This is a genomic window from Acidobacteriota bacterium (assembly GCA_018001935.1).
Classification (GTDB): domain Bacteria; phylum Acidobacteriota; class JAAYUB01; order JAAYUB01; family JAAYUB01; genus JAGNHB01.
Map to the genome: position 1 here is coordinate 1 of JAGNHB010000010.1, position 56,911 is coordinate 56,911.

Annotated in this window: 50 protein-coding genes and 2 pseudogenes (1 of these 52 cut by a window edge); 18 read left to right on the top strand and 34 right to left on the bottom strand. The window is 67.7% G+C overall.

Annotated elements, in window-relative coordinates; genetic code table 11:
* Nucleotides 1–359: 359 nt before the first annotated feature.
* From KA419_05935 to KA419_05955, 5 genes are read right to left on the bottom strand one after another with little or no spacing between them, the layout of a single operon-like run.
* Nucleotides 360–1,079, bottom strand: coding sequence for an ABC-2 transporter permease (locus KA419_05935; GenBank protein MBP7865472.1), 720 nt, complete (start codon nt 1,077–1,079; stop codon nt 360–362).
* Nucleotides 1,076–1,984 (bottom strand): ABC transporter ATP-binding protein, encoded by a 909-nt coding sequence (locus KA419_05940; protein ID MBP7865473.1) that lies wholly within the window; start codon nt 1,982–1,984, stop codon nt 1,076–1,078. The genes KA419_05935 and KA419_05940 overlap by 4 nt, the downstream gene beginning before the upstream one ends.
* Nucleotides 1,981–2,646, bottom strand: a complete 666-nt coding sequence (locus KA419_05945; GenBank protein ID MBP7865474.1) for an ABC-2 transporter permease — start codon at nt 2,644–2,646, stop codon at nt 1,981–1,983. Before KA419_05945 ends, KA419_05940 begins: the two co-directional genes overlap by 4 nt.
* Complete coding sequence (locus KA419_05950; GenBank protein MBP7865475.1) at nt 2,643–3,593, bottom strand: ABC transporter ATP-binding protein; 951 nt, start codon at nt 3,591–3,593, stop codon at nt 2,643–2,645. The genes KA419_05945 and KA419_05950 overlap by 4 nt, the downstream gene beginning before the upstream one ends.
* A 10-nt stretch (nt 3,594–3,603) precedes the next feature.
* On the bottom strand, nt 3,604–3,987 hold the full coding sequence (locus KA419_05955) for a GntR family transcriptional regulator (GenBank protein ID MBP7865476.1): 384 nt from the start codon (nt 3,985–3,987) through the stop codon (nt 3,604–3,606).
* A 293-nt stretch (nt 3,988–4,280) separates the two neighbouring features.
* On the opposite strand from KA419_05955, the gene KA419_05960 reads away from it, so the two are divergent.
* The 9 genes from KA419_05960 to KA419_06000 all read left to right on the top strand — a co-directional run bounded on the left by KA419_05960 (nt 4,281) and on the right by KA419_06000 (nt 13,362).
* Complete coding sequence (locus KA419_05960; protein ID MBP7865477.1) at nt 4,281–5,249, top strand: MoxR family ATPase; 969 nt, start codon at nt 4,281–4,283, stop codon at nt 5,247–5,249.
* Nucleotides 5,246–6,121, top strand: coding sequence for a DUF58 domain-containing protein (locus KA419_05965; GenBank protein ID MBP7865478.1), 876 nt, complete (start codon nt 5,246–5,248; stop codon nt 6,119–6,121). Before KA419_05960 ends, KA419_05965 begins: the two co-directional genes overlap by 4 nt.
* Nucleotides 6,122–6,123: 2 nt before the next feature.
* Entirely contained in the window at nt 6,124–6,651 is a 528-nt protein-coding gene (locus KA419_05970) for a hypothetical protein (GenBank protein ID MBP7865479.1), read from the top strand.
* Nucleotides 6,648–7,655 carry a VWA domain-containing protein gene (locus KA419_05975; protein ID MBP7865480.1) on the top strand — a complete coding sequence of 336 codons (1,008 nt, stop codon included), beginning with the start codon at nt 6,648–6,650 and terminating at the stop codon, nt 7,653–7,655. Before KA419_05970 ends, KA419_05975 begins: the two co-directional genes overlap by 4 nt.
* On the top strand, nt 7,652–8,683 hold the full coding sequence (locus KA419_05980; GenBank protein ID MBP7865481.1) for a VWA domain-containing protein: 1,032 nt from the start codon (nt 7,652–7,654) through the stop codon (nt 8,681–8,683). The genes KA419_05975 and KA419_05980 overlap by 4 nt, the downstream gene beginning before the upstream one ends.
* Nucleotides 8,683–9,714 carry a hypothetical protein gene (locus KA419_05985; GenBank protein MBP7865482.1) on the top strand — a complete coding sequence of 344 codons (1,032 nt, stop codon included), beginning with the start codon at nt 8,683–8,685 and terminating at the stop codon, nt 9,712–9,714. The genes KA419_05980 and KA419_05985 overlap by 1 nt, the downstream gene beginning before the upstream one ends.
* A 418-nt stretch (nt 9,715–10,132) precedes the next feature.
* The gene (locus KA419_05990; GenBank protein ID MBP7865483.1) at nt 10,133–10,963 is read left to right on the top strand and encodes a gamma-glutamyl-gamma-aminobutyrate hydrolase family protein; all 831 of its coding nucleotides are present in this window, start codon (nt 10,133–10,135) and stop codon (nt 10,961–10,963) included.
* 52 nt (nt 10,964–11,015) lie between these two features.
* Nucleotides 11,016–11,939, top strand: a complete 924-nt coding sequence (locus KA419_05995; protein MBP7865484.1) for a metalloregulator ArsR/SmtB family transcription factor — start codon at nt 11,016–11,018, stop codon at nt 11,937–11,939.
* A 169-nt stretch (nt 11,940–12,108) separates the two neighbouring features.
* A complete protein-coding gene (locus KA419_06000) occupies nt 12,109–13,362 on the top strand; it encodes an adenosylhomocysteinase (protein ID MBP7865485.1) in 1,254 nt (417 codons plus the stop codon).
* A 39-nt stretch (nt 13,363–13,401) separates the two neighbouring features.
* Here KA419_06000 and KA419_06005 read toward each other — a convergent pair whose 3' ends face one another.
* Together KA419_06005 and KA419_06010 are read right to left on the bottom strand one after the other, a co-directional pair.
* Nucleotides 13,402–13,671, bottom strand: a complete 270-nt coding sequence (locus KA419_06005; protein MBP7865486.1) for a hypothetical protein — start codon at nt 13,669–13,671, stop codon at nt 13,402–13,404.
* 3 nt (nt 13,672–13,674) lie between these two features.
* On the bottom strand, nt 13,675–14,223 hold the full coding sequence (locus KA419_06010) for an RNA polymerase sigma factor (GenBank protein MBP7865487.1): 549 nt from the start codon (nt 14,221–14,223) through the stop codon (nt 13,675–13,677).
* 352 nt (nt 14,224–14,575) lie between these two features.
* On the opposite strand from KA419_06010, the gene KA419_06015 reads away from it, so the two are divergent.
* Nucleotides 14,576–14,926 carry a hypothetical protein gene (locus tag KA419_06015; protein MBP7865488.1) on the top strand — a complete coding sequence of 117 codons (351 nt, stop codon included), beginning with the start codon at nt 14,576–14,578 and terminating at the stop codon, nt 14,924–14,926.
* 269 nt (nt 14,927–15,195) lie between these two features.
* Here KA419_06015 and KA419_06020 read toward each other — a convergent pair whose 3' ends face one another.
* The 13 genes and pseudogenes from KA419_06020 to KA419_06080 all read right to left on the bottom strand — a co-directional run bounded on the left by KA419_06020 (nt 15,196) and on the right by KA419_06080 (nt 31,077).
* On the bottom strand, nt 15,196–16,650 hold the full coding sequence (locus tag KA419_06020) for an amino acid permease (protein ID MBP7865489.1): 1,455 nt from the start codon (nt 16,648–16,650) through the stop codon (nt 15,196–15,198).
* Between the two features lie 124 nt (nt 16,651–16,774).
* Nucleotides 16,775–18,148 (bottom strand): alpha amylase C-terminal domain-containing protein, encoded by a 1,374-nt coding sequence (locus KA419_06025; GenBank protein ID MBP7865490.1) that lies wholly within the window; start codon nt 18,146–18,148, stop codon nt 16,775–16,777.
* A gap of 17 nt (nt 18,149–18,165) precedes the next feature.
* Nucleotides 18,166–18,579 (bottom strand): annotated as a pseudogene (locus KA419_06030) (1,4-alpha-glucan branching protein).
* Nucleotides 18,565–18,891: pseudogene (locus tag KA419_06035) on the bottom strand (hypothetical protein). The pseudogenes KA419_06030 and KA419_06035 overlap by 15 nt, the downstream one beginning before the upstream one ends.
* 203 nt (nt 18,892–19,094) lie before the next feature.
* Nucleotides 19,095–21,416 (bottom strand): PEP/pyruvate-binding domain-containing protein, encoded by a 2,322-nt coding sequence (locus KA419_06040; protein MBP7865491.1) that lies wholly within the window; start codon nt 21,414–21,416, stop codon nt 19,095–19,097.
* A 25-nt stretch (nt 21,417–21,441) separates the two neighbouring features.
* On the bottom strand, nt 21,442–21,837 hold the full coding sequence (locus KA419_06045) for a four helix bundle protein (protein ID MBP7865492.1): 396 nt from the start codon (nt 21,835–21,837) through the stop codon (nt 21,442–21,444).
* A 59-nt stretch (nt 21,838–21,896) separates the two neighbouring features.
* Nucleotides 21,897–22,820 (bottom strand): 3-phosphoglycerate dehydrogenase, encoded by a 924-nt coding sequence (locus KA419_06050; GenBank protein ID MBP7865493.1) that lies wholly within the window; start codon nt 22,818–22,820, stop codon nt 21,897–21,899.
* Between the two features lie 455 nt (nt 22,821–23,275).
* Nucleotides 23,276–24,649 carry a hypothetical protein gene (locus KA419_06055; GenBank protein ID MBP7865494.1) on the bottom strand — a complete coding sequence of 458 codons (1,374 nt, stop codon included), beginning with the start codon at nt 24,647–24,649 and terminating at the stop codon, nt 23,276–23,278.
* Nucleotides 24,639–25,220, bottom strand: coding sequence for a hypothetical protein (locus KA419_06060; protein ID MBP7865495.1), 582 nt, complete (start codon nt 25,218–25,220; stop codon nt 24,639–24,641). Before KA419_06060 ends, KA419_06055 begins: the two co-directional genes overlap by 11 nt.
* Complete coding sequence (bshA, locus tag KA419_06065; protein MBP7865496.1) at nt 25,217–26,398, bottom strand: N-acetyl-alpha-D-glucosaminyl L-malate synthase BshA; 1,182 nt, start codon at nt 26,396–26,398, stop codon at nt 25,217–25,219. The genes KA419_06060 and bshA overlap by 4 nt, the downstream gene beginning before the upstream one ends.
* Nucleotides 26,399–26,673: 275 nt before the next feature.
* Nucleotides 26,674–27,645, bottom strand: a complete 972-nt coding sequence (locus KA419_06070; protein ID MBP7865497.1) for a PAS domain-containing protein — start codon at nt 27,643–27,645, stop codon at nt 26,674–26,676.
* Nucleotides 27,646–28,385: 740 nt separating this feature from the next.
* Nucleotides 28,386–30,068: an energy-dependent translational throttle protein EttA gene (gene ettA, locus KA419_06075; protein MBP7865498.1), complete on the bottom strand. Its 1,683-nt coding sequence runs from the start codon at nt 30,066–30,068 to the stop codon at nt 28,386–28,388.
* 196 nt (nt 30,069–30,264) lie between these two features.
* Nucleotides 30,265–31,077 carry a retroviral-like aspartic protease family protein gene (locus tag KA419_06080; GenBank protein MBP7865499.1) on the bottom strand — a complete coding sequence of 271 codons (813 nt, stop codon included), beginning with the start codon at nt 31,075–31,077 and terminating at the stop codon, nt 30,265–30,267.
* 169 nt (nt 31,078–31,246) lie between these two features.
* On the opposite strand from KA419_06080, the gene KA419_06085 reads away from it, so the two are divergent.
* Nucleotides 31,247–31,981 (top strand): hypothetical protein, encoded by a 735-nt coding sequence (locus KA419_06085; protein ID MBP7865500.1) that lies wholly within the window; start codon nt 31,247–31,249, stop codon nt 31,979–31,981.
* Here KA419_06085 and KA419_06090 read toward each other — a convergent pair.
* The 5 genes from KA419_06090 to KA419_06110 all read right to left on the bottom strand — a co-directional run bounded on the left by KA419_06090 (nt 31,941) and on the right by KA419_06110 (nt 38,164).
* Entirely contained in the window at nt 31,941–33,125 is a 1,185-nt protein-coding gene (locus KA419_06090; GenBank protein ID MBP7865501.1) for a pyridoxal phosphate-dependent aminotransferase, read from the bottom strand. The genes KA419_06085 and KA419_06090 overlap by 41 nt on opposite strands.
* Before the next feature lie 85 nt (nt 33,126–33,210).
* Nucleotides 33,211–34,005 carry an O-acetyl-ADP-ribose deacetylase gene (locus KA419_06095; GenBank protein MBP7865502.1) on the bottom strand — a complete coding sequence of 265 codons (795 nt, stop codon included), beginning with the start codon at nt 34,003–34,005 and terminating at the stop codon, nt 33,211–33,213.
* Nucleotides 34,006–34,015: 10 nt separating this feature from the next.
* Complete coding sequence (locus KA419_06100; protein ID MBP7865503.1) at nt 34,016–34,474, bottom strand: nucleotidyl transferase AbiEii/AbiGii toxin family protein; 459 nt, start codon at nt 34,472–34,474, stop codon at nt 34,016–34,018.
* Nucleotides 34,475–34,498: 24 nt separating this feature from the next.
* On the bottom strand, nt 34,499–36,184 hold the full coding sequence (locus KA419_06105) for a nucleoside kinase (protein MBP7865504.1): 1,686 nt from the start codon (nt 36,182–36,184) through the stop codon (nt 34,499–34,501).
* Nucleotides 36,185–36,427: 243 nt separating this feature from the next.
* Nucleotides 36,428–38,164 (bottom strand): proline--tRNA ligase, encoded by a 1,737-nt coding sequence (locus KA419_06110; protein ID MBP7865505.1) that lies wholly within the window; start codon nt 38,162–38,164, stop codon nt 36,428–36,430.
* Nucleotides 38,165–38,401: 237 nt separating this feature from the next.
* On the opposite strand from KA419_06110, the gene KA419_06115 reads away from it, so the two are divergent.
* Entirely contained in the window at nt 38,402–39,676 is a 1,275-nt protein-coding gene (locus tag KA419_06115) for a GGDEF domain-containing protein (protein ID MBP7865506.1), read from the top strand.
* A 210-nt stretch (nt 39,677–39,886) separates the two neighbouring features.
* On the opposite strand, the gene KA419_06120 is transcribed toward KA419_06115, so the two are convergent.
* From KA419_06120 to KA419_06135, 4 genes are read right to left on the bottom strand one after another with little or no spacing between them, the layout of a single operon-like run.
* Complete coding sequence (locus tag KA419_06120; GenBank protein ID MBP7865507.1) at nt 39,887–40,849, bottom strand: glycosyltransferase family 2 protein; 963 nt, start codon at nt 40,847–40,849, stop codon at nt 39,887–39,889.
* Entirely contained in the window at nt 40,842–41,621 is a 780-nt protein-coding gene (locus KA419_06125; protein MBP7865508.1) for a hypothetical protein, read from the bottom strand. The genes KA419_06120 and KA419_06125 overlap by 8 nt, the downstream gene beginning before the upstream one ends.
* Nucleotides 41,606–43,039 (bottom strand): sigma-54-dependent Fis family transcriptional regulator, encoded by a 1,434-nt coding sequence (locus KA419_06130; protein ID MBP7865509.1) that lies wholly within the window; start codon nt 43,037–43,039, stop codon nt 41,606–41,608. Before KA419_06130 ends, KA419_06125 begins: the two co-directional genes overlap by 16 nt.
* Before the next feature lie 38 nt (nt 43,040–43,077).
* Nucleotides 43,078–43,713 (bottom strand): hypothetical protein, encoded by a 636-nt coding sequence (locus KA419_06135; GenBank protein ID MBP7865510.1) that lies wholly within the window; start codon nt 43,711–43,713, stop codon nt 43,078–43,080.
* A 196-nt stretch (nt 43,714–43,909) separates the two neighbouring features.
* Between KA419_06135 and KA419_06140 the strand changes: the two genes are divergently transcribed.
* Complete coding sequence (locus tag KA419_06140) at nt 43,910–46,096, top strand: bifunctional (p)ppGpp synthetase/guanosine-3',5'-bis(diphosphate) 3'-pyrophosphohydrolase (protein ID MBP7865511.1); 2,187 nt, start codon at nt 43,910–43,912, stop codon at nt 46,094–46,096.
* Here the strand turns inward: KA419_06140 and KA419_06145 are convergent.
* Entirely contained in the window at nt 46,093–46,302 is a 210-nt protein-coding gene (locus KA419_06145) for a 50S ribosomal protein L28 (protein MBP7865512.1), read from the bottom strand. The genes KA419_06140 and KA419_06145 overlap by 4 nt on opposite strands.
* A 170-nt stretch (nt 46,303–46,472) precedes the next feature.
* Between KA419_06145 and KA419_06150 the strand changes: the two genes are divergently transcribed.
* Nucleotides 46,473–47,045, top strand: coding sequence for a hypothetical protein (locus tag KA419_06150; protein ID MBP7865513.1), 573 nt, complete (start codon nt 46,473–46,475; stop codon nt 47,043–47,045).
* Here the strand turns inward: KA419_06150 and KA419_06155 are convergent.
* Nucleotides 47,030–47,791: a gamma-glutamyl-gamma-aminobutyrate hydrolase family protein gene (locus KA419_06155; protein MBP7865514.1), complete on the bottom strand. Its 762-nt coding sequence runs from the start codon at nt 47,789–47,791 to the stop codon at nt 47,030–47,032. The genes KA419_06150 and KA419_06155 overlap by 16 nt on opposite strands.
* A gap of 474 nt (nt 47,792–48,265) precedes the next feature.
* Between KA419_06155 and KA419_06160 the strand changes: the two genes are divergently transcribed.
* From KA419_06160 to KA419_06170, 3 genes are all read left to right on the top strand, one after another.
* Entirely contained in the window at nt 48,266–51,349 is a 3,084-nt protein-coding gene (locus KA419_06160; protein MBP7865515.1) for a tetratricopeptide repeat protein, read from the top strand.
* Nucleotides 51,350–51,593: 244 nt separating this feature from the next.
* A complete protein-coding gene (scpB, locus tag KA419_06165) occupies nt 51,594–52,373 on the top strand; it encodes a methylmalonyl-CoA decarboxylase (protein MBP7865516.1) in 780 nt (259 codons plus the stop codon).
* A gap of 190 nt (nt 52,374–52,563) precedes the next feature.
* On the top strand, nt 52,564–52,830 hold the full coding sequence (locus KA419_06170) for a zinc ribbon domain-containing protein (protein ID MBP7865517.1): 267 nt from the start codon (nt 52,564–52,566) through the stop codon (nt 52,828–52,830).
* Between the two features lie 216 nt (nt 52,831–53,046).
* On the opposite strand, the gene KA419_06175 is transcribed toward KA419_06170, so the two are convergent.
* The 3 genes from KA419_06175 to KA419_06185 all read right to left on the bottom strand — a co-directional run bounded on the left by KA419_06175 (nt 53,047) and on the right by KA419_06185 (nt 55,808).
* Nucleotides 53,047–53,853 (bottom strand): menaquinone biosynthesis protein, encoded by an 807-nt coding sequence (locus KA419_06175; protein MBP7865518.1) that lies wholly within the window; start codon nt 53,851–53,853, stop codon nt 53,047–53,049.
* Between the two features lie 45 nt (nt 53,854–53,898).
* The gene (locus KA419_06180) at nt 53,899–54,627 is read right to left on the bottom strand and encodes a sulfite exporter TauE/SafE family protein (GenBank protein ID MBP7865519.1); all 729 of its coding nucleotides are present in this window, start codon (nt 54,625–54,627) and stop codon (nt 53,899–53,901) included.
* Nucleotides 54,628–54,845: 218 nt separating this feature from the next.
* Nucleotides 54,846–55,808, bottom strand: a complete 963-nt coding sequence (locus KA419_06185; GenBank protein ID MBP7865520.1) for a tRNA-dihydrouridine synthase family protein — start codon at nt 55,806–55,808, stop codon at nt 54,846–54,848.
* A gap of 333 nt (nt 55,809–56,141) precedes the next feature.
* Between KA419_06185 and KA419_06190 the strand changes: the two genes are divergently transcribed.
* Nucleotides 56,142–56,911 carry the 5' portion of a SpoIIE family protein phosphatase gene (locus KA419_06190; GenBank protein MBP7865521.1) on the top strand. It continues 211 nt past the right edge of the window, so only the first 770 of its 981 coding nucleotides appear in the window; the start codon lies at nt 56,142–56,144; the stop codon falls past the right edge of the window.

Below are 56,911 nucleotides of genomic sequence, written 5' to 3' on the forward strand. Positions count from 1 at the left end.
CCCCCCGCAGAAAGCCCACAACAGCGAAGGAAACAACTCTGAAAGGGTTCGGGGCCTGATCAATCCCCAAACTCGACCCATCGCTGCGCGAAGTCCCAGGGGTGAGCCTCCCCGGACCGGCGGCCCGGGATGGGATCAAGGACACTTTATGGAGGTCCATGAGTGAGTGTCCTTGACTCGATCGAGTGGGTGTCCCCTCCCCGGTGTCCCCTCCCCGGTGCCCGCCCGGACTCAGGTCTCTGCCCCTAACGGCTTACCAGGCAACTCTTAGGCTCATCCTAATCCGGAGCAACCACGTCAAATCCTGCTCCGCCGTTTCAGTCAAACCACATGAACACCCGAACGGCTCACAACCCGGGTTACAGGTCCCGCTGCCGGTAGAACCGGATGGAGAGGGCCAGGGAGGCGGCGGCCAGGGCCACGGTCAAAACCGCCAGGAGGGCGAGGAGCAGGGGCGCTCCCCAGAGGTCGCGTGCGGCCGAGAGCGCACTCAGGATCGTCTTCCCCGGCGCGCGAAGGACGGATGCGACCCAGGAGGTCCCCGTCGCGGGGAGAAGCGTCGCCGCGAGGTGCTGGAGGACGCTGACCAGCACCGAGAGCCCCAACAGGGAGCAGGCGAAAACCACCGGGCCCCGTGCCGCACCGAAGCGGAAGGCAAAGGGGAGGTAGACGATCAGGAGCCAGGCGAGGAGGAACACCAGCCCCAGGGCCGCGGCGGCGACCGTCAGCGGTGGCACGGCGGGCCAGCGCACCGGGGGGTAAACCGTCCACAGAAGCGCCGACCAGCCCACGGCAGCGGCCAGGCCGATTCCCACGCCGAGGGCCGCGGCCGCGTATCGGGCGGCCACCAGTTCCCACCGTCGCAGGGGGAGGCTTGCCCAGAGGCGGTCCGTGGGGTGCCTGGCCTCCACGAGGAGCGGGCCGATCGCCAGGAAGAGAGGGAACAGGGTCGTCAGCATCAGGTACACCCCGGGAAACGGGAAGGCCGCGGCCCCGTGCACGGCGAAGACGCCCGCGGCCAGCGCCAGCCACCTTGCGCAGGACCGGAGGTCCCGCCAGACGAAGAGGATGATGTTCACAAGGCCTCCCGATGTTCCGCGGACGTGAAGACCACCAGGTCCTCCAGCGTGGCGCGATCCACCACCGTCCCCGGCCCGAAGCGTCGCCGCGCCTCCGCCGTGTCGGGGGTGAGGGCCTCGAAGCCGTGGGGGTGGCGCCGGCAGCCGACCAGAAGGCCGCCCTCCCGACCGTCCAGCACGTCGAGCCCGCCCCGGACCAGCCCCCAGGTGTCGCGGAACGATTCGACCGACGTGGAAAGGGCCACCTTTCCGCCCTGGAGGAGAGTCACGTAGTCCGCCACCCGATCCAGGTCGGCGGTGAGATGGGTGGAGAAGAAGACGGCGCACTGCTCGTCCTGAAGGACCTCCAGGAGCAGGTCGAGAAACCGCCGTCTTGTCGCCGGGTCCAGGCCGGTGGTGGGCTCGTCCAGCACCAGCAGCTCGGCCCGGTGGGACAGGGCCACCGCCAAGGCGAACTGGGTTTTCATCCCCCGGGACAGGGCACCGAACCGGCGTTTCATCGGCAGGCCGAACTCGCGGGTCAGCGAGCGGAAGCGCGCCTCGTCCCAACGGCGATAGACGGGTGCCAGCATTGACCGGATCGCCTCCAGGCTGAGGAAGGGGGGGAAGGGCGGCGACTCGTGGACGAAGCCGACGCGGGACTTCACCTCGGTCTCGCGCACGGCGGGGTCCAGCCCGAAGATCTTCACCTCTCCGGCGTCCCGACGGGCCAAGGCAAGGAGGATCCGGATCAGGGTGGTCTTCCCGGCGCCGTTGGGGCCCACCAGCCCCAGGATGGCGCCCCGGGGGAGACGCAGGGAAACGTCCTCGAGGGCGAACCCCGGGTAGCGCTTCGCCACCCCGCGAAGGACCACCGCGTCGTCTCCGGAGCGGGCCTCGGGGATCGGGCCGCCGGCGAGGCTCACAGGTCCCTCCGGCTCAGGATGCGGCTGCTGAGGCGGCACGAACCCCAGGCCGCCAAGGTCAGGAACACCGCCAGAAAGAGGTAGAAGACGGGGTCGCCCGCCCTTCCCCGCAGGCCCCGGACCGACGCCGCCAGGTTCCCCAGGGCGCCCCGGCCGCTCCCGCCCGAGGCGGCCGCGAAGAGGAGCACGGTCCCCAGCAACTGGACGACCGCCATGAAGATCAGCATCCCGGCGAGCCCGAAGCGAAAGACCAGGGGGAGGGTGGCGCTGAGAAACAGCACCCCCACCGACGCCGCCAGGGCGAGGTTGGCCGGGGCCAGCATAGTGAGTGTCTGGGGCCTTTCCGGGTAGAGCACCCACTGCACGACGATAACGAGTGTCACCAGCACGGTGATGCACACGCCTCCCCCCAGGTAGCGGGCCCGCACCGTGTCGCACCGCCGGAGGGGAGAGGCCGCGAGGACCTCCCGGGCGTGGAACCGGTCCTCCCGGGCCACCGTCACCAGCGGGATGATGGCCCCCATGAGGGCGGTGATGGCTAAAAACTCGCCCTGCGTCCCGCCCACCGGCTCCCGCGCCAGCAGGACCAGGAAGAAGGCCAGGAAGAGTGCCAGGATCTTCCAGTTCATCAGGATGTCATAGCGGATCACGTTCAGGGTCATGCGTTCCTCCTCTCCGCCGCGCCCGGTCTCCCCGGCCGGCGGGATCCGGAAGGGGCGGGAGCACGGGAATCGTCACCTCCCGGCAGGGGATAGCCTCCCGTCCCGTACAGCACCAGGATATCCTCCAACGTCGCCGGCTCCACCACCGCCCGTCCCGCGAAGGCGGGACCGGCTTCCCCGCCGAGACCGGTGAGGGCCTCCATGCCGAACTCCCCTCGGCGCACCCCGGCGAAGAGGCGATGTTCCTCCCCCTCGAGGAGACCGCGGTCGCCCCGGACCACGCGCCATCGTTCCCGGACTACGTCCCGGGGAAGGGAAAAGACCAGCCGGCCATTGCGGATGAAGGCGACGTAGTCGGCAATTCGCTCCAGGTCGGTGGTGATGTGGGTGGAGAAGAGCACGGAGCGCTTCTCGTCCTGCAGAAAGGCCGAAAGCCGCCCCAGCAGTTCCCGGCGGAAGAGGGGGTCCAGGCCCGCGGTGGGCTCGTCCAGCAGGAGCAGATCGGCGCCCCGGGCGAGGGCCAGGGCCAGGGCGAACTGGGTCTTCTGCCCCTGGGAGAGCTTTCCGAACCTCGCCCGGGGTTCGAGGCGGAACTCGGCCATCAGGCCCCGGAACGTGGCCGTCTCCCAACGGGGGAAGAAGGACGCCGTGGCGGAAGCGATAGCCCGCAGCGTGGCGTCGTCGAAGAAACGGGGTTCGTCCGGGACGAACCCGATGCGCGCCTTCACCGCGGCCTCGTCCCGGACACTGTCCCGCCCGTCCAGGGTGATGGACCCCGAGTCCTTCCGCACCAGGTTCATCACCATCCGGATCAGGGTGGTCTTGCCCGCCCCGTTGGGCCCCACCAGGCCCATGATGCACCCGGCCGGGACGCCGAAGGAGACGTCCTTCAACGCGAACCCGGGATAGGTCTTTCCGACACGGTCGAACACGAGGAAATCACTCATATGGGCCTCCTCACCCCTGCCCGTCGTCCACCCAGAGCAGTTCCAGCATCTCCGCGAGCTGCCCCGGGCCCAGCCCCATCGTCCGGGCCTCACGGACCGCCTCCGCCAGCTTCTCTTCCACGACCTTCATGCGTTTTTCCCGAAGGAACTCGGGGTTTTGGGCTGCAACGAAGGTCCCCTTCCCCCCGACGGTGTCCAGATAGCCCTCCCGCTCCAGTTCGTCGTAGGCCCGCTTGGTGGTGATGACGCTGATCTGAAGGTCCTGGGCCAGACGGCGGATGGACGGGAGGGGGTCTCCCTCCGCCAGTTCGCCGGAGAGGATCTGCGCCTTCATCTGGCGAACGATCTGCTCGTAGATGGGGTCCGGGCTGGCATTGGAAATCACGATCTTCACGAAAGCCTTCCGAATCGGGATGTGTACAGGCCGTTATGCCTGTATATATCGTTCATATACAGTATTACCCCGAGACCGGACGCCTGTCAAGAAAAAAATCGAGGGATCGACAAACCCGAACCGCACGCGTGAATCTCCCGGAATCGCCGGACGTCACGGCCGCCCCAACCGTTCGAACGACCTGGCCGGCCGGTTGGGAGGGCGTCCGGGGAGGCTCGTACTTCAGGGATTCCCCCCGGCCGGTTCGGTGGTATACTCCCGGCCTGGACAACGCAGTGACAAGGAGCGTGGCGATGGCGACAGCATACCAACAGGCGTGGGAAACCCTGGAGGCGGTCCGGCGAGAGACGGCGAGGGGGCTGGTGGGGCAGCGGGACTTCGTGGACGCCCTCCTCCTGGGGATCCTGGCGGACGGGCACCTGCTCATCGAGGGCGTCCCCGGGCTGGCCAAGACCCGGGCGGTGAACCTCCTGGCGCGGATCTGCCGGATCCCCTTCAAGCGGATTCAGTTCACCCCCGACCTCCTCCCCGCCGACATCACGGGCAACCGGGTCTACAACCACTCCACCGCCACGTTCGAGACCCAGAAGGGACCCATCTTCGCCGGTTTCATCCTGGCGGACGAGATCAACCGGGCCCCCGCCAAGGTCCAGTCGGCGCTACTGGAGGCCATGCAGGAGAAGCAGGTCACCATCGGGGACCAGACCTTTCCCCTGCCGTCGCCCTTCTTCGTCTTCGCCACGCAGAACCCCATCGAGCAGGAGGGCACCTACCCCCTCCCCGAGGCCCAGTTGGACCGGTTCCTGATCAAGGTGGTGGTCCCCTACCCCTCCCCCGAGGAGGAAGCCGCCATCCTCCGGATGGTGACGGCGGAGACGGCTTTCCCCGAAGTCCGGCCGATCCTGGAACCGGAGACGGTGACCCGGCTCCAGCAACTGACCCGGGAGGTCTACCTGGACGACAAGCTCGTCCGCTACATCGCCGAGATCGTGCACGCAGGCCGGTCCCCATCCCGCTGGGGGCTGGACCTGGCCAACGTCGTCCAGTACGGGCCCTCGCCCCGGGGCGGCATCGCCCTGGCGAAGCTGGCCCGGGCCCGGGCGGTCCTGTGCCGCCGCGACGCGGCCCTGCCGGACGACGTCAAGGCGGTGGCCCACATGGCGCTTCGCCACCGGGTCATCCTGACCTACCACGCCGACGCCGAGGGGATCCGGCCCGAGCAGGTCATCGACCGCATCCTGGAGAAGGTCCGGGTGCCATGAAAGACGTCACCGACCTCCTGAAGCGGGTCAAGGCGCTGGAGCTGACGGCGCGGCGCAACGTGACGAGCTTTGTCGCGGGGGACTACGTGACCACCGTCCGCGGCCGGGGCATGACGTTTTGCGAGGCCCGCAAGTACGTCCCGGGGGACGACACCCGCCTCATCGACTGGAACATGACGGCCCGCAGCGGCGAACCCTGGGTCCGCGTCCACCTCGACGAACGCGAGCGGGAGATCTTCGTCGCCCTGGACGTGAGCCCTTCCATGCGCACCGGCTGGCAGGAGAAGACCAAGCTGGAGTACGCCGTGGAGCTGGCCGCGACCCTGGCCGTCTCCGCCGTGGAGACGAAGGACCGGCTGGGGTACGTCCTGTTCGCCCGGGAGGTGGAGGCCTTCGCCCGCCCGGTCCGGGGCCGTCGGCGGCTCTTCGAGGCGCTCCGGGCCTTCCTGGGCGCCCTGGACGGGCCGGCGCGGCCCTGCGGCGAGTCGGACCCGCGCGCCGCCGTTCACGCCGTGCAGAAGCTCAAGGGAAAGCGGTTCGCCGTCTTCCTGATCTCCGACTTCATCGACCACGACATCCCCGACGATTTCCGCTACGTCCAGGCCCGGCACGACGTCTCCCTGCTCCACATCTACGACCCGCTGGAGTACGCCGTCCTCCCCGAGGTCCGCTTACCCGCCCACGCCCCCGAAGGCCCCCGCCGCGTGGCGCCGAGCGGACCTGGCTGTGCCGGGCCCCTGGAGGCCATGCAGGCTTTCCTGCGGGACACGGCGGAGCGCTACCGGATGCGGGTGGCCTCCCTGTCCGTCCGGGAGCCCGTGGACCGCGCCCTGCGGCGGTTTTTCCACCTGAACCTCCCCCGGGTCGTCTGACGATGGGACCCGTCACGTCCACCCCCCTGACGATCGAGCCCCTTCCCCACCCAGCGGCCCCGCTCGTCCCCCTCTTCCCGGACTGGGTCGCCACGGTCGCCTGGCTGGGGCTCTTCGCGGCCCTCCTGGCCCTGTGGTTCTGGGTGCGGCACCGGATGCGGCCGCGCCCCGCCCCCGCCCCGGCCGAACCGCCGTTCTCCCCCCCGCCCCCGACCCCGCGGGCCGGCATCGAGGCCCGGATCCGGGAGATCCGCCAGGAGGGCTGCCGCACGGGCGAGTTCCGGGCCGGCTGTCACGCCTTGTCGGCCCTGATGCGGTCCCACCTCCAGAGCAGGCTGGGGAAGCGGCTCGAGACGCTGGCGGCGGAGGAGATGGGCCCCGTCCTGGGCGACCCGGTCACGGCCGGGTACTTCCTCGACCTCGCATTGCTCCAGTTCGGGCGTGACGAGCCCGGCGGCGAAGCCTTCATCGGGGTCTGCAACCGCTCCGTCGAGATCGCCCGGGCCCCTGGGCCGCGGAGGCTGCCGTGACGGGCGAATTCACCTGGCTCCGGCCGCTCTTCCTCTACGGGCTTCTCCTGCTGCCGTTCTTCACCGTGCTGCGACTGGCCGTCGCCCGGCGCCGGAGTGTGGCCTACGCCCCGCTGCAGTACCACCCGCCCGCCGGTTTTCGCCGGCTGGCCCTCCCGGCGGCGGTTTTCCTGGAGGCCCTCTGCCTGGCGGCGGTCCTGGCGGCCCTGGCGGGACCCGCGCTTCGCCACGCCGCCACCACGGTGACCCAGGAGGGGGTGGACGCGGTCCTGGTGCTGGACATCTCCGCCTCCATGCAGGCGGCCGACTTCTCACCCAACCGCCTGGAGTGCCTCAAGCGACTGTCCACCGACTTCGTCCGGCGGAGCGGGACCAACCGGATCGGGGTCTTCGCCTTCGCGGGGGACTGTTTCACCCAGAGCCCCTTCACTACCGACCACGCCGTCCTGGCCACCCTCATCGACGGCCTCGACTACACTTCCATCAACCACTCCACCAGCGGCGGCACCGCCGTGGGGGACGCAATGGTCACGGCCATCAAGGCCCTCCTGCGGGTCCGGGTCCCCGGCCGGGACCAGGTCCTCATCCTCATCACCGACGGGCAGAGCAACCGGGGAATCCGGCCCGAGACCGCCATCAAGTACCTCAACGAGAACGGAATCCGGTTTTACGCCGTCGGGGTGGGCGGCGAGAAGCCCGTCAAGGTCTTCATCAACGGAAAACCCTTCATCAATACCGAGGGGCAGCAGCTCGAGACCTCCCTCGACGACACGGAACTGAGGAAACTGGCCGCCCTGGCGGAGGGACGGTTCTACCGGGCCACCGACGCGGACGTCCTGCAGCGGGTCTTCGCCGAAATGGCCCGGCTGGAGACCGGTCCCGTGGCGGTGCAGACCCGCCACCACACGGAATCCCTGTCCCCGTGGGTCTCCCTGGCGGGGCTGTTCGCCTTCGGCACCTGGCTCGGCCTCTGGGGGCTGGCGGTAAGGAGGCCCTTCCGATGATCCGCTTGGCACACCCCTGGGTCTTCTGGCTCGAAATACCCCTGCTCCTGCTGTGGTTCGAGGTCCTGCGCCGCCAGTTCCCCGCCCTGGCCCGCCTCCGCGAGAACACGTCCCCCCTGGGCCTCGCGACCCTCACCGTTTACGGGCGGCGAACCGTCTGGGTCCACCAGGTGTTTCTCCTGCTCCTCGGGCAGCTCCTTCTGGCCGCGGCGGCGGGCCCCTACCGGCACGCCGGTGCGGAGGCCGCCCCGTCGGGCGGGGTCGTCATCGCCCTCGACGCCTCCGTCAGCATGTACGCCGAGGACGCGGGCAAGCACCCCCACACCCGCAAGCCCTTCCGAAACCGCTTCGAGCAGGCCCGCGCCTTCGCCGCCGACCTGGTCGATGCCCTCCCCGGGACCCCCGTAGGGCTCGTCTCCTACAGCGGGGCCGCCGTGCTTCACGCCCCCCCGACCCTGGACCACGCCGCCCTGAAGGAACTGATCGCCCAGTTGAGCTTCCACGCCGGCGACGCCTCGGGCTCGGACTTCACCCGGGCCTTCGACACGGTGATCCACCTGGTGGGACGGGAGCGCAAGCCGTATCGCGTCGTCCTGGTAGGCGACGGCGAGATGCCCCGCCGCCTCGACTACGCGCCCGGCCTGGACCTATTGGTGAAGAACGGGGTGACGGTCTTCACGGTGGGGGTCGGGACGGCGGATGGGGCCGGGGTCGTTGTCTACGACCCCGAAGACGTGCGCCGGGGCGCCGACAACCCCACCGTGATCCGGAGGGTCCACTCCCACCGGGACGACGACACCCTCGAGGCCATTGCCGACCGGACGGGGGGCGGCTTTTTCCCGATTTCGGACGGTTTCTGGGCCGACACGCTGGCCCCTCGGCTGAAGGGCACCCCCGGGAGCGACGGGGCGGGGCCCGGGACAGTCGATCTCTCCGCCTGGCCGCTGGGCCTTTTCCTGGCGGGCTTCGGCGTGGAGACCCTCCTGGTGGCCGCGCTTTACGACCGACGCCGCAAGGGGGTGGCGTGATGGCCCGGCGTCCGGCGAAACCGCGAAGGGGGTGCCGCACCTTCCTCCTGCACGTCCTGGTGGCGGGGGCCCTGCTCTGGCTGGCCCACTGCGTCGTGCACCGGGTCGCGGGCGGGGCTTTTCTCGCCGCCCGATGGAACGGGGAGGGGACCCGCCGTTTCGCCGAGGGAAAGCTGCCGGCCGCCCGTGCCCTCTTCGAGAAGAGCGCCGCCGAGCGGTACCACGAGGAAGTCCCCGCCCACAACCTGGGCCGCTGTCACTTGGAGGAGAAGGACTACACCGAGGCCCACGCGGCCTTCGAGCGCTCCAGGGAGGCCTCGCCCCGCTTCGCCCCTTCCCTCTACAACGACGGGCACGCCCTCTACGGCTGGGGCGGCACCCTGGCCGACTTCCCGGGAGCGGACTCCGGGGAACGGGAGGAGGCCTGCCGGCGGGCCGACCTGCTGAAGAAGGCGGCGGCCCTGTGGGAACAGGCGATCGCGTGTTTCGAAGCGGCGGAGAAGGCGGCGGGGACGGACGCCCTCCGCCGCGACGCCCGGGAAAATGCCGCCTTCCTGCGACGGGAGCTGGAAGTGCTGAAGCGGCACCAGGAGGAATACCGGCGACGGTGCGAGGCGGAAAACGCCGGCGGCGGGGCTTCCGGCGGCAGCCAGGGCCAAGGGCAGGGTCAGGGGGGGCAGCAAGGCCGGGGGCAGGGGCAGCCGCCGTCCGCTGGCGGGCAGGGCTCGGGCGGACAGCCACCGCCCGCCGCCTCCCAGGGTCGGGGGCAGCCCCCACCCGCCGGAGGTCGGCAGGGGCAGCCGCCATCGGGCCCCAAAGGGGGCGGAGCCGGTCAACAACCCCCGTCCGGGGGCGGTGGTTCAGCGCAGGCGGGGAGCGGCCTGTCCGAAGCAGAGCGGGAGGAGATCGAAGCCTCGGTGCGCCGCCAGGAAAAACAGCGCCGGGAAAAGGGTCATTTCCACCGACAGACCGCCCCCCAGCAGTGGCGGAAGAAGGCCCCGGGCGAGGGCGGGCGGGAGGTGCTGTGGTAGGCTGTTAAGCTGTTAGGCTGTAGGCTGTAGGTCCGGAGGGATCTCATCGGAATCGGAATCGGGATCGGGATCGGGATCGCTAACGGGGTCGGTATCGGTATCACAATCGGGGCTGCAAGCGCAGTCGAAACGTCGCGGGCCGTACCCTGCGGAGTGCGGCGCGCAGGCTGCCAGAGCGCCGCTTTGACCGCGCCGCGCAGGCTGCCGGAGCGGCGCGGCCCAAACCCGAAGCGCGCGCTTGGCGGAAGTTGAAGCACCTGGGCGCGAAGGCACGGGGAGAACCGGGCCGGCATGCCCCGCAACGGCGTGTTCGTGAGGTTCCTGGTTCAATTTCCGTGTCTTTCGTTTCTTCCGTGGTTCTATTGGCCTGGATGTCACGCCTGGGCAGGAAGGCCCGGGACGGAGCGGAGGTGACCTGATGCTGTTTCGCAACCATCTGTCAATCAAATGTCCGGCTTTGATCGCCCTCGCCTTGGCGTTGACGGGGTACGCCCTGGCGGCCGGGCCGGTGGTCGGCCTCATCCTCAACGCCGAGCAGGCGGCGGACCTCGCGGCGGGAAAACCGGTGGCCGCCCGGTACGTAGCAGCCGTGGAAAAGGCCGGCGGGACCGTGCACTTCTTCGTCCTCGGGGACAACGCACCCGGGACGATCGGGAAAATGGACGCCGTCGACGCGCTCCTGATCCCCGGCGGCGACGACATCGCCCCCGACCGGTACGGCCAGGCGGCGGACCCGCGGCTGGAGACCGTCGAGCCCGCCCTGGACGCCTTGGAGTTCGCCCTCTACAAGGCCGCCCGCGACCGCGGGATGCCGGTGCTGGGGATCTGCCGGGGCTGCCAGTTCATCAACGTCTTCCACGGGGGAACCCTCCACCAGGACCTCCCCACGGGGTACCGCCGGAAACCGGCCGTCCCCCACCGGTGCAAGGACGGGGAAAGCTATCTCCGAAGCGACCACACGGTCACGATCCGGAAGGGTTCGCTCCTCGCCCGGGCCTCCGGGGCAACCCGCCTGACCGTCAACTCCTATCACCACCAGGGCCTCGACCGGATCGGCCGGGGGCTCACCGTGACCGCCCGGTCGGCCGACGGCCTGCCGGAAGCGGTCGAGGGGAAGCACGGACCCTTTCTCCTGGGGGTCCAGTTTCACCCGGAGCGCGACTTCGAGAACGAGCCCCCCTTCGAGGGCATCTTCCGCGCTTTCCTGGCAGCGGCGGAACGGTACCGGGCGGGGAAAACCGCGTTTTGACCTTGACATCGGGCTCGATATGTTTTATCAATACATCGACAGGTGTTGATGTATGGATGCATTGTTCAGACTTCTCGGGGACGAAACGCGGTTGAGGGTGCTCTACCTCCTCTCCACGGGCGTGTACGGCGTCGGGGAGATCGCCGAGACCCTCGGCCTGGCCCAGAACCTGGTGTCCCACCACCTCCGGGCGCTGTCGGACGGGGAACTCATCCGATCCGACCGCCAGGGGCGGATGGTATTCTACCGACTCCAGGATACGGGATCGGCCCCCGAGGCTGCCCCGGTCCTGTCGCACTTTCTGAACTGGGCCGCCGCGCGCCCCCCCTTCTCCGTCGACCGCGAGCGGGGCGGACGGGTCCTGGGCCGCCGCCCGGAGCGGAGCCGGTCCTTCTTCGCCCGCCACGCCGACCGCTGGGATGGTCTCGCCGCCTCCACGGTGGACGTCGCCCGGTCGAAGGAACTGCTGGCTCAACTGCTCCCACCGTCGGGAAACGGGATTGCGGCGGACCTCGGGACCGGGACGGGGTCTCTCGTCCCCTGGTTGTCGGGGCGGTTCGAACGGGTCATCGCCGTGGACGCCTCCCGGGAGATGCTGAACCTGGCGGAACGGAACCACGCCGGCCCCCGCACCGAGTTCCGACTCGGCGAACTGGAGCACCTCCCCCTGCCCGACGTCTCGCTGGACGCGGCGGTGATGCACTACGTCCTGCACCACTGCGCCCGCCCCGAGGCGGTGTTCCCGGAGGTCCGGCGGGTGTTGCGCCCGGGGGGGGCGTTCGTCCTGTTCGATTTTTTGCCGCACCGGGAAGAAAAATTCCGCGTCGAAATGGGGGACGTCTGGCTCGGGTTCAGCCTGGGGGACATCGAACCGTTGTTCGTGCGGAACGGGTTCCGGCTCGATCCGCCGATGTCGTTTTCGACCCCGAGCCCCGCGCTGGAAGCCTTCGCGTTGAAGGCCGTCCGCTGCGGCTGAGTCTCGACGGGGATCCGCCACAAGGAACACAAAGATCGCAAAGGAACCGGGCATGTTTTACCCAGGCTCGAGACCGTTATGAAACGATGTCAGTCTCTGTGAGATCCGAATCCGGGCTTTTTGCGATCGTGTCAATTCTGAATTCTCAAATCTCTTTCAAGGAGTTTCAATGAACTACAAAGTCAAGGACCTCGCCCTCGCCGAGCAGGGCCTCCTGAAGATCCACTGGGCAGAGTCCCGCATGCCGGTGCTCATGGCCCTGCGTGAAAAGTACTCCAAAACGAAGCCCCTGGCCGGGATGCGCATCGCCGGCTGCCTCCACGTCACCAAGGAGACGGCGGTGCTGGTCCGGACCCTCAAGGCCGCCGGCGCGGAGCTGTCCTGGAGCGGCTGCAACCCGCTGTCCACCCAGGACGACGTGGCCGCCGCCCTGGCCTCCGAAGGCCACTCCATCTACGCCTGGCACGGCATGAACAAGGAAGAGTTCTACTGGTGCATCGACAAGACCCTCGAGTTCAAGCCGACCCTCACCCTGGACGACGGCGCCGACCTCATCTTCACCGTCCACAGCAAGTACCCGGAGCTCGCCGCGCAGATGGTCGGCGGGACCGAGGAGACCACCACCGGCGTCCACCGCCTCCGCGCCATGGCGGACGACGGCAAGATGCTCTACCCCGTCATTGCCGTGAACGACGCCGAGACCAAGTGGGACTTCGACAACGTCTACGGCACGGGCCAGTCCTCCATCGACGGCATCCTGCGCGCCACCGCCGTGATGCTGGCCGGCAAGACCTTCGTGGTGGCCGGTTACGGACACTGCGGCAAGGGCTGCGCCATGCGCGCCCAGGGGCTGGGCGCCAACGTCGTCGCCACGGAAGTGAAGCCGACGGCCGCCCTCAAGGCCATGCTGGACGGCGTCCGCGTGATGACCATGGACCAGGCCGCCGCCATCGGCGACATCTTCATCACCGCCACCGGGATGAAGGACGTCATCGTCAAGCGCCACTTCGAGTCCATGAAGGACGGCGCCATCGTCTGCAACACCGGCCACTACGACTGCGAGCTGAACCTGGATGACCTGAAGTCCATCGCGGTCTCGGTCCAGGAGATCCGGCCCAACAACGAGGAGTACACCCTGCGCAACGGGCACCGGATCTACGTCCTCGCCCAGGGCCGCCTGGTGAACCTGGCGGCCGCCGAGGGGCACCCCTCCGAGGTCATGGACATGAGCTTCGCCAACCAGTTCATGAGCATGGTGCGGCTGGCCCGCGAGGGGCGAACCCTCGAGAAGAAGGTCTACGACATCCCGCCGGAGCAGGACCAGGAGATCGCCGGCGTGAAGCTGGAGACCATGGGCATCGGCATCGACACCCTCACGGAAGAGCAGATCGCCTACGCGCGCGACTACTCCGCCGGGACCTGATCGTAAAAACGGGTCCCCTCGAAGCGAGGGGACCCCGTTTTACCTTGCTCCCAGGAACTGGACGGCACGCATCAGGGCACAGAAGAGCCAACCGGCCCCGAGGATGCTGCCGGCGATGCGGGCGGCGAGGCGCAGCGTCGCCGGGCCCCAGGCCGGAAAGGCCAAGCCGAGGCGCCGGGTGCGTTTCCGGAGCATCGTGAGAGTCTCATATCTCAGCTCCCGCGCCGTTTCAGCCGAAACGTCGAGGGCCGGGAGCGCAGACAGTTCCGTCAACCACTTCGCATCGTCTTCCTTGCCAGGCTTCATCATGTTTCAGCCCTCCTCCATCAGACCGGCCAGTTTCTCGCGGGCGCGGGAAAGTCGCTTGCGCGCGGCCTCCGGTGTCAGCCCCGCCACGGCGGCGGCCTCCGACGGGCTCATCCCCGCCACCCCCACCAGCAGGACCATCTCGCGGTAAATGAGCGGCAGCGCGGCCACGGCGCGCTCCAGCCGGCGCCCGCGTTCCCCCGCCGACAGTTCCTCCAGCGGTGTCCGGGTGGCGGCGGACGGCCAGTGGAAGGCGAAGACCTCGCCCAGCCGGCCGGCGTCCCGGTTCCGGGAACGGAGGTGACTGTAGTAGAGGTTGCGGGCCACCCGGAACAGCCACGGGCCCAGGCACGTGTCCTCCCGCAGGTCCACGGCCCGGCAGGCCAGGCGGATCCAGGTTTCCTGGAGCAGGTCCTCCGCCAGGTCCCGCCGCCCGCACAGGCGCACCAGAAAAGCGAAGAGCCGCGGCCGCCAGGCGTCGAACACCTCGTCGAACGCCGACGCGTCGCCGGCTTTCAACCGAACCAGCCGCTCTTTGTCCGTGGTTTCCGTCACGGTACCCGTCCTCCGGAACACCTTCCCTGCGACTATAACGCCGGAGAGGCCACCGGCGTGACCGATTTTCATTCGGAAAGCGGAGTGCGGTCCCCGGCTCAGATCCATCGTCCCTTCAGGACGAGTCAGGGCCGTCTGGAGTTCCTGTGGTTCGTGTTGAATTCCGTTTATTCAGATCGGGGAAACCTGACAGGAGTCCCTTCGCTGTTCTTTTCACTCTTGTTTGCACGAGTCCGTTCACTGCGGGAATTTTACATGATACTCCTGCGATTCCTGCCTGTTTTTGTCCGGCTCGGTCACGATTTCCGACCTCCGGCGTTCTATACGGGTGAGATCGATATGGGAGGTTGTCATGGAAGTCGTATTCAACGCCCTTTTCCACGTGCCGTTCATCCTGGTGCTGTGCGGTTTCCTGCTCACGTACGCCGTCTCCTTCGCGGTTCGGCCCACGGAGCGGAAGCTCTCCATCCTGCGCCCGCTGTCCGCGGCGGTGGTGTTCGCCCTGCTCAGCGCCGCCTGCGGCGGGGTCGGCTGCGCCTGCTTCAACGCCGCGAAGGCCACCCCGGAACTCATCGGCGGACCGGCCGTGCAGCACTTTTACGCCGGGCTGTCCGAGGCCATGGTCCCCGCCGTGGTGGGTTTCGCCGTCCTGGCCCTGGCCTGGGCGGTCTCGGCCGTCGGTTTCAAGCGGCAGACGGAGTAGCGCGCCGCAACCTGCCATGGCGCAGGGCCGGGCACCGGCGGCCGCTTCCCGGTTCCCTCCGTGATGGTCGACAGGCTGTCGTTCTCGCCCGTTCTGAAGGACCTGGCGGGATTTAAAAAGGACCAAAGGACCCAAAGGACGTAAAGGACCAAAATGACGGCGTACCCTCGACGGTTGGGTCTGCTGTCCTTTAAGTCCTTTAAGTCCTTTTGGTCCTTTGGTCCTTTGGTCCTTCACGCATGAGGTTTGCGGGCCGGAAACGCAGGCTTTCACCGTACTTCCTGCTCCTGTTTTTCGTCCGGGGAACAGGGGGCGGAGAGCGGGGGAGGGCCCAGGGTTCGCACCCGGCTGTGACGGCGTCCGTAGGCGAGGTAGAGGACCAGGCCGATGACGAACCAGACCAGGAGCCGCAACCAGGACTCCCGGGAGAGGCTGAACATCAGCACGAGGCAGATGAGGACCCCCGCGACGGGGGTGAAGGGGAAAAAGGGCACGCGGTAGGGGCGGGGGGCGTCGGGGTCGGTCCTCCGCAGGATGAAGACCCCGGCGCAGACCAGGATGAAGGCGAAGAGGGTCCCGATGCTCTCCATGTGAGCGAGTTGCTCGATGGGGACGAAGGCGGCGGCCAATCCCATCAGCGTCCCCGAAACCAGGGTGGTGGCGGTGGGGGTGCCGAAGCGCGGGTGGATGCGCGAGGCCCAGCGGGGCAGGAGGCCGTCGCGGGACATGGCCAGCAGCACCCGGGGCTGGGCGATGAGGTTGGCCACCAGGACGCTGGTCAGGCCGGCGATGGCCCCGGCGGCGATGATCGCGGAGAAGAAGCGGAGCCCGACGCTCTGGAAGGCCTGGGCGATGGGCTCGCCGGGCTGGATCTCGGTGTAGGGGACCATGCCGGTCAGCACCACCGAGACCCCGATGTAGAGGACCGAGCAGATCACCAGGGACCCGATGATGCCGACGGGCAAATTGCGTTGGGGGTCCTTCACCTCCTCGGCGGTGGTGCAGACCACGTCGAAGCCCAGGTAGGCCACGAAGACCAGGGCCGCCGCCCCGAGGGTCCCGGCCGCGCCAAAGGGCATGAAAGGGTTCCAGTGGGCGGGGTTGACGTAGAAGGCCCCGACGACGATGACCGCCAGCACCACCGTCACCTTCACGACGACCAGGGCCCGGGTCAGGCGGGCGCTCTCCCGGATCCCCACCAACACCAGGCCGGTAAGGCCCATCACCAGGAGCAGGGCGGGGAGGTCGATGAAGCCCCCCGCCACGCTCCAGGGGTCGTTGGCCAGCCAGACGGGGAAACGGATCCCCATGCTCTCGAGGACTCCCAGGGCGTACTTGGACCAACCGCTGGCCACCATGGCCGCCCCGATGCCGTACTCCAGGACGAGGTCCCAGCCGATCACCCACGCCACCAACTCGCCGAGGGAGGCGTAGGTGTAGGTGTAGGCGCTGCCCGCCACCGGGATGAAGGCGGCCAGTTCCGAGTAGCAGAGGGCGGCGAAGGCGCAGGCCAGGCCGGCCAGGACGAAGGAGAGGACCACCGAGGGGCCGGCGTCCCGGGCGGCGACACCCGACAGGACGAAGATCCCGGCGCCGATGATGGCCCCGATGCCGATGGCCAGCAGGTCGAAGCGGCCGAGCCGTCGCTGCATGCCCCCGTGCTGCTCCTCGGTATCGGCCAGGATCAGTGCCAGGGGTTTGCGGGCAAAGAGACGGCTCGCCATGGTCGCACCTCCAGGAAAACACGATCAGATTGAAGGCAGAGAAGGAGCCGATTTCAACGACAGTCCAACTGCCCTACGCCACCGTGGCCGGCGTTGAACACTGCCCCGGCGAGAGGCCCTGCGCTCAGGGCCTCAGGGGGAGGCCGGGAAGGGTGCCGTCAAGGTAGAGGGCCAGGACCGCGAGGTCGGCGAGGTCGGACTTGCCGTCCTCGTCGAGGTCCATCCAGCGGGCGTCGGGGGCGCAGGTGCCGTTGGCCGCGTACCAGCCCGCCAGCAGGACCATGTCCTGGGCGTCCACCACCCCGTCGAGGTTCATGTCGCCGTAGGGCAGGTACGGTTTCCAGGCGCTCTCGGGGACGTAGACCTGCACCGAGTAGGGCGACATCACGACGTTCGCGCTGTAGCCGAGCCCGTCCTGGGGCTGGGCGTCCGCGGTCACGTAGTGACCCTCGGCGTCCTGGAAGTCCGCGGAGTAGCGGCGGCTGTCGCCGTGGAAGACGCACACCCACCGCCCGGCGAAGGGCAGCCCGACCCGGTAGGCGCTCCGGGACTCGTTCCGGAAGTTGGCGATCACCACGGCGTCGTCGGCGCCGCCGCCGGCGTTCCAGCGGTGCCAGCAGAGGACCTTCTGGGTGTCGTCCACCCGGAAGACGTTGATGTTGGAGGCGCGCAGCCCGGGGTGGGCCTTGCGGAGCCGGATCATGTCCTGGTACAGGGTGAAGATGCCGGCGTAGGCGGCCTTGTAGGCCCAGTTGATGCGCCCGTCGTAGGAGCCGCCGGAGCCGTCGGTGTCGGCCCACCAGCCGTCCATGAGGTACTCCTGGCCCATGAAGATCATGGGCACGCCGCACGCGGTGAAGAGGACCGCCGCCCCCAGGGTGGAGCGCTTGCGGGCCCAGTAGCTGTCCGGGTCGGCGCTGTCGATCTCCGAGGGGACCCGCTGCTTGCCGTTGGCGTCCTCGTCGTGGCTCTCGGTGTAGATCACCTGGTGGGTGGCGGTGTTCTGGTAGGACGGGACGATGGCGTCCCGGACGGACGTCATGCTCCGGGTGTTGTCGTCGGCGGGCTTGATGGCGGCCCGGAGCGTGTGGACGAACCGGGCGTGCCACTGGGAGTCGAACCCCATGGACCACGGCGGGTTGGACGTCACGGGGGCGGTGATCTCCCCGTAGTTCTGCAGGTCCTCGGCGATCATGAAGACGGCGGGGTGCTCCGTGTCGAAGGTGGTGTTCATCTCCTTGAGGAGGTTCCAGCCGTCCATGAGGTCGGTGCCGTCCTTCTGGCGGATGTAGAGGGTGGCGTCCCAGCGGAGGCCGTCCACGTGGAACTCCTGGATCCAGTACCGGGTGTTGTCCAGGATGAAGCGGCGGACCTCGGCCCGGGAGTAGTCCGGCCGGGTGTCACCCCAGGGGTGTCGGCGCGCCAGTCGTTGTAGAAGTAGATCCCCCCGCGGTACTCCGCCGGGGAGCTGGTGTTGTACCAGCCGTCGTACTGCCACAGGTCCAGGTCCCACGGGCCGTAGTGGTTGTGGACCACGTCGAGGACCACGGCGATCCCGGCCTGGTGGCAGGCGTCCACGAAGGCCTTGAAACCGTCGGGCCCGCCGTAGGTGCTCTCGGGGGTGAAGGGGAGGGAGGGGTTGTAACCCCAGGACCGCTCACCCTGGAACTCGCCCACGGGGAGGACCTCCACCGCGTTGACGCCCAGCTCGACGAGGTAGGGGACCTTGCCGAGGGCGTCCCGGAAGGTGGCGGGGGAGTTGGACACGCCGTCGTTGCGCCCGCTGAAGGTCCCCACGTGCATCTCGTAGATCACCCAGCGGTCGGGGGAGGGGGCCGTGAAGCCGGCGTCCTGCCAGGCATGGGCCGCCGGGTCGTAGACGTAGCACCAGCCCGCCGAGTGCTCGACTTTCCGGGCGTAAGGGTCCATCTTGAAGAGGTTGTTGTTGAAGTACCCCAGGATGCGGTACTTGTAGCTGTCCCCCGGCTGAGCGCCCGGGACGGTGGCCTGCCAGATCCCGCCGCCCACCTCGGTCATGGCGGCGGGGGACCCGGAGAAGCTTCCCTCCACCGACACGCTCTTGGCGTTGGGCGCCCAGACGCGGAACACCACGCCGCCGCCGGGCAGCACCGTGGCGCCCAGGGCCGCGGCGTCGCCGGGGGCGTTCGCCACGGGGGTCGAGGCTCCGACGACCGGGCCGAACAGGATGAAAACAAACAACAAGATGGTGTTTCTCGCCATGGGTCACCCCTGCGTCATTTTTCCCGCGTGATCTCGAACTCGTCGTCGACCGGTTCCGGCGACCGAAGCGCTTGGGCCGGCCCGACGGCGGCAGCTTCGGATGCCGCCGCCGGGCGCCCGGTCCCGGGCTCCGGGCAGCTCTCGAGCTAAAGCGTGTCGTAACTCAGGTCCGGTCCGCCGGGCCATTCCACCGGAGCGGGATTCTACCCGCGTTTTAAAAACGCCAGGGCCTGGTCGTTGTCGCCGTCCATGATGACGGAGAGGGTGGCGTCGTTGGCGGCGCGGGGCACGTGGATGACGCTGACCACGTGCTCCAGCGCTTTTGCGCCCGGCACGAACTTCCGCAGGAGGTTGGCCGACTCCCTGAAGAACGGTTCGTTGAAGAAAACCCCCTTGTCGTCGGGGTAGAGGGGCAGGTAACGGATGTTGGCCTCCACCAGGTCCTGGAAGAAGTGGGTCCCGAAGGAAAGTTCCGGAACGTAGCCCTTCTTGGTCTTGGCGATTTCGATGAGCATGGCGGTGTTGTTGATGTCGCTGTAGGTGACCCGCACGCCCAGCTTGATGTCGCCGCGGCTGCCCCAGCGGCCCGGCCCCATCAGGAGGAACTTCCGGGTGGGCAGCTTGGAGTTGAGCTCGGCCACCAGCTTGCCGACCGCCACCAGGTCGTCCATGGTGGGCAGGGCGTCGTAAGCCAGCGGGTCCACGTAAACCACGTACTCCAACCCTTCGATTTGTGCCGAAGTGACGAAACGATTCGCGGAGAAGAGCCGGTCGCTCTCGGGCACGTCGCGGGGGACGGGGACGGTGACCCCGATGTCCCCCATGCTCTGGGGGCGGCACTGGAGGAGGTAGGGCTTGTGGACGTCCCCCTCGAAGGCGAACTCGATGTCCACGGGGTAGCCGAGGGCCTCCTCGAGGACCTTGAGCATCGCCTTCAGCTCGGGGATGAAGGGGGAGCGCTGGATCAGGTTGGCGAAGGTGACGGTGGGGATACCGTCGTTGAGGTTCATCATGTTGCCCACCGTGGGGAGGATCTGGCCGTCCCGGTAGATGGAGAAGACCTGGGACATGGCGGGGAAGTCCTTCCCGCACTCCTGGAGGAGGAAGCCGAGGTCGAGGGTCTCGAAGCGGCAGGTCTCCATGTTGATGACGTCGATCTTCTTCTGCGAGTAGTAGAGGATGTCCTCGGGGGTGACGTTGACGCGCAGGCCGGGCTGGGCGGGGCAGATGAGGGTCGGGTAGTCGTCGCCCACGCGGTCGACCGCCCGGGTGCCGAGCCCCGCCACGAGGCGGATGATGCCGTCGGTCCGCTTGATGCGGGGCGACCAGCGGAACTCGTTGCGGCTCATGGCGACGCCGGCGAAGGCGGGGAAGTAGTACTTGCCCACCCGGCGCCCCACCACCTCCTGGATGACGATGGCCATTTCCTCGTTGAAGTCGAGGAGTCCGCGCTCGCGGCGGTACTCGATGGGGTCGGGGCCGAAGATGCTGGAGTAGACCTCCACCACCGCGTCGGAGAGGGCGGCCAGGCGCTGGGTCTTGGTCCCCACGTTGGGGACGAAGAGGCTCTTGTACTTGCCGGCGAAGGCGGAGCCGAGGCTGTCTTCCAGGAGGCTCGAGGAGCGGACGATGATGGGCCTGTCGCCGAAGTCGTCCAGGGCCAGGCTCAGCTTGGTGACGATCCCGGGGGAGAGGGGGGAGTTCTTGAAGATCTGCTCCAGGTAGCCGAACTCCTTGCGGATCTCCGAGGTGTTCCGGTACTTGATGCTGGGGACCTCCTCCAGGGCGTTGTAGTGGAGGAAGTCGATGATGCCGTCCGAGGTGATGTACCAGGTCTTGGGGACCGTCAGGTTCCGCAGGACGATGTAGTCGGACTGGCTCTCGATGGTGGAGCGCAGGATCCGCTCGGCGCGGAAGAGGCCCGCCGCCTTGCCGCCCAGCTTGCCGTTGCCGCGGGAGGGGCCGATGGTCCGGGAGACGAGGTCCTGGAAGTCGGTGATGGAGACATGCTTCTTGGTGGTGTTGATGTACTCCAGGTTCTCGCTGAGGAAGCGGCGGATCAGGGCGGCGCGGATGCCGTTGCTCTCGTCGGGGGAGAAGCAGCGGGAGGCGTCGGGGATGAGGGTGTAGCGGTGGATGGCGTCGGTGATCTCCGCCAGGGAGCAGTCGCGGCGCTCGATGGCGTTGGTGAAGAAGAGGAGCTGGTCCTGCTTCATCCAGAGGCTGATCATGGTGGCGATCTCCTCGTCGTCGAGGACCTGGGAGGCGATGTTGAAGACCTCGTCGATGAACCTTTCCAGCTGGGTGAGCTCCACGCGGGGGGAGGGCTCGTTGGGGTTGTAGTTCACCTCCTCCAGGCGGCGCTCCGTGGCCTCGTTGAGGCGGAGCATGAGGTCCTCCGCCTCCTTCACGTTGCGTTTGAAGAGGTAGTTCATCATCTTGCGGCCGATGCGGTTCAGCACCGTCGGGTTGATCTCCCGCAGGAGATCCACGATCACGGCCCACTCTGCTTTCGGGTTGGACATGGGTGAAAACCTCGCAAAAAGGTGTTTAGGCTGTAGGCAGTAGGGGTTTAGCCTGATCGCCTCTGACCTTGGGGCGTATCGAACGGATAAGTGCCCCGAGAACTCTCTCGGCCTCATCAATCTTGTTGATGCATATGGTGTTCTGCTCTGTACTTAAATATCCCAGACGGTTCGACAGTCCGACCTGGTAGTGCAACTCCCGAAGGGAGCCGAACGCCATGGTCAAAAAACGGAGGTATTCCGATCCCGACTCTCTGGCACATCCCTCGACGATGTTCGAAGCTGCCGAAACCGCCGCTCTCCGCATCTGGGAAGTCAGGCCGTAGACTTCTTCTCTGGGAAAGGTCCTCGTGATCTGATAGGTCAGGATCGCGACCTCATCGGCCAGTTCAAACGCCCTGAGCTTGGTATGATCCCGCATTCTGACTGCTCCTCGCCTCTCTTCCGGACCTAAACCCCTACAGCCTAAACCCCTACAGCCTAATTGACCTTGAACCTCACATCCCCCTTCTCGAAAAAGTCCACGATCTGGCGGGCGGAAGCGAGGCCGGCGTTGATGTTGGCCTCCTCGGTCTGGGCGCCCAGCTTCTTCTGGGTGAAGAAGCAGCGGCCCGGGAACTTCTCGAGGAGCGTCGCCTTGCAGGCCGGCTCCACGTCAGCGCCGTACATGAAGTCCTTCCGTTCCTCGAACATCCTGACCAGCGAGGCCTCGTCCACCACCTCCGCCCGGGCGGTGTTGATGAGGGTGGCGCCGGGCTTCATCTTCGACATCAGCTCGAAGTTGATGGAGTTGACCGTTTCTTTCGTCTTGGGCAGGTGCAGGGAGACGTACTCGCAGGCCTCGTAGAGCGCGGCGGCGGTGGTCACGGCCTTGACGCCCTCGGCCGCGATCCTGTCCGCGGGGACGTAGGGGTCGAAGGCGAGCGTCGTCATTCCGAAGCCGGCGGCAATCTTCGCCACCCAGCGGCCGATGTTGCCGTAGGCGTGGATGCCCAGGGTCTTGCCGCGCAGTTCCGTCCCGGACTTGCCGGTGTAGCCCTGGCGGGCCAGGTTCAGCATGATCCCGAAGACCAGCTCGGCCACGGCGTTGGAGTTCTGGCCGGGGGTGTTCATGACCACGACGCCCTTCTCGGTGGACGCCTTGAGGTCGATGTTGTCGAAGCCGGCCCCGGCGCGCACCACGATCTTGAGCTTCGGGGCGGCGGCCAGGACCTCGGGGGTCACCAGGTCGCTGCGGACGATGAGGGCGTCCACGTCCGCCACGGCGGCGAGAAGATCTTTCGGGTCCTTGTAGTTCTCGAGGAAGACCGGCTCGTAACGGGCCTGGACGAGGATGTCCCGGATCCCCTGGCTGGCGACCTTGGCAAAGGCCTTTTCCGTGGCGGTCAAGACTTTTTTCGACATGATGCTCCTCCTGGGTGATCTGTTGCCCCTGTTGTCCGACGCGTCGCGCGCTGCAAGGGGGAGAGGGAATGCCGCGCGTCGATTCCGTCCGGTTGCGCTCCCCGCGTCCCGTCAGGGGTACTGGGGGCATTTTATGCCGGGGCGGGGAAGAATTCAAGAAGGCAGAATTCCGGATTCGGGATTCTTGGGACGGGAACCGGGGAATCCGGCCTCCAAGGGACCAAAGGACCAAAAGGACCAAAGGGACCAAAGGGACCGCGCGTGGCGGAAACGATAACCCCGTCACGGGCCGGGCCGGCACGATAAAACTCGCCGCCCGCGCCGCTCCGGCAACCTGCGCGGCGCGATCAAAGCGGCGCTCCGGCAGCCTGCGCGCCGCACTCCCCAGGATGCGCTTTTCCCGCTCCGCCGGCTCCCCGATCCCCTTCTTCCTGTCTCCTGCCTTCCTCCCCCGTTCAGCGCGCGAACCAGCCCGCGAACCACGCCACGTCGGCGGCGGTGAGGCTTCCGTCGGAGTCCAGGTCGCCGCAGGCGGGGCAGAGGCAGGGGTCCGTCCCCGGCGCGATTCGGCCGGCCACCGTGTTCTGGAGAACGGCGAGGTCCCGCGTGTCCACCCCGCCATCCTGGTTCAGGTCGCCGGCGGGGCCCACGGTCACCTGCCATTGGGTAAAGCCGTAGAGGAGGTTCTCCGGGTCGTACCGGACGGACGGCGTCCGGTCGCGGGTCTCGGCCCGGACGGTCCAGGCGCCGGGGCCCCACTGCCGCGGGTTGAAATAGAACGCCGTCCCGGCGCCGGCGAGGGCCCCGTTGACGAACCAGTCGGTCTGCACGCTGTCCCAGGCATTCTGCACCGTGGTGACGGTGAAGGCGAGGTCCCCCAGGAGGTGGGTTTTCAGGGTGGAGGCCGAAGGGCTTCGGGCCTCGATGGGGTGAACGAGGTCGTAGATCCGCAGGATGAGCTGCTCCTCGTTGACGGGGTCGAAGGGCTTGCCCAGGGTCCGCATCTTCGAGTCCAGGGTGGGGCGGTACAGGCCGGTGAAGCAGTAGCCGGCGCCCTCGTAGAGCCCGGGCTCCCCCTGGGCCAGGTCGTCGGTGGGGACCGGGGTCGCGGGGTCGATCCACCCCGTCGGCGGCCCCCCGCCCGCGTTCCACTTGATGTGGTCCCGCCGGGTCTCGGCCGTGACGTTGGGGTACCCCGGCTCGGTCGGGGCGGTGCAGTCGTACTCGGCGTATTCGTCGCCCAGGAGGCCGAAGCTGTGCCCGATCTCGTGCAGGGCCAGTTCCAGGGACGCCCCGTTCGTCGAGATCACGGCATAGGCCCCCCCGGAACCGCCGTACTTCGGGTCATTCACCAGGACCAGGACGATGTCCTGCATGTCGGCGTCGACACTGCGGTTCAAGACCTCCCGGACTTTTTGCGTGTTCACGCACAGCCCCCGCTCCCGGCCCAGGCACCAGAAGGAGGCGTCCAGGGCCGTGTCGCGGTAGATCCCCTCCGCCGGGTTGTCGGCGCCGGACTCGTCGCTGACGACGTCGATGCGGTGGACGTTGAAATAGACCTCGTAATCCCCGAAGGGACGGGAATGGAAGAACCCGAAGAGGACGATCCGCTGAACGTCGGCGGCGTATCGGGTCATCTGGGACGCGGTGTAGCCATCGCCGAGGATCACGATGTCCACGCGGCTGGACGGGCTGCCGTTGTCCAGGACCGTGGTGACCGCCTCGGCGCGGAGGGGGGCGGCAGCCGCGCACAGGGCCAGCAGGAACCACACGACGCGGGCGCAGGCGGAGGGGCGAAAACGATCCGGGAACGGGAGTTCAGGGCACACGGGGGACCTCCACCCAGCCGAGGAGGAACGGGCGGTGCTCCGTGCCGTCCCACCGCGGCGCGTAGATCTCCAGGCGGTGCACGGGGCAGTCCCCGGGGAGGACGACGTCGGCGACCGCATCGTCCCCAAGACCTTCCCGCAGGCTCAACCGGCCGGGGTCGCCCGTGGCTTCCACCCGGAGGGGGCGGGGGTCCCTCACCAGGCCGCGCCAGCACTCGGCGCCGTCCGCGTCGAAACCCACCACCCGCAGCAGGCCCGGCGCCAGGCGGCGGCTGCGGTGAACCGGAGGAGCGGAGCCCGAACGGGAGACCGTCTCCAGGCGAAGTGCCGGTTTCCCGTCGGCCGCAAGGGCGGGAACGCCCCCGGCGGCGGCCGGCGGATCGGCCCCGGACGGGAGCAGGAACCGGACGCGGAGCCGGAGCGACCCCGGGGACGCCGGCGCGATTTCCGGAGACCACTCCCGGGCAATCTCCGACGGGACGGGACGCGGGGCCTGCCCCCACAAACCAACGGCTGCGGGGAGGGTCAACGCGACCAGCACCGGGATTCGGAGGAGGGCATGCCGCGTCATGGCGACCCTCCGGGCCCGGCTTCGGGGCAGAGCGGCCCGGGGGCGCCCCCGGAGGCCCGGAGCACCTTCTCGTAGACGGCCTCGTAACGGGACACCACCGGGTCGGGCGAGAACCGCTCCACGGCGCGGGCCCTGCCCGCCCGCGCGAAACGCCGGCGGAGCTTCGGTTTCGTCAGGAGGCGGACGGCCGCGTCCGCCATCATGGCCTCGTCGCCGGGGCGGGTCAGGTAACCGGTCTCCCCGTCCGCCACCACCTCGGGAACCCCGCCCACCGCGGGGGAGACCACCGGGACCCCGCAGGCCATGGCCTCGAGGGCCGACAGCCCGAAACTCTCGGTGTCGCTGGCCTGGAGGTAGAGGTCGGCGGCCGCCAGGTACTCGGCCGCGTTCAGCTGCATCCCCGGGAAGACGACCCGGTCGCCGAGGCCCAGGGTGCGGCACGTCTCGACGGCCCGGTCGTGGTCGGGCCCGTCCCCCACCAGGACGAGGCGGGAAGGCACCCTCTCCAGGACCCGGCCGAACACCCGGATGATCCGGGGGAGATTCTTGACGGGCCGGAAGTTGGAGAGGTGGACCAGGACCCTCTCGCCTTTCGCCGCCAGCCGACGCCGGAATTCCCCTGGCCGGCGGGGCTTGAACACGTCCGGGTCGACGAAGTTCGGGACCACCTCCACGGGGCGCCGGGTGCCGAAAACGGCGGCCGTCTCGTCGGCGAGGTGACGGCTGACGGCGGTCAGGGCGTCGGAGCGTTCGAGGATGTGCCGGGTGACCGGGGAAAAGGAAGGCTGGGAGCCCACGATGGTGATGTCGGTCCCGTGGAGGGTGGTGACCACGGGGAGCCGGGCGCCTTCGTCGGCCAGGATGTCCTTCGCGAGCAGGGCGCTGACGCCGTGCGGCACGGCATAGTGGGCGTGGAGAAGGTCCAGGCCGCGATTTCGGGCCACGTCCACGATTCGGGCCGCCAGTTCGAGGTCGTAGGAGGGGTAGCGGAAGAGGGGGTAGGCGGAGACTTCCACCCGGTGGAAAAAAACGTTCTCGTGGCCGACGGGGACCCGGACCGGCAGGGCGTAGCTGAACAGGTGGACGGTGTGCCCCCGGCGGGCGAGCCGCTTCGCCAGTTCCGAGGCCACAATGCCGCTGCCGCCGTACGTGGGGTGACAAAGGATCCCAATCTTCATCCCCGCCTCTTTCCTCGCTATCGCTAGCGCTATCGGTATCGTTATCGCTATCGGTATCGGTATCGGTATCGGTATCGCTATCGGTATCGCTATCGGTATCGCTATCGGTATCGCAATCGCTATCGCCATCGCTATCGGTCTCGCACTCCCCCCCCCGGCCAACCCCAAACCCACCCCCGATCCGGACCCACGAAATGCACGGAATCCACGAAACCGATGGTTCAACCGACGCCGGGTCCGCGACCGGGCGCGGGGGCCCGGCATCGACCCCCGGCCTATGCCGTTCCAGAGCCCGAGCCCGAGTCCGATGGCGATGGCGATACCGATACCGATTCCGATTGCGATTCCGATACCGATACCGATACCGATGTTGCTGATGATGCCGATGGAGGGGCGGGAGGGGACGCCGTCGCCGCCATCACCCGGTCATAGAACTCCGGGTAGAATTTTTTGATGCACTCCGGGCACATCCCGTGGCTGAATTCCGCCTCGGAATGCTCGGAAACGTACTGCTCCACCTGGTGCCAGTAGCCCCGGTCGTCCCGGATCTTCTTGCAGCCGGCGCAAATGGGGATCAGGCCCCGGAGGGTCTTGATCCGGGCCAGGGCGTCCTGGAGCTGGCTGATGAGCAGTTCGCGCTCCTGCCGCAGGCGCACCGCCTCGGTGATGTCCAACCCCGAGGCGATGAGGTACTCGGGTTCACCCTCCTGGGTGCAGAGGCAGTTCAGATGCCAGAGGACATGACGGGTTGCCCCGGTGCGGTCGAACCAGGCGGAAACGATCTCCCGGGTTCCGGGTTCGGTCAAAGTCCGTTGAAACTCCTGCCGGAGTCGGCCGGCCTCCGCGACCGTCGATGCGAAATCCCAGAAGAAGCGTCCGATGAGGTTGGGGAAGGGGACCCCGGTCAGTGTCTCACAGGCCCGGTTGCCGCGAAGGAACCTCCCCTGCGGGTCCAGGGCGGCGATGAAAGCCCCGGTGGTTTCCAGGATGGCGTCGATGAAGTTGCGCTCGGCCCGCAGTTCGTGTTCGATACGGGTTTCCCCGGGCAGGCCGGTGAAAGGCGTGGACGGCAGGGGTGCAAGGTCCTCCCGGCCTGTCCCGGTCGATCGGCCGGTCAACGTCTGCGGGATCGAGGGTTCCGTGTTGCACTCCCGCACCGTCGACGGTCCGGGGGTGGAAGGGGGCGCGGGAGGACCGCCCGAATCGCGGGGGTCATTCGGCCCGCCGGCCCGAGAGCGTTCACACATGTCCGACTCCCTCCGGGTGCAGTGTAATGGTAACCTTCCTTACTTTAGCAGGGATGGCGCCGCGAAACAACGGGATTGTCGTTTCTCGCCCACCCCGGGCAAACCGGAAAAGGAACCACGGATGAACACGGACGGACACGGATCATCCGGATTCTCCAGAATAAAAAAACAGGCGGCCTCTACCTCTCGCAAAGGCGCAAAGACGCCAAGCCTCGCAAAGCCGGAAGCGGAAAAGGGGGATTCCTTTGCGAGGCTTTGCGTCCTGGCGTCTTTGCGAGAGACCGGATACGTGGATTCCGGACCCGGATCGGCACAAACGGGGCATTTCAGCCCCGGGGCAGGCCGGACAACGCGACCGGGATTCCCTCCGTCCTCTCCTCGGGTTTCCCCGCTCCGAAAGCGGAGGGAGCCCACCGACTCATCTTGCCAAATCTCCGCACCGGCGATGAAGAAGGCCAAAGATTTCAGTTCGAAGGGCCCAGGCTTTCTCCCGGTGGCACGGCGTTCCGGTGAAGGCGTCTTTCCTGCCCCATGGCTGCATCCCTGGTTAATGGGTTTTCTATGCGGTCTTGGCGCCTTGGCGAGAGCCAGATCCGGATCGATTCTCGCCAAGGCGCCAAGACCGCTAAGAAAGACCCTGTCGGCCGCAACTTCCGCTCTCGGCCGACGTTTCGAAAGATCGATCCCAAGATCTTGCGCGATTTGGCAACGATTTTACTTTGCCGGTACTACAGCCCCCCCTACCCCCTCGTCAGCCTCCGGTAGGTGATGCGGTGGGGGCGGTCGGCGGCGGCGCCGAGTCGGGCGCGGCGGTCGGCCTCGTAGTCGGAGTAGTTGCCGGGGAACCAGACGGCCCGGCTCTCCCCCTCGAAGGCCAGGATGTGGGTGGCCAGCCGGTCGAGGAACCACCGGTCGTGGGAGACGATGAGGCAGCAGCCCGCGAAGTTCTGGACGGCCTCCTCCAGCGCCCGCATGGTGTTGACGTCCAGGTCGTTGGTGGGCTCGTCGAGCAGGAGCACATTGGCGCCCTCCTTGAGCATCTTGGCCAGGTGCACGCGGTTGCGCTCGCCGCCCGAGATGCAGACCACCTTCTTCTGCTGGTCCTGCCCGGAGAAGTTGAAGCGGCCCACGTAGGCCCGGGAGTTCACCAGCTCCTTCCCGAGAGGCACCACGTCGGACCCGCCGGAAATCTCCTCCCAGATGGTCTTGTCGGGATCGAGGGCCCGGGACTGGTCCACGTAGCCCAGCTGCACCGTCTCCCCGACGCGAATGGTCCCCCGGTCGGGCTTCTCCTGCCCGGTGATCATGCGGAAGAGGGTGGTCTTGCCGGCGCCGTTGGGGCCGATGATTCCCACCACGGCGTTGGGCGGGACGGCGAAGGAGAGGTCCTCCACCAGGAGCCGGTCGCCGTAACCCTTGCAGACGCCCTCCATCTCGATGACCACGTTGCCGAGCCGCGGGCCGGGCGGGATGTAGATCTCGAGTTCCGGCGCGAGCTTCTCGCTCTCCTGGGACACCATGGCCTCGTAGGCCTGCAGTCTCGCCCTGCTCTTGGCGTGGCGGGCCTTCGGCGCGGTGCGGACCCACTCCAGCTCCCGCTCCAGGGCCTTCCGGCGCTTGGTCTCCGCCTTCTCCTCCTGGGCCAGCCGCGCCTGCTTCTGCTCCAGCCAGGACGAGTAGTTGCCCTTCCACGGGATTCCCTCGCCGCGGTCCAGCTCCAGGATCCAGCCGGCCACGTTGTCCAGGAAGTAGCGGTCGTGGGTCACGGCGATGACCGTCCCCTCGTAGCGTTGGAGGTGCTGCTCCAGCCAGGCGACGGTCTCGGCGTCCAGGTGGTTGGTGGGCTCGTCGAGGAGGAGGATGTCCGGTTTCTGAAGGAGGAGCCGGCAGAGGGCCACCCGGCGCAGTTCGCCGCCCGAGAGGACCTTGACCGGCGTGTCCGGCGGGGGGCAGCGGAGGGCGTCCATGGCCATCTCCAGGCGGCTGTCCAGGTCCCAGGCGTCCAGGGCCTCCAGCTGGTCCTGGACCGCCCCCTGGCGTGCGAGGAGTTTTTCCATCTCGTCCCCGGTCATCTCCTCGCCGAACTTCTCGTTGATGGCCTCGTACTCCTTGAGCAGGGCCACGGTCTCGGCGACGCCTTCCTCCACCACTTCCCGGACGGTCTTGGCCGGGTCCGGCCTCGGCTCCTGCTCCAGGTAGCCGATGGTGTAGCCCGGGGCCACCACCGTCTGGCCGTTGAAGGCGGTGTCCACGCCGGCCAGGACCTTGAGGAGCGAACTCTTCCCCGAGCCGTTGAGGCCCAGGACGCCGATCTTGGCCCCGTAGAAGTAGGAGAGGTAGATGTCCTTGAGGACGCACTTCTTGTCGTAGTACTTGCTGACGCCGATCATGGAGTAGATGATCTTGTTGGGTTCGGTGCTCATGGGTCGTACTGCCTCCACCAATGAAATCAGAGGATTTTAAACCACGGGCGGTGGAATTTCACGCAAAATCCGGCGCGGCCGGGCCTGTGCTATCCCTGGGAGATTCTCTCTCCAGGCGCCGGCCCTCCGGTTTGACCGTCTGATTCTCAAGGGTATTCTCTGCAGTGACAGATTCGGCGGGCGTCTTGAACCGTTCTCACTCTTCGCCGTCGTCTTTGCGTCCCTGTTCCTTCGCGTTTCCCCCCGCCTCCGTGTCGGCAGGGCTCACGGCGAGGCGGAGAAAGGCGGCGGGGAAGTCGAGGGTGACGACGAAGTGGGACAGCAGGTTCTGGCCCACCAGGTTGTCGGGGGCGCCGTCCACCACCAGGACGGCGACGTTCTTCAGTTCCAGGTCCCCGATGCGGAGGGATTCGAGGACCCCCCAGTCGGCCAGGGTGACACCCCCGGCGGTGGAGATGCCGACCCGGAAGTCGGAGCGGATGCGGATCCCGGCCTTGCGGGCCGTGGCACGGGTGACGGAGGAAACGGCGGCACCGGTGTCCAGGACGAACAACGCGGGAAGTCGGCCGTTGAGGAGCCCCTCGAGGCAGATCAGGCCCTCGCAGCGCCGGAAGGGGACCGTGATCACGGCGTCCGTGCCGTGCAATTCACCCTTCAGGGCCCGGACCTGCTTCGCGATCTCCGCCTCCCAGCCGGCGACGAGGCGGACGGCCTCTTCTCCCCGGACGGACCCCCGCTTGGGGAAGGGGTAGCCCGGGGCGTCGGGCGCCAGGGTCGGGGGGAGCGTCGCGGGGAGGGGGGCGGCCTTCGGGACGCCGCTCGCGTTGGCCTCCCGGGTCCGGTCGAGATCCACCAGGTCCAGGGGGACGGTGGCCTGCAGGCCGTCGATGAGGTAGGTGATCTCCGTGTCCCGGATCACCAGGTTTTCCACCGTCACCCGCTCCCCGCTCCGGAAGACGACGACATCCGCGCAGACGGGGCCGGCGGTCAGGAAAAGCAGTAACATCATCGGGAAACGCACAGGGCCACCTCCGTTCGGGATAGCAGGACTTTAATGCATAAGCCATGAAATAACAATCTTTTTCTTGACACCTCGCGGCGATTCCTCTAAACTGCCCGGTTACGTCCGTGCCGGCGCCGGGATCGGGGCCGGGATGATCTCGAAAACGGGAAGACGCATGCCCAAGATCGACAAGGAAGCCATCAAGGCACTGGCAAAGGAACACCGCATCGCCCTCTATTCCGCGAAGATGATCCTCAAGGGCAAGTGGACGGTGGAGTACGCTCTCACCCTGGAGCGGCCCGTGTTCAACCAGGGGGTCTCCTGGTTGCTGCAGGCCCGGACGCGCCGGTGGTTGATGGCGTTTCGGACCTTCGACCTCGGCGTCTTCGTCGGGAAAATCCTGAGGGTGCGCAAGTTCAACGTGCTGCTCGAGATCCACAGCCGTCTGCGCTACATCGAGAAGATCGACACCGCCTACGTCTACAATGCCCGGCTCCGGAACCAGCTGCCCGAGTACATCAAGGCCGAGGCCCCCGCGGGCGAAAAACCGGCCTACAAGCCGTCCATGCGGCCGAGCGTGGACCTCTCCGCCCTCCGGGAGGGGAAGTCGGTCCGGATCCAGCTGCTGACCGGGGAGAAGATGGAGGGCGTGATCCGGTGGGCGACCGAGTTCGACTTCGAGCTGCGGCTGGACCGTTTCGTCTCCATCATGGTGCTCAACCACGCCGTGCTCCACGCCGAGGAGAAGGAGTACCACAAGTTCCGCCAGCCCCCGGGCGAGCCCCCCTTCAAAAAGCCCTTCGGGCAGCGCCCCCAGGGCGGCTCCCGCCCGCCCTTCCGTTCCCGGCCTTTCCCGTCTCCCTCCGGCTCTACCGGCTCCGGTGGGCCTCAAGGCGGCGGCCGATCCTGACGCAGGCCTCCCCCAGCACCGCCTCGTCCGCGAACCCGAACGAAACCCGCAGCATTCCTTCCCCGGCAGGCCCGAAGGCGGCCCCGGGGATGGTCACGACCCCCTCGGCCTCCAGGAGGTCCAGGCCGAGCGCCCGGGAGTCCCGGCAACCCGTCACCCCGAGCATGCCGAAGATCGCCCCCGACGGCGGGTGCCAGGTGACGCCCGGCACCCCGGCGAAGGCCCCGGCCAAAAACGCGGCCCGCTGACGCAGGGCCTGGCGGTAGCCCGCGGGGAAATCCGGGTGGCGCCGGAGGCACTCCACCGCCAGGACCTGGGCCGGGCGGGGGGCGCAGATCACGAGGGTGTCCTGCACCTTGAGCATCTCCCGGACCGCCGCGGCCGGGGCCGCGAGGTAGCCCACCCGCCAGCCCGTCATTCCGAAGACCTTGGAAAAACTCCCCAGGATCACGGTGCACTCGCGCCCGCCGTCCACCTGGAACGGGTGGGGGGCAGGGAGCCCGCTGAAGTCGAGGAGGTGGTAGACCTCGTCGTAAAAGAGGGTGAGCCCGTGGTCCCGGACCCACTCCACGAGCCGCCGGACGTCCTCCCGGGGGTAGACGGCCCCCGTGGGGTTGTTGGGGTTGACGCAGACCACGCCCCGGACTCCCGCCGCGGCCAGGGTCGGCAGGGCGTCCAGGTCGAGCCGGAAAGCGCCCTTCTCCAGCCGCATGGGCCACTCCACGGTGCGGAATCCCAGCATCTGGAGGGCCATCGGGTGGTTGAAGTGGGCGGGCGTCGGGAGGGCGACGGCCGCGCCGGGCCCCAGGCAGGTCAGGGCGGCCTGGCAGAAGGCGTGGTTGGCCCCCACCGTGACGATGACCTCCGCGGAAGGGTCGATCTCCACTCCCGTGCGGCGGCGGAGGTCCTCGGCGACGGCCTCGCGAAGCTCGGGGAGGCCGGGGTCGGGGGCGTAACGGTGGATCTGTGGCTCGGCGAGGCGATGCCGGAGAACGGCCAGGCAATCCTCGGGGGGCGTCAGGTCCGGGACGCCCTGGCCGAGGTCGAGCACCTCGCGCCCCTGCCGGCGACGCTCGGCGGCCCGCCGGTTGACATCGACGATGACCGGTTCCACCACCTCCGCGATCAAGGGTGAAAGGTTCATGGGTTTCCTCCGTACGGAGGTTCGCCGGGCCGCTTTGGTCCGGAAGTGTCTTCCAACCGCATGATTCCTCTCTTCGCAGGAGGGGTCAGCCCCTGCTCACGATTTCCAGGGCGGCGGCGTAGGCCCGGAAAGTGTGCGGGTCGTACAGGACGAAACGGACGAGGGGCGGCGCGCCGTGGGCGAGCAAAAAGTCCCGGACAGTCTGCAGGGCGACGGCGGCGGCCTTTTCCACGGGGTAACCATAGATCCCCGTGCTGACCGACGGGAACGCCACCGAGGAGAGGTTGTGGTCCAGGGCCGTCTTCAGGCTTTCCCGGTAGCAGGAGGCCAGCGCCTCCGGCTCGCCGTGGGCCCCGCCGCGCCAGACGGGCCCCACGGTGTGGATCACGTGGCGGGCCTTCAATCGCCCGCCGGTGGTGATCGCCGCCTGGCCGGCCGGCAGCCGCCCGAGGCGGGCCACGACCCGGCGGCAGTCCTCCAGGATCGCCGGCCCCCCCGCCGCGTGGATGGCGCCGTCCACCCCGCCGCCGCCCGTCAGGGAGCTGTTGGCGGCGTTGACGACGGCGTCGGTGTCCTGGAGGGTGATGTCCCCCTCCGCCAGTTCGATCCGGCAACCCGGTTCGATGGTCGCGGTGAGGCCAGGGTCGGCCGCAGGGGAGCCCGGCCGGGACGTGATCGGTTCCAGTACCCATCGTCGACGGGATTCAAACGCCTCTTCCGAAGTTCGGAACTTTTCCACGCCTCGCCGGACTTTCAGGGGACACAGGGAACCCGAGACTTCCCACAGCACAGCCAGACGGCGAGAATAAGCTTCGTCCGGCCGTTCCCCGTCCAGAGCGCGGCGGGCTTCCTCGAAGGTCTTGAACTTGGTGACCGGCATGTGATCGTCCCTAGGGCAGCTTGTACTTCTCCCGGAGGCAGACGGCATCAGCAGCATCCTGGGGCCTCATGGTCCCCGATTTCATCCGGATCAGCGCGTCGGGGGTCGCCAGCGAGACGGGACAGCCCTCGATCAGGACCTGCTCTGTCTCGACGTTTTCGAAGGAGAACATTTCCCCCAGCCGGAGGATGATATCGATGTAGAAATCGGACGGGGTCCCATAACGGATGACAGCGTAGGAAGCTAGGTCCGAAGCACTGATCTCCTGGATGGACGGGTCTTGAAAAACATAGTCCAGGGCCTGTTTGAGCCTGTCGAGGTTGTCCGGGTCCTCCGGGATGAGCAGGTCGATGTCCAGGGTGTTGCGGGAGATGCCGTGCAGGTTCAGTGCGATCCCTCCCACCAGGGCATATCGAACTTGGTGCTTCCACAGGGCTTGCAGGATTTTTCTCACGGTGTCCAGGACCATGGTCCCTCCGGAACGGAACGATTTTCAGTACACGAACCCGCTCTTGCCGATGAACTCGCGGAGGAGGGAGGTGGACGGCACGTGGTCGGGGGAGATGTCCTGGAAGTAAGAGAGGAACTTGAGGAGGCGCCGGGCCTCGCTGTACTCGGGGTGCTCGATGCTGATCCGGTACAGGAGCGGTTCGGCGAAGCGCTTGAGGACGGCCAGCTCGTAGACCATGGCGGAGTTGAAGAAGAAGTCGGCGTCCTTCTGGTAGGGGAAGATGTACTTGGTCTCGCCGTGGCGGACGGACTGCCAGCGCTGGAGGGTCTCCAGGGCGCTGTAGTTGCGGAAGAGGTTGTCCCGCACGATGCGGCGCAGGAGCCGCACGTCGGTGGTGGGGATGCGGTTGTGGCTGTCCATGCTCAGGGTGGTCAGCGGCGACACGTAGACGCGGCTGATGCGGTCCGAGGGCAGCCCCTGGTACAACTCCGGGTTGATGGCGTGGATTCCCTCGAAGAGGAGCACGGTGTGGGCGTGGGGGCGGATCTCCCGGGTCTCCGGGACCCGGCAGCCCTTGTGGAAGCTGTACCGGGGCACGTTCACGGCCTCCCCGGCCAGGAGCGCGGCGAAATGTTCGTGCAGCAGGCCGACGTCGAGGGCCCGCAGGCTCTCGAAGTCGTAGTTGCCCGCGGCGTCGCGGGGGGTTTTCACCCGGTCGAGGAAGTAGTCGTCCAGGGAGATCACGATGGACTCCAGCCCGTTGACCCGGAGTTGGTCGGCGAGCCGCTTCGAGAAAGTGGTCTTGCCCGAGGACGAGGGGCCGGCCACGAGGATGATGCGGGAGGTGCTCACCCCGTCGGCGATCCGGGCGATCTTCTTCTCCTGGAGCGCCTCGCTCAGGCGGATGATTTCCTCGTGCTTGCCCGCCACCACGCACTCGTTGAGCGCGCCCACGTCCTCGAGGCCGAGGATCTTGAGCCAGCGCCCGTACTCCTGGAACATCTTGAACAGCTTGGGCTGCTCGGAGAACTCGGGGACGGCGGTGGCGGCGGTGACCACGGACGGCTCCGCCCAGTCGGTGTAAGGCTCCGGCATGGTGAGGATGAAGCCATTGTGGTAGTAATAGAGCTTGAACAGGTTCAGGGAGCCGGTGGAGGGGACCAGGGGGCAGTCGGAGAAGTTCTGGTACTCCTCGCAGTAGTAGATGTCCACCGTGTGGGGGTTGGAGTAGCGGAAGAGACGGACCTTGTCCTGCTGGTTGGTCTCCTGGAAGAAGAGGAGCGCCTCGTCCAGGTAGGTCTTCACCTTGTCGACGGGGAGGTCCTGGTCGACGATCTCGCGCATCTCCCGCTCGATCTGGCCGAGTTCCTCCTCGGTGAGGACGGTGTCCTTGAGGACCTCGCAGTAAAGGCCCTTGCTGAGGCTATGTTCCACTTTCAGGGCAGCGTTCGGGAAAACCCGGCTGACGGCCATGGCCGCCAGGTAGGAGAGGGAACTCTGGTAGACGCGGTACCCTTCGGGGTGGGCGCAGTCGATGAACTCGATCCGGGAGTCCAGGCTGATCTTGTGGCGGAGGTTGGTGAGCCGGTTGTTGATCTTCGCCGCCACCACCGGCAGGGGGGAGACCTTGTCCAGTTTCTCGAGGATCTGGAGGATGTTGAGCCCCTTCTTGACCTTGATCCGCCAGTTGTCGTTCAGCGTGATTTCCATGAGGGGTAGTTGGTTCACGTTCTCTCTCTCCTGCCCTCGGGGGGCGCCATTGTTTTCATCCTCTCCACCAAGGTGCTCCAGTCATCTTCATCGGTATCGGTATCGGTATCGGTATCGCAATCGCTGTCGCAATCGCAATCGCTGTCGCAATCGCTGTCGCCGTCGCGATCGCCCTGCTTCCGGACTCCGGGCCCGGGTGCTTCGGCCGGCGGTTCCGTCGCGATCACGATTGCGCCGACCCCAAGGGCCCATCCCTCAGGATCAAAACCGGTCCGCCTCGGCCCGCAACTCCGCCTTCATCGCCGCAACCCGGTCCGCCACGAGCCGGGCGGCCTGGTCCAGGGCAACGTCGGAGCGATCACCGTCCTTGCGCACGGTGAGTTCCACCAGCCCCTGGCGGACCTTCTTCTGCCCCAGGGTGAGGCGAAGGGGGATGCCGATGAGGTCGGCGTCGTTGAACTTCACGCCCGCCCGCTCGTTCCGGTCGTCCAGGAGGACGTCCACGCCCAGCCCTTTCAGCTCGCCGAAGAGTTTTTCGGCCGCGCTCAAGACCTCCTCGTCGGTGCTCACCGGGGTCAGGATCACCTCGAAGGGCGCGATGGAGATGGGCAGGATCATGCCCTTGTCGTCGTACCAGAGTTCGGCGGCGGAGGCCAGGATCCGCTCGGCGCCGATCCCGTAGCTCCCCATGATGATGGGGTGGGCCTTCCCGTCGGCGTCCAGGACGTGGGCGCCCAGGGAATCGCTGTACTTGGTCCCCAGCTTGAAGATGTGCCCGACCTCGATGGTCTTCACCACCTCGAGGGGCTTGCCGCACTCGACGCACGCCTCGCCGGTCTCGACGCTGCGCAGGTCGTGGTAGGCGGCCTTGAAGTGGACCTCCGGCGTGACGCCGGTGATGTGGAAACCGTCCACGTTGGCCCCCGTGGTCATGTTCTTCCGGCCGATCAGGGCGCGGTCCGCCAGGATCCGGATCCCCTGGACCCCCACCGGCCCCAGGCTTCCGGCGGGGCACCCCATGGCCTCGATGATCTCCTCGGCCAGGGCAGGGCGGAAAACGGACGTTCCCAGGACGCCCTCCAGCTTCATCTCGTTGAGAGGGTGGTCGCCCCGCATCAGGATCAGGCAGGGTTTCGACTCCACCATGTAGACCAGGGTCTTGATCAGGCGGTTCGCCGAGGTGTTCAGGAAGGCCGCCACGTCCTCGATGGAGTGCTTCTCCGGGGTCGCCACCCGCTCGGGCTGCGGGGAGGGCGGGTCCGTGTCCTCCACCGGGGCCAGCACGGACTGGGCCTTCTCGAGATTCGCCGCGTAACCGCAGGCGTCGCAGTGCGCCACCAGGTCCTCCCCGGCCTCGGAGCGGACCATGAATTCCTGGGACCGGCTGCCGCCCATGGCGCCCGAGTGGGCTTCCACGGCGAAGAATTCCAGGCCGGCCCGGCTGAAGATCCGGCAGTAGGCCACCCGGTGTTTCTCGTAGGCGGCGTCGAGGCCTTCCCAGGTCAGGTCGAAGGAGTAGGAGTCCTTCATGGTGAACTCGCGGACCCGGAGCAGGCCGGACTTCGGCCGGGGCTCGTCCCGGAACTTGGTCTGGATCTGGTACCAGATCTGGGGCAGTTCGCGATAGGAACGAACCTCGTTGCGGGCGATCCAGGCGAAGATCTCCTCGTGGGTCATCCCCAGGCAGAGGTCGCGGCCCCAGCGGTCCTTCAGGCGGAACATGTTGTCCCCCATCACTTCCCAGCGGCCGGTGGCCTGCCAGACTTCCGCCGGGTGCAGGGCCGGCAGGTGGAATTCCTGGCCGCCGATGGCGTCCATCTCCTCGCGGATGATCTGCTGGATCTTGAGCAGGGACCGGCGTCCCAGCGGGAGGTGGGAGTAGATGCCCGCGGCCAGCTGGCGGACGTAACCCGCGCGCAGCAGCAGGATATGGCTGATCACCTCCGCTTCGGCGGGGGCTTCCCGGAGGGTCGGCATGAAGAAGTGAGACAGTCGCATGATGGCTCCTCTTGGGGTGGTCGGGAGAGGCCGGCGGACCGCGCCTTCCCGTGTCCCGCGGGACGGCCGTCGGCCCTCTCGCACCGGACAATCGCCCAAGCTACCGGAAACGCCCGAAAATGTCAAGGATGAACCGCCGGCAACCCCCGCGCCGGAGGGGCGAAATCGGGAAAACTGCAACCTTTGACGCGGGCCGCCGTCATTTTGGGGGGGACGCCGGCGGAAGACGGTTTTATAATGAGAGTGAAGCCCCCGAAGGCCGCCGGCCCCCACGAGGTGAACATGGGCTACGCCAACCTCGCCCTCCAGGAATGGTCCCTGATCATCCAGCTGGTGATGACGGGCCTGATCTTCTTTTTCTTCCTGTTCCTTTCCCGCCAGCTGAAGCTTCAGGAGGCCCGAAGCTGGGCCGGAGCCTGGGGGGCCAACCTGGCGGCCCTGGCCTTCGTCATGCTCACGGCCTTCGCTCACCCCCCCGTTGCCCTGGCGCGCCTGGGGATGGGCGGATACGCCTTTGCCAAGACCATGTTCGTCCTGCTCATCCTCTCCGGGGCCCGGGAACACGTCACCCCCGGCTCCGCCCCGCCGCTGGAAATGGGCCGGGCCCTTCTCTGGACCGGGCTGTGGAGCCTCTGCCTGGGGATGTTCTCCCCGCACATCGCCATGGTCCAGTTGGGGATGAGCTTCCTGGTGGGGTCCCTCATGACGCTCGGCGCCATCTGGCTCCTGATGCGTCCCCGCTCGGCCATGTCCCGGTGGCTGGGGTGGGCGATGCTCCTGGAGGGCGCCCTCTTCCTGCACTACACCCCGATCCTGGCGCCCCTGGCGTGGGGGGGGCTGATCCTGGCGGACTACATGCAGGCGTCCTCTTTCCTGGACGCGGGGGCGGAGCTGGTGGTGGCCCTGTCCTCCCTCGTGGCCCTCCAGAGCACCACCCACCGCAACCTCGAGGAACTCAACCAGGACCTGCTCCTCTCCCGGGAACGCCTGCGCCAGCTCGTGGACACCGACCCCCTCACCAACCTCCTGAACCGGCGCGGGTTCCGGGAAGAGATGAATAAGCGGGAGGGGTTCCGGAACATCCTCATCTTCATCGACCTGGACGACTTCAAGCTCATCAACGACCGGTGGGGGCACGGGGTGGGGGACGCCTGCCTCAAGCGCGTCGCCACCGCTCTTCTGCGGACCTTCCGCCCCGACGACGCCCTCTTCCGGTGGGGCGGGGACGAGTTCCTGGCGGTCTGCCGGGGCATGGGGACCGAGCAGGCCCTCCAGCGGCTGGAGGTGCTCCGTGCCGGCCTGCGGGTCCCCGCGGACGGCTGCCCCTCCATCCACCTGTCGGCCGGCGTCTCGATGCTGGAGGCCGACATGATCCACGAGGAAGCCCTCCGCACCGTGGACGAGCGCATGTACGCCGACAAGGCCTTCCGGCGCACCCACGACGTCTCGGGCCGTTTCCGAACCCTCAACGAGGAGGACATTCCCCTCATCCGTGCGCGGCGGTCGCCCTGAGCGCGGCGGGGGCACAGGGCCCGACGGGTTGATGGGAGTAATGGGAGTAATGGGAGTGATGGGAATTATGGGAATTATGGGAATTATAGGAGTTATAGGGGTTATGGAGGTTATGGGAGTGAGCGGAGAAACGGGGCCAGTGGCGGAGCCTTGCTGTGGGCGGCAGGAGCCATGCCCCCGGCAGGCCGAGGCCCCCTGACCTCCCGCGCCTCAGTGACCTCCCTTGCCCCCCAGGTTCCCCTTGCCCCCCTGGCTCCCCTTGCCCCCCTGGCTCCCGGGTCTTCCTGCCTCCCTGCCTTCCTGGCTTTGCCGACCTCCCGGGCCTTCCTTGCCGTCCTTTAGGTCCTTCTGGTCCTTTAGGTCCTTTTCTTCACGGTCTCGCTTCAGATCCTCCGGCCCCATCCGGCCGGGGGGGGGCTGCCCCCGGTCGAGTTCCAGGAGCCGGGCGTAGCGGAAGAAGACGGAGGCGGCGGAGAGGCCGGCGATCACCATCCCCGGGACACCGTCCATGAAGCCGCGCTTGAAGACGTAACTCTTGACGAAGGCCGCGACGGGGGAGAGGAGGAGCTTCGCCCGCGTCGACCGGCGGCCGCGGTCGTGCATGTCGCGGGCCGACAGGAGGGAGTAGCTCTCCAGTTTCCGAATGTAATCGCCCAGGTCGTCGTAGGTGTAGTGGAGGAGGGGCCCCGACAGGCGGCCCACGGGGCCCTCCACCGCCACCGACTCGTGGACGCGGCCGCCGCGCCACCGGCCGGCGTCGCGGCGATAGAGGCGGAGCTGGTAGTCGGGGGACCAGTCGGTGTAGCGGATCCACCGGCCCATGAAGAAGACCCGGCGCGGGACCCGGTACGCCGGCGCGGCCTCGGGGACGCCCAGGGCCGCCCGCGCCTCGGCGGCCAGTTCGGGGCTGCAGACCTCGTCGGCGTCCAGGGAGAAGACCCAGGGGTGGGCGGCCGCGTCCTGGGCGAAGTTCTTCTGATCCACGAAACCGGTCCAGTCGCGGTGCAGCACCCGGGCGCCGAAGTTCCCGCACAGGGCCGTCGTGCCGTCGGTGCTCCCCGAGTCCACCACCAGGACCTCGTCGCACCAGGCCACGCTCTCCAGGGTCCTCCGGATCCCCGCGACCTCGTTGAAGGCGATGATGCAGGCGGACACGCGCGCGTCGTCAGCCACGGCCGGCCTCCCGGAGCCCCCGGACCGCCGCGTCCAGGCGCTCCGACCAGGCCCGGGTCCCCGCCGGGCCCAAACCGGGGCGTAACGCGGGGACTTCCAGGTACCAGCCCGCGCGGTCCGAGGCCTCGCGGGGCAGGCAGGGGAGGGGCCCGCTTCCCGGACGCCCCGGGCAGGGCGGGGCCCGGAAAAGCGCGGGGAGGGTGGTCTCCGAGAAGAGGCGCGCCGGCCCGGGGGGGGTGATCCCGTCCGGGAAGCAGACGGGGCCCGACAGGTACGGCCGGGCCCTCCCCGCGGCGTCGGCCGTGAAACCGGCGCCCGCCACCACCCCGAACCCGATCCCCCCCGCCACGACCTCGGCGGTGAAGTAATCCAGTTCGTCCAGGATCGGGTCCCGGACGAGCAGCAGGTCGAGCCCGACCTTGTGCCCCTCCTGGGCGTAGGGGTAGATCCCGAAGTCGAGGATGTCCCGGTAGTGGACCGCCAGGACGGTAGGCATGCCCGTGCGCTGCTTCAGGGCGAAGAGGAACTGGAAGAGGTCCCACTCGAGGACGGGGCGGCCGGCGGGGCGGCGCCCGCTGACCCCGTCCAGGACCCGCCGGCCGGGGAAGACCAGGCCCAGGGCGGTCGTCGGCCGGGTCTCACAGAGCGCGACGACGCGGTCGAACAGGGGCGAGGGGTCCCCGGTCGGGAACGGGAAGAACGGCACCACGGGGGCCTTGCCGCCGCGGGCGTCCTCCCGGAAGCTGTCGGCGAGTTTCATGCCGGGGGGCATTCGCCCTCCTCCGCGGGGTTTTTTTCACCGCGGCGACGGGACAGTTCGTCCGGCGAGAGGCGGAGACACTCGGCCGCGGACACCAGGTCGCCCCCCGCCAGGGCCAGGACCCGCTCGATGGTCTCCCGTTCGAGGCGGAGCAGGCGCTCCCTGAGGCACGCGTCCAACCCCTTCTCCCGGAGTTCGGCGACGGGGATCCCGGCCGGGGCCTGGCCGGCGGGGTGGGTGGACGGGAAGATGTCGCGGGGGGTCAGGCTGTCCCCTTCGCCCAGGATCACGGCCCGCTCCACGGCGTTCTTGAGTTCCCGCACGTTGCCGGGCCAGTCGTGCTCGAGAAGGGCCGCCCGGGCCGGCTCCGACAGGGAGGGCGCGGTTTTCCCGAAACGGGGGGCCGCCTCCCGGACGAAGTACTCGGCGAGGGGGAGAATGTCGGCCCGGCGGGCCCGGAGCGGGGGAATGCGGATCGGGAACTGGGCCAGCCGGAAGTAGAGGTCCTCCCGGAAGGCCCCGGCCCGGACCTCCTGCTCGATGTTGCGGTTGGTGGCCGCGATGATCCGCAGGTCCACCGAGACCGGGTGGCTTCCCCCGATGGGGGTGAAGCGTTTCTCTTCGAGCGCCTTCAGCAGCTTCACCTGCATGGTGGGCGGGATCTCGCCGATCTCGTCCAGGAAGAGGGTGCCGCCGGAGGCCAGGTCGAACTTCCCCTTCGACGCCGCGTCGGCCCCCGTGTACGCCCCCCGGACGTGGCCGAAGAACTCGTTCTCCATGAGGGTTTCGGGGATGGCGGCGCAGTTGACCTCCACGAAGGGGGCGTTCCGGCGGCCGGACAGGAGGTGGATGGTCCGGGCGAAGAGTTCCTTGCCGGTCCCGCTTTCCCCGATCAGGAAGGCGGTGGCGTCGGTGGGCGCGATCTTCTGGACCATCAGGGCCGTCTGGGCCATGGCCTCGCTGACGCCGACCAGCAGCGGGAGCTTGTACCCGCGGATGAAGACTTCCTGGTAGAGGAGCGGTTCGCTGTGCCGCCGGGCGGTCTCCACCGACTTCCGGACGAGCTGCAGGAGCGTGGAGAGGTCGATGGGTTTCTGGATGAAGTCGACGGCGCCGGACCGCATGGCCTGGACGGAGTCCGCGATGGTCCCGTAAGCGGTCATCAGGATCACGGGCTGCGAGGGGCTCATCCGGCGGACCGTCTGGAGCAGGTCCAGGCCCGACCCGTCCGGCAGCTTGAGGTCGAGGAGGAGCAGGTGCCAGGCCCCGTTGCGGTACTTCTCCAGCCCCTCGGCCAGGGAGGCGGCGGTTTCGACCTGGAACTCGTTCTGCCCGAGGAACTCGGCGAGCATCTCGCGCAGGGACTGACGGTCCTCCACGATCAGCACGGAACCGCCGAGCGAAGCGGCCGGGGTGGGGGCGGGTGACATCAGGTTGCCGGCGGGAGCCGAGGCTCGGCCGCCGTCCTTCAATCTTCTTGGTTCTTCTGGTCTTCTTCGCCCGGGGCCGGGGCCGAAGTGTCGGGGATGACGGAATTGTCCCTGGCCTTCCGGATCACGCCGGGGGGGACGCCGTTCTTGCGGGCCTCGTTCTCCAGGTCGGACAGCTGCTCCTTCGATTTCTCCACCGCCTGCTTGGTGTCGTCGATTCGCTTGAAAGCGGCGTCGCGTTTCTGCCGGACCACGTTGTCACGGTAGACCCCGTCGGACATCTTGAAATAGTCGTTGCGCAGGCGGTTGTACTCCAGGATGGCCACGTCCCGCTGCCGCTCGAGGTCGGCCATTTCGCGGTACTTGGCCGTCAGCTTTCCCATGTACTCGTCGTTCACGTCGTCCTGGGTCTTCTCCTTCTTCCCCTCGTCCTTTCCCTTGCCCTCCTCGGCCGGGGCGGCTTCCGCGCCCTCGCCCTCGGCGGCCGGGGCGGCTTCGGCGGGGGGGCCGGCGTCGAATTTGGCCGGCTGAAGGTCGTTGGTCGACAGGGTCAAGGCCGGCTTCTGCTTTTCCGGGTCGGCCTTGCGCTTGTCCGCCGCCTCGGTCGGCCTGGACTGCCCGAGAACCACCAGCGAAAAAAGACCCGAAAGCGCGATCAGTGCGAGTTTTCTCATGTTGTGCTCCCTGGATGGGTATTGACTCCCCCGAAATCTCCCCGGGAAGTTTGGCAACGCGCGATCCAGTCGGCAGTTCGGGGAGAGCGGTCAGTCTAATTCACTATACCGGATCGTCAACCGGATGTCAAGATGTTGTCGAGACTTGAAAACGGGAGGCACCTCGGTTATCCTGAGCGGGAACGCAGAGGTTGACATGATCCGCTTCGAGGATATCTCCGAAAAGGTCCTGCATCACTTCCCCAGCGCGGACGTGACGATGCTCCAGCGGGCCTACATCTTCTCCGCCCGGGAGCACGCGGGTCAGCAGCGGAAGTCCGGCGAGCCTTACCTGGCCCACCCGCTCGAGGTGGCCTCCATCCTGGCGGACATGGGGCTCGACCCCGTGGCGGTGACCGTCGGCCTCCTCCACGACATCGTGGAGGACACGCTCACGGACGTGGAGTCCATCCGGAAGATGTTCGGCGACACCGTGGGCGTCATCGTGGACGGGGTCACCAAGATCAGCCAGATCCCCTTCACCTCCACCGAGCACAAGCAGGCCGAGAACTTCCGCAAGCTCCTCCTCGCCATGAGCAACGACGTGCGGGTGATCCTGGTGAAGCTGGCGGACCGCCTCCACAACATGCGCACCCTCCAGTACCTCAAGCCGGAGCAGAAGGCCCGGATCGCCCGGGAGACCATGGACATCTACGTGCCCATCGCCAACCGGCTGGGGATGGGGAAGATCAAGGGGGAACTGGAGGACCTGGCCTTTTCCTACCTCGAACCGGCCAAGTACCAGGAAATCATCGCCATGATCGAGAAGCGCCGGGGGGCGGGGGAGAAGATCCTCCGGGAGTGCGAGGAGAAGCTCCGGCAGGTCCTGGCCGAGCACGACATCCCCGCCAGTTTCCAGTCCCGCATCAAGCGCGTCTGCAGCATCCACGCCAAGCTGAAGAACCAGAAGATCAGCTTCGACGAGGTCTACGACTTTCTGGCCCTGCGGGTCATCTCCACGGACATCCCCCACTGCTACACCATCCTGGCCTACGTGCACAGCCTCTGGAAGCTGGTGCCGGGGCGTTTCAAGGACTACATCGGCATGCCCCGCCCCAACGGGTACCAGTCCATCCACACCACGGTGATGACGGAGACCGGGATCCCGCTCGAGGTGCAGATTCGCACCCAGGACATGCACCGGATGGCCGAGGAGGGCATCGCGGCCCACTGGCGCTACAAGGAGGGCCAGCTCGGGCACGACGAGACCGACCGCCGATTCACCTGGCTTCGACACATGATGGAGTGGCAGAAGGAGGTCGAGAACCCCCACGAGTTCCTGATGAACCTCAAGGTGGACCTCTTTCCCGAGGAGGTCTACGTGTTCACGCCGAAAGGGCACGTGGTCACGCTGCCCCGCGGGGCCACCCCCCTCGACTTCGCCTACGAGATCCACACCGAGGTGGGCCACCACGCCGCCCAGGCCAAGGTCAACGGGCGGGTCGTGCCGATGAAGCAGCCCCTGAGGAACGGGGAGATCGTGGAGATCGTCACTTCCCCCGCCCGCCACCCCACGAAGGAGTGGATGTCCCTGGTCCGGACCACCAAGGCGCGCAACGCCCTCCGGACCTGGCTGAAGCGGAACGCCGAGCGGGAGTCCGTGGAATTGGGGCGAAAACTCCTGGAAAAGGAGGTGTTCCGGCTGCACAAGACGCTCCGGCAGATCCAGGAACACCCGGACCTGCCCGGGTGCCTGGGCGAGACGGGCGTCGATGGTTGGGAAAAGCTGCTCTCGGGCATCGGGTTCGGCCGGCTGTCGCCCCGGAAGTTCGTGGAGGACCTCCTCAAGCCCGACGAAGCGGAAAAGGAGGCGGCGGGGGTGACCGGCGGGATCCGGAACTTCGTCCGGGACGTCTTCCGGCGGGGCCCCGGCAAGTTCGTGGTGCACGGCATGGAGGACAGCCTGGTCTCGCGGGCGCGGTGCTGCAACCCCATCCCCGGCGAGGAGATCGTGGGCTACGTCTCCCGGGGCCGCGGGATCATCGTGCACTTTGCGGGGTGCGCGAACCTGACCAAGCTGGCGGCGGAGCCCGAGCAGCTGGTGGAGGTCTCCTGGGGCAAGCGGCCCAGGGACGAGAAGTACACCATCACCCTGGAGATCCGCACGGAGGACCGCAAGGGGATGATTGCCGACATCTCCAACCGGATCTCGAAGACGGACGCCAACATCCGGGATTTCCGGGCCCAGGCGACGGACTCGAAGGAGGGCGTGTTCATGGTCACGCTGGACGTGGAGGACCGTGCCCAGTTGGACAAGATCCTCCGGACGATTCGTTCGATTCGCAGCGTGAAGGGGGTGGAGAGGATCGAGAGCCTCAGGGAGGGCGAGAGTCGGGAAACCTAGCTGGTCCGCGTGCTGATGAACGGCTTCTGGATCTTGTTGGACCGGATGCAGCGGGTGCAGACGCGCAACCGCTTCACGTCGCCGCCGACCTGGGCCTTCACCGGGTGCAGGTTGGGGTCGAAACGCCGGTTGGTGAGGTTGTGGGCGTGACTGACCCGGTGCCCGAACATGGGCCCTTTTCCACAGATATCACAACGTTTGGCCATTTTTTCCTCCGCTTCGCGTTCTCAAAAGATCGACTTTGTAACACAACGGGACGAAGGATGTCAAGGGGTTTTCGCGGGGCCCCCAAATCCCTTGCCATCCGGCTGCAATGTCTTTACCATGGGATTGCGTTATCCGTTGTTGAGCGACATTCCAATCGGGAGGATCAAGCATGCGCAAAGAGACCCTGTTGAACCGAACGGCCCTGTTTTTCGCGATCCTGGCGGCTTTCGCCGTCTTTACGGCTGCGGGGGAGAAGTGCGACTACATCGAGGGGACCGTCATCGAACAGGGGGCGGCGCTCCGGACGCCCGCCCGGCCCCTGACCATCTGCATGAAGGAGTACGTCACCCCTGAGGAGATGGCCAGGTTCGCCGAGATCTTCAGGCAGGGCGGCCAGAAGGCGCTGGAGAACGCCATCTCCAAGCTCGAGAAGGGGATGGTCATGATCGGGGCCAGCCTGGGCTCGCCCGTCGGGATCATCGCGAAGAAGACCGCCGAGGACGGGTCCACCCTCTACCGCATCCTGCTGGACCGGCGCATCGCCTTCGGCGAGTTGTGGCACGGCACCCGCTCGCTCGACTACCCCTTCGGCCTCATCGAGATCAAGCTCGGCCCCGACGGCAAGGGCCAGGGCATCATGCTCCCCGCCGCCAGGATCGAACTGGGTCCCAACGGCATCACCTTCGAGAACCTGGACAACCTGCCCTGGAAGCTGATGAACCTCCGCTACAAGGGGCGATAGGCCCCACAGGCCTCCACGAAACTTCGGAAGATCGCCCGGGAGAGCCCCGATTCGGGGTCGCGCTCGGGGTGCCACTGGACGCCCAGCAGAAAACGGCCCTCCCCGGGAAAGACGATTCCCTCGATGACGCTGTCCGGCGCCTGGGCGAAGACCGCCGCCCCCGGCGCCGGCGTGCGGACGGCCTGGTGGTGGGAGGTGTTGACCCGGAAGACGAACTCCCCGCCCGCCCCCGGCGGGACGAGGGCGCGGATGGCCTCCCGCAGCGCCCACAGGGGGCGCGGCCAGGCGGAGAGGTCCAGGCGGACGTCGTGCCCGGCGCCGGGAAAGACGCGGTGATCGATACGCTCGTACCCCGCCGACCGGAGGTCCTGGTGGAGGTCGCCCCCCCGGAAGACGTTCAGGCGCTGCAGACCGTAACAGATGGCCAGGAGAGGCAACCCCCGGCGCTCCGCCTCCGCGAGGAGAAGGGCGTCGGTGGCGTCCCGCCGGGGCTGCACGGGCCCCAGCTTCGGGTGGCGTTCGGCGCCGTAGAGGGACGGGTCCACGTCGCTGTTGCTCCCGGGGAGGCAGATCCCCTCGGCCCCGTCCAGCAGGCGCCGGACGCTCTCCGGGTCGGGGATCAGGGGGAGGTGGAACGGCGCCCCGCCGGCGGCGTGGACGGCCTCGGCGTAGTCCGGCGACAGGTACTCGTTCGGGGCGTCGAGGTTGCGGCGCAGGGGGATGGCGATCCGGGGTCGTTGGGGCACAGCAGGCTCCTCTTCAAGCTTTCGCGGGGTCCCGGGGGAGCCGGGAGGCCCCCCCGGGTTGCGCTCGCGGAGTATACACCTCCCCCGGTTTACCCGGCAACACCGGAGAAGAAAAGGACCAAAGGGACGCAAAGGACCAAAGGGACGCGAAGGGCCGAAGGGACGCGAAGGGCCGAAGTGCCAAGGCGATCGCAAAGGGCTCCGAGGACGCCCGGGGAGACAGCGGGGCCCCGGGCCCCGGACGGCACGCGGTGGCTCGGTGCCGTCCTTTTGGTCTTTTATGTCCTTTTGGTCCTTTCGTCCTTTCCCGGAGCCGGGAAGGCGGTGAAAAACCCCACAATCGGGGGAGCTTGAGAATTCTCCCGCCCTCCTGCCGGCTCGTTCAGGCCAATCTTTGGTCTCTTCTCCGGATGAGGGTTGCCTTTTCCCGCGTCATCCGGGGTAAAATGAGGGAAGGCCTCACGGGGGTGTGCGATGAAAAGGCAGTTCTTCGACCGCTTCCACCGGGTGGTGCTCCTCTTGGCCGCCGTTCTGGCCGCGGCCTTCCCGGAGGCCTTCGCAAGGTCTGCCGCCGCAGCGAGCGACCCTCCTCCGAACCCGCCGGGCCCGGTCGCCCCCGGAGCCGTCCCCGCCCCCGGCAAGCCGGACCCGGTCGCCGCCGCCGACGGGTTGGCCGGCGAGGCCCGGGACCTCCTGAAGCGGTCCCGGCTGCGGGAGGCCGCGGAGAAATTCCTGGCCGCGGCTGAGGGGTACCGTATCCCCGAGCCCCGACGATCGGCGGAGTGTCTCGAGAAGGCCGGGAGAGCCTTCCTGGCATCGGCTGAAAAGGAGCGGGCGCTGGACGCCTTCGAAAAGGCCCTGGTGATCTGGCGGGAAGCAGGGGACCGTGCCGGCGAGGCGAGGGCCCTGCGCCGGGCCGCCGAGGCGAAGCGGGCTTCCGGAATGCCCGAGGCGGCCCTGGCCCTGATCGATCAGGCCCTGGCCGTTTCCCGCGAGGCGGGGGACCGGTCCGGGGAGGCACAGGCCCTGTGCGATCGGGCGGAGGTTTTCTACTTCCGGGGTGACCGCTCCCAGGCCCTGGCCCTCCTGGAGGAGGCCCTCCCCCTCTGGCGGGCCGCCGGGGACAAGGCCGGCGAAGCCCGGACGCTGGGGAACGTCGCCAATATCTGGAACCGGATCGGGGAGCGGGAAAAGGCCCTCGCCCGCTTCAGGGAACTCCTGCCGCTGTACCGGTCCCTCGGGGATCGCTCGAGCGAGGCGGCCACCCTGATGAACCTCGGCCTGGTTCTCCGGGCCCAGGGGGACTACCGGGAAGCCCTGGAAAAAACCCGGGAGTCCCTTTCGATCTTCCGGGAGTTGAACGATCGGGGCGCGGAAGCGATGGCCCTGAACAATCTCGGCGTCATCCAGGACTTCCTGGGCGACCGCCGCGAGGCCCTGGCGTGCCACCGCCAGGCCCTGGAGATCCGCCGTGCCACCGGCGACCGTGACAACGAGGCGATTTCCCTGGTCAATCTCGGGTGCATCCTGGCGGAAACGGGGGATGAGGCGGGGAACCGGGAGAACCTCGAACAGGCGCTCCGCATCCATCGGGAAAGGAGCAACCGTCACGGGGAAGGGTCCGTCCTGTATAACCTCGGGATGTCCCGGGGGCGGGAGGGGGACTTCTCCGGGGCTCTCGAGTGGATGGGGCAGGCCCTGGACGTCCGAAAAGGCATCCACGACGTGCCGGGCCAGGCCCAGACGCTCCAGGGTTGCGGCCAGATGCACATGTTGAGCGGAAGAACGGAAATCGCACTCGGTTATCTCGTCCGCGCCCTGGTTCTCGAGATCGCGACCGGAAACCGACCCGGGGAGGCCCTGGCCCTCGAACGGCTGGCACGGGCCTGGAAGAAGCTCTCGAATCCGCGCATGGCGGCGTATTTCGGGAAGAAGGCCGTGAATGTCGTCGGGGACCTCCGCGGCCGTCTCGAAGGACTGGACCGGGACACCCGGAAATCCTTCGCCCGCAACCAGGAGAACGTCTACCGCTTCCTGGCGGCCCTTCTGCTGTCCGGCGGCCGCCTGGCCGAAGCCCAGCAGGTCCTGGACCTCATGAAGGAGGAAGAGCACCTGGAGTTCCTCGGCAAGGCGGGGCGAAAGGCCGGTGATCCCGGACCGGTCCGCAAAGCGGACCTCACGCCGGACGAAACCGTCGTCGATCGGCTGTGGAGCGAAGCCCTCGCGGGCGTTGTACCCCTCCTTCACGAGGAGACCCTCCTGGCGGTCCGGAAAAACCGGTCGGCCGAACAGGAGAAGCGGCTCCGCGAGCTCGAGTCCGGGCGGCCGGCCCGCGAGGAAGCCCTTCTCGCAGCGTGCAAGTCCCTGGCGGGGAAGCTGTCCCCCCCGGCAGGCCCCGGGGAGAAACGCTTCAAGCCGTCGGGCACCGAGCGGCTCAGGGAGGATCTGCGACGGCTCGGCGCCGGGGCGATGGCCGTCTATGTCCTGGTGACCGAGGGGAACTGCTGGGCGCTCGCGGTTACGCCGGCGACGCGTGAGGTGACGGTGTCCCCGGTCGGCGCGCGGGAACTGGACGTGAAGGTCCGGATGTTCCGGGAGGCGCTCCAGCGGCTGGATCGGGACCCGCGGAAGGCGGCGGAAGGGATGTATCGCATCCTGGCGGCCCAACTGGAGCCTTGCTTCCGGAAGACCCGGGCCCGGCTTGTGCTCTGGTCGCTGGACCGGGCGCTCCGTTACCTTCCCGTGGCGGCCCTCCATGACGGGCGGCGCTATCTCGTCGAGCGGTTCTGCAACGTCGTGTACACACCCGCCGTCCGGGAGTCGCTGATCGACGAACGCGCAGGCCGGCGGGTTCTCGGGTTGGGGGTGACGCGTGCGCACGGGGACCTGCCCGCCCTTGAGGGCGTCGTTGACGAACTGGGCGGCATCGTCCGCGTGGAGGGCGACGCGTCGTCCCCGGGCGTGCTCCCCGGGATCGTCAGGCTGGACCAATCCTTCACTCGGGAAACGTTGCTGCAGGCGGGCCGGGAGGGGTTTCAGCTGCTTCACGTGGCCAGTCATTTCCAGTTCGGCCCCGGGGACGAGGAAAACTCCTATCTTCTGCTGGGGGACGGGGGGCGCCTGACCCTGGCGGATCTGAAGGGCCTCGAGGATGTCTTCGACGGGGTCGAGTTGCTGGTGCTTTCCGCGTGCAACACGGCCATGGGCGGGGAGGGGGCTTACGGGCAGGAGATCGAGGGTTTCGGGGCCCTGGCCCGGCAGCTGGGGGCAAGAGCGGTCCTGGCCTCGCTGTGGCCGGTTGAGGATGTCAGTACCGCGGTCCTGATGCGGGAATTCTATCGCATCTGGGCGACCGCCCCGGACTGGGGCAAAGCCGAAGCGCTCCGCCAAGCCCAGTTGGCCCTGATGCGGGGGGCGGCCCCGGGCCCGGCCGCCTTCCGGCGCGGGGTCCTTGGGTCGGCCGGCGGGTCCGGCAACCCGCAGACCCCCTCGAAGGCCCCCTCGTACGCCCACCCCTTTTTCTGGTCTCCTTTTGTTCTGACGGGGAACCCGCGTTAAGGACGAAAGGACCCAAAGGACCCAAAAGACACAAGGGACGGTATTGAAGCTTGATGCCCTCGCACAAAGGCACGGAGGCACAGGGAGGAGGTGTCTCCGATCACGGCCGACCGGCCGAACGCCTTTTGCCTTGCCGCCCGGAGCCGTTACGGGTAGAATCCCCTGCGTCCAGCGTGTTGGGTGTTTCCCCGCGGTGATTGATCACCGGGGACGCCCTGGACGCAAAACCCAGCAGGAGGTTTCGGTGCCGAACATCCACAAAGACCTGAGCGGCTACATCGCCACCATCACCCTGAACAACCCTGAAAAACGCAATGCCCTCAGCCGGGCCATGTCCGAGGCGATCATGGCGGCCCTGGAGGAATTCAGGGCGCTCAAGGCCCGCGTGGTGGTCCTGCGCGCTCCCCGCGGCGCGACGACCTGGTCTGCCGGGCACGACGTCAACGAGCTTCCCAAGCCGGGCCGTGACCCGCTGTCCTACAACGACCCCCTGCTCAACCTCATCCGGGCCATCCAGTACAGCCCCATGCCCGTCATCGCCCTGATCGAGGGGGGGGTCTGGGGCGGCGCCTGCGACGTCGCGATGAGCTGCGACATCCTGGTGGGGTGCCCCACCACCACCTTCACCATGACGCCGGCACGGATGAGCATCCCCTACAACGTGTCCGGCATCCTGCACTTCGTCAACATCCTCGGGGTGAACATGGTCAAGGAGATGCTGTTCACCGCCCGGCCCGTTTCGGCGGAGAAGGCCCTCCAGGTGGCGATCCTCAACCACCTGGTCTCCGAGGAGGAGATCGAGCCGTTCACCTACGGGCTGGCCGCGCACATCACCCAGAACAGCCCGCTGAGCATCGCTTCCATGAAGGAGCAGGTCCGGCTCCTGGCGAGCGCGCACCCGCTGACCCCCATCATGTTCGAGCGCATCCAGGGGCTGCGCCGGCAGGTTTACGACAGCAAGGACTACGAGGAGGGGCTCCGGGCCTTTCACGAGAAGCGCCGCCCCGTGTTCACCGGGGAGTAGTTTTTCCCGGGGGTGCAGAAGGGCGGACGCGCAAAGACCCCGGAGGTGAAGGGGAAAATGCGTGCAAAGCCCGTGTTTGAGCCATTGCCCGGAGGGGACCGCCCTTTTTCGGGGATGTGAAAAATAAGTCTTGACAACCGGGACGGCATCCGTTATTCTGACGCGTTATTTTGCAGGAAGGAGGTGCCACATGCCGATCTACGAATACCGTTGCAACGTGTGCGGCAACTTCGAGCAGATCCAGAAGATGTCGGATGATCCGCTCAGCGTGTGCCCCGGCTGCGGGGGGCGCGTGGAGCGGCTGCTCTCGGCCCCGGCGTTCCAGTTCAAGGGAAGTGGTTGGTACATCACCGATTACGCCCGCAAGAACTCCCCTTCGCCGAGCCCGGCTCCTTCCGAAAACAAGGATTCCAACCTACCCACGAAAAGTGACCCACCGAAAAACACAACTGCGTAAGCAGCCCACCACCCAATCACATCCTGAAAATCAACCTACCTCAAGATAAGCGGCCCCCGGGCAACCGGGGGCCGCACCTCATTTCGCGCCGCCCGTTGCGGACCGGCCCGGGACTCGACCGGGGGGGCGACGGTGCGCCCCCGACACGTCAAGCCGAAGATGGGCCGGCGGGGATGGGAAAATGACACGCCCGGCGAAGGGGCGTCGGGGTGAGGGTCAGCTGACCCGGACGAAGGCCGGCGGCCGGTCGTCTTCGATCAGGCCCTCCTCGCGGGCGAGTCGGTAGAACAGGGCCAGGGACGCCTTCTCCGCCTCTCCCAGGCGATAGCTCAGGTTTTCCCGAAGGTAGCCCAGGATTTCCACCTCTAGCAGGCCCGTTCGCCGCGCGGCGGACCGGGCGATTTCGGGGATCCGCCGGATCCCGTCCTGTGCGGACCGGTACAGCAGGCCCGGCAGGGGGCTCCCCGCCAGGTCCCCCTGCAAGGCCCAGAAGGCGAACACGAAGGGAAGTCCCGTGAACGCGCTCCACATCGACGCCAGGTCGAAAACCTGAAAACCGTCGAAGCACCCCGTCATGGCCGGGTCACCGATGATGAGCATTCCGTCGTGCCGCTCGAGGACCCCGTCGGGATCGTCGAACGGCAGGAAAGGACAGGCGTTGCCGTACACCCTTTGCAGGAGGATCCGCAGGAGGGCCGCGGAGGTGCGGGAGTGGGTGGTCACGGCGACGTCCCGAAGGGCGCCCGGTTCCCGGCGGGAGACGAGAAGGACGCTTTTCACGGGGCCGGGGGAGGTGATGGCGACGCCGTCCAGCACCACGAGGCCCGGGATTCGCGGGTACTCGATGGACGGGAGGAGCGCGGCGTCGGCCCGGTCTCTCGCCAGGGCGTCGGCATTCCCGCTGGGCACGCTCTCGGTGACCTCCAGCCCGGCCGGGGCCGGTTTCTGAAGCAGCATCCACGTCAGCGGAAGCGCGTTGAGGAACCGGATGGCCGAGACTTTGAACGGGGGTTGTGCATCCATGGTGTGCTCGCTCCAGGAACTGCCGCTCCTGTCAGAGATTGCTCCTCAGAGCCCGAGAAAAAGGATCGAGGCGCCGGAGAGGGCGATCACCGCCCCCGCGAGGGCGTGCATGTAACGCTCCATCCAGCGGGTGGACAACCGTTTGATGCCGCTCTCCAGCAGGAGCGTCGCCACGGTCATGGTCGCCACCGTCGCCACCCCGAAAATCGACGAGACGAGGACGACCCCCCCCCAGGAGTGGTGAGAGGCCGGGACCATCACCAGCGGGATCAGCGGTTCGCAGGGGCCCAGGACGAAGATCACGAAAAGGGCCCACACCGTCACGCGCTTTCGATCCTCCCCCCGGGCATCGGTCGGGTGGGGGTGGAGGTGCGCGTCGTGAAGGTGATCGTGGGTGTGAGAGTGAGTGTCCCCTGCCGCGTGGCGGTGCTCGTGGGTGTGTTCCCGCGAACGGGCCCCTCTTCGGATCCCCCAGGCCGCGTAGGCCAGGCCGAAGCCGAGGAGCAGCCAGCTGGCCAGGTCCCCGCGGACCGACTCGATCCCCTCCAGCCGACCGATGGCCACACCGGCGGCGATTCCCGCGAGACCGAGGGCGACCGACGAGAGAATGTGCCCGAAACCGCAGGCGGCGGTGACCAGGATGAGCCGGGTCCGGCTCCACCGGCGGGCCCGGCTCAGCATGACGAAGGGCAGATAGTGGTCGGGTCCCGCGAGGGTGTGCAGGACACCCATGCACAGAGCGGTCCAGCATAGAACCAGGATTTCGCCGTTCACGTCCACCCTCCGGAAAGGTCAGCCCCGCGGCCGAAAGAGAAGTGTACGCATTTCAGGGCTCGACTGCAACCGGACATCGGCCATGGCCCACCCTTTTTCACGGCCCGAAAGCCGGTCGGTCGGGGAGGAAGGCGGAGAACCATGGAACGTCATCACGGGCGCCCCCGTTGTCCCGGTCTGGCCCGAGGACGGCGGGTCCCCGGTTCTCGGGCCAGGGTTCAGGCCGGCGGGGGGGGAGGCTGCGCTCCAATCGCCCGGAAGAAGGCCTCGATCCCCACCCGGGCGCGGTCAAGCGTCGGGGCGGGCTGGACGGCGGAAAAGAGTGAGTGTCCGAAGTCGAGAGAGCGGCAAAACCAATTCACGAAGATCTTTAGCCGGCTCAGGCGGCGCTCGGCCGGAAGATGAAGCTCCAGCCGGGAGATGAAGTCCTCGAGGACCCCCCGGGGATCTGGGGGTGATTCCCTCAACCCGGCCGCCTGGGCGAAGACCCAGGGACGGACCGCCGCCCCCCGGCCCACCATGACCCCGGCGCAACCCGTCTGCGCAAACATCCGGCGGATGTCGTCGGCGGTGCCGATGTCCCCGTTCCCCACGACAGGGACACTCACTTTTTCCCGCAGCTGCCGGATGCACTCCCACCGGGCCCGGCGCCTGAATTTGTCCGAGGGAAAGCGGGGGTGGAGGGCCAGCGTCTGGGCGCCCGCGCCTTCGATCCGGAGGGCGAACTCGACGGCCGGCACCCCCCCCGGCTCCGGCAGGCGCATCTTCACGCTGAGGTGCCCTGGAAAGCGCCGCCGAACGGCCCGCACCATCGCCTCCGCCCGGGCGGGGTCCGCAAGGAGGGCTGCCCCTTCGCCTTTTCCGGTCATCATGGGCGCCGAACACCCCATGTTGAGGTCGATGCGGCGGACGCCCCGCCCGTCGAGGACCGCCGCGGCCTCGGCCACGAGGTCGGGGTCGGCCCCGGCGAGTTGGTGGACCAGGTCGGTCTCTTCCGGGGCACGCCGGAGAAAGAGCGACGGCTGGGTGGAGCGCGCCACGCTCCGGGCGGAGAGCATCTCGGTGAAGAAGACGTCGCACCCGCCCAAACCCGCCACGAGGGTGCGGAAGGCGGCGTGCGTCAGTTCCGCCATGGGGGCGAGGACCAGGGGGTTTTCCCTCGGGGCGTCGTAGGGGTTCATCCGGGAACTCCTCTCCGAGTGCTCAGCCATCGGTCCGCCAGAGTAACACGGGTCCCGGACTCGCGCAACACCCCGGAAGAATTGCTTGCCTTGGCGGAAACAGCACGGATATACTGACCAAAACGCCCGGGAGAGGCGATTGGGAAATCGGATACCCAGCCTGTCGCCCGCAGAGGTGTCGAGAGGAAGCGGGGTGTCCCGGATTGGCAGCCCGGACCGGGTACGGAGAGTGAAGAGCGTCCCTGATTGTCCCGGGAGAAGATGGGTGTCCCGGATCGGTTGGAGCCGTTCAGGGGCAACCGCTCCGGTTTTCCGCTCGAAAAGGAGGTGGATGTGGACATCACCGAGGCCGGGTATTACCGGCAGCAACTGCTGGATCGCCGCCAGCGGATCGAGGGCGTTCTGGGGGTTCCCGGTGCGAATGCGCGGTTGCGGGACCTCCTGTCGGAGGTGGACTGTGCACTGCGGCGCCTGGACGAGGGGAGTTTCGGCCTTTGCGAGGTGTGCCACGAGGGCATCGAAAAAGACTTCCTGGCGGCGGACCCGCTGACCCGGTTCTGCCTGGAGCACCTCTCCTCCGCTCAGCAGCGGGCCCTGGAAAGGGACCTGGAGCTGGCGTCCTGCATCCAGGGGAAGCTCCTCCCGAAACCCGGCCTCGTGTCCGGCGGCTTCGAGGTCCACTACCACTACGAGCCGGCCGGCCCGACCAGCGGGGACTATTGCGACTACCTGGTTTCACCCGACGGCGACGGAAAGCTGACCTTCATCGTGGGGGACGTCTCGGGGAAGGGGATCGCCGCCTCCCTCCTCATGTCCCAGCTGCATGCCATGTTCCACAGCCTGACGTCCTTCGGCATGCCGCTCGGAGACCTGGTCACGCGCGTCAACCGGCTCTTCTGCCAGAGCGTCTCCGCGAACCGCTTCGCCACCCTTGTCTGCGGCATCCTCTCGCCGGACGGCGCCCTCGAGATCTGCAACGCCGGCCATCCCCCGCCGCTCCTGACCCGGACGGACGGGGTCACGCCGGTCGAGGCGACGGGCCTGCCGGTAGGCATCTTCTGCGAGAGCGAGTACGAGGCCCGGCGGTACACCCTGGGTCCCGG

What these genes read in the sequence shown, in the direction of transcription:
- KA419_05945 (MBP7865474.1), bottom strand. Translation starts at nt 2,646, where the DNA reads ATGACCCTGAACGTGATCCGCTATGACATCCTGATGAACTGGAAGATC.
- KA419_05950 (MBP7865475.1), bottom strand. Translation starts at nt 3,593, where the DNA reads ATGAGTGATTTCCTCGTGTTCGACCGTGTCGGAAAGACCTATCCCGGG.
- KA419_05960 (MBP7865477.1), top strand. Translation starts at nt 4,281, where the DNA reads ATGGCGACAGCATACCAACAGGCGTGGGAAACCCTGGAGGCGGTCCGG.
- KA419_05965 (MBP7865478.1), top strand. Translation starts at nt 5,246, where the DNA reads ATGAAAGACGTCACCGACCTCCTGAAGCGGGTCAAGGCGCTGGAGCTG.
- KA419_05970 (MBP7865479.1), top strand. Translation starts at nt 6,124, where the DNA reads ATGGGACCCGTCACGTCCACCCCCCTGACGATCGAGCCCCTTCCCCAC.
- KA419_05980 (MBP7865481.1), top strand. Translation starts at nt 7,652, where the DNA reads ATGATCCGCTTGGCACACCCCTGGGTCTTCTGGCTCGAAATACCCCTG.
- KA419_05985 (MBP7865482.1), top strand. Translation starts at nt 8,683, where the DNA reads ATGGCCCGGCGTCCGGCGAAACCGCGAAGGGGGTGCCGCACCTTCCTC.
- KA419_05990 (MBP7865483.1), top strand. Translation starts at nt 10,133, where the DNA reads ATGCTGTTTCGCAACCATCTGTCAATCAAATGTCCGGCTTTGATCGCC.
- KA419_05995 (MBP7865484.1), top strand. Translation starts at nt 11,016, where the DNA reads ATGGATGCATTGTTCAGACTTCTCGGGGACGAAACGCGGTTGAGGGTG.
- KA419_06000 (MBP7865485.1), top strand. Translation starts at nt 12,109, where the DNA reads ATGAACTACAAAGTCAAGGACCTCGCCCTCGCCGAGCAGGGCCTCCTG.
- KA419_06005 (MBP7865486.1), bottom strand. Translation starts at nt 13,671, where the DNA reads ATGATGAAGCCTGGCAAGGAAGACGATGCGAAGTGGTTGACGGAACTG.
- KA419_06015 (MBP7865488.1), top strand. Translation starts at nt 14,576, where the DNA reads ATGGAAGTCGTATTCAACGCCCTTTTCCACGTGCCGTTCATCCTGGTG.
- KA419_06020 (MBP7865489.1), bottom strand. Translation starts at nt 16,650, where the DNA reads ATGGCGAGCCGTCTCTTTGCCCGCAAACCCCTGGCACTGATCCTGGCC.
- KA419_06040 (MBP7865491.1), bottom strand. Translation starts at nt 21,416, where the DNA reads ATGTCCAACCCGAAAGCAGAGTGGGCCGTGATCGTGGATCTCCTGCGG.
- KA419_06045 (MBP7865492.1), bottom strand. Translation starts at nt 21,837, where the DNA reads ATGCGGGATCATACCAAGCTCAGGGCGTTTGAACTGGCCGATGAGGTC.
- KA419_06050 (MBP7865493.1), bottom strand. Translation starts at nt 22,820, where the DNA reads ATGTCGAAAAAAGTCTTGACCGCCACGGAAAAGGCCTTTGCCAAGGTC.
- KA419_06060 (MBP7865495.1), bottom strand. Translation starts at nt 25,220, where the DNA reads ATGACGCGGCATGCCCTCCTCCGAATCCCGGTGCTGGTCGCGTTGACC.
- bshA (MBP7865496.1), bottom strand. Translation starts at nt 26,398, where the DNA reads ATGAAGATTGGGATCCTTTGTCACCCCACGTACGGCGGCAGCGGCATT.
- KA419_06070 (MBP7865497.1), bottom strand. Translation starts at nt 27,645, where the DNA reads ATGTGTGAACGCTCTCGGGCCGGCGGGCCGAATGACCCCCGCGATTCG.
- ettA (MBP7865498.1), bottom strand. Translation starts at nt 30,068, where the DNA reads ATGAGCACCGAACCCAACAAGATCATCTACTCCATGATCGGCGTCAGC.
- KA419_06080 (MBP7865499.1), bottom strand. Translation starts at nt 31,077, where the DNA reads ATGATGTTACTGCTTTTCCTGACCGCCGGCCCCGTCTGCGCGGATGTC.
- KA419_06085 (MBP7865500.1), top strand. Translation starts at nt 31,247, where the DNA reads ATGCCCAAGATCGACAAGGAAGCCATCAAGGCACTGGCAAAGGAACAC.
- KA419_06090 (MBP7865501.1), bottom strand. Translation starts at nt 33,125, where the DNA reads ATGAACCTTTCACCCTTGATCGCGGAGGTGGTGGAACCGGTCATCGTC.
- KA419_06095 (MBP7865502.1), bottom strand. Translation starts at nt 34,005, where the DNA reads ATGCCGGTCACCAAGTTCAAGACCTTCGAGGAAGCCCGCCGCGCTCTG.
- KA419_06100 (MBP7865503.1), bottom strand. Translation starts at nt 34,474, where the DNA reads ATGGTCCTGGACACCGTGAGAAAAATCCTGCAAGCCCTGTGGAAGCAC.
- KA419_06110 (MBP7865505.1), bottom strand. Translation starts at nt 38,164, where the DNA reads ATGCGACTGTCTCACTTCTTCATGCCGACCCTCCGGGAAGCCCCCGCC.
- KA419_06115 (MBP7865506.1), top strand. Translation starts at nt 38,402, where the DNA reads ATGAGAGTGAAGCCCCCGAAGGCCGCCGGCCCCCACGAGGTGAACATG.
- KA419_06125 (MBP7865508.1), bottom strand. Translation starts at nt 41,621, where the DNA reads ATGCCCCCCGGCATGAAACTCGCCGACAGCTTCCGGGAGGACGCCCGC.
- KA419_06130 (MBP7865509.1), bottom strand. Translation starts at nt 43,039, where the DNA reads ATGTCACCCGCCCCCACCCCGGCCGCTTCGCTCGGCGGTTCCGTGCTG.
- KA419_06135 (MBP7865510.1), bottom strand. Translation starts at nt 43,713, where the DNA reads ATGAGAAAACTCGCACTGATCGCGCTTTCGGGTCTTTTTTCGCTGGTG.
- KA419_06140 (MBP7865511.1), top strand. Translation starts at nt 43,910, where the DNA reads ATGATCCGCTTCGAGGATATCTCCGAAAAGGTCCTGCATCACTTCCCC.
- KA419_06145 (MBP7865512.1), bottom strand. Translation starts at nt 46,302, where the DNA reads ATGGCCAAACGTTGTGATATCTGTGGAAAAGGGCCCATGTTCGGGCAC.
- KA419_06150 (MBP7865513.1), top strand. Translation starts at nt 46,473, where the DNA reads ATGCGCAAAGAGACCCTGTTGAACCGAACGGCCCTGTTTTTCGCGATC.
- KA419_06160 (MBP7865515.1), top strand. Translation starts at nt 48,266, where the DNA reads ATGAAAAGGCAGTTCTTCGACCGCTTCCACCGGGTGGTGCTCCTCTTG.
- KA419_06170 (MBP7865517.1), top strand. Translation starts at nt 52,564, where the DNA reads ATGCCGATCTACGAATACCGTTGCAACGTGTGCGGCAACTTCGAGCAG.
- KA419_06175 (MBP7865518.1), bottom strand. Translation starts at nt 53,853, where the DNA reads ATGGATGCACAACCCCCGTTCAAAGTCTCGGCCATCCGGTTCCTCAAC.
- KA419_06185 (MBP7865520.1), bottom strand. Translation starts at nt 55,808, where the DNA reads ATGAACCCCTACGACGCCCCGAGGGAAAACCCCCTGGTCCTCGCCCCC.